57 protein-coding genes, 1 other RNA gene and 1 other annotated feature (2 of these 59 running past the window's edge) are annotated in these 55,758 nt (G+C 55.5%); of the genes, 35 read left to right on the top strand and 23 right to left on the bottom strand.

Going from position 1 to position 55,758, the window contains the following annotated elements; genetic code table 11:
- Both rssB and galU read left to right on the top strand, forming a co-directional pair.
- Window positions 1-12, top strand: partial view of a two-component system response regulator RssB gene (gene rssB / locus BHE81_RS08790; RefSeq protein ID WP_002910107.1) — the 3' end only. The gene continues 1,002 nt to the left of window position 1, outside the view; 12 of the gene's 1,014 nt are visible here — the last part of the coding sequence; the start codon falls outside the window, past its left edge; its stop codon occupies window positions 10-12.
- 197 nt (window positions 13-209) lie between these two features.
- Window positions 210-1,112, top strand: a complete 903-nt coding sequence (gene galU / locus BHE81_RS08785) for a UTP--glucose-1-phosphate uridylyltransferase GalU (protein WP_002910105.1) — start codon at window positions 210-212, stop codon at window positions 1,110-1,112.
- Between the two features lie 121 nt (window positions 1,113-1,233).
- On the opposite strand, the gene hns is transcribed toward galU, so the two are convergent.
- Complete coding sequence (gene hns, locus BHE81_RS08780; protein WP_002910103.1) at window positions 1,234-1,641, bottom strand: histone-like nucleoid-structuring protein H-NS; 408 nt, start codon at window positions 1,639-1,641, stop codon at window positions 1,234-1,236.
- 422 nt (window positions 1,642-2,063) lie between these two features.
- Complete coding sequence (locus BHE81_RS28160) at window positions 2,064-2,195, bottom strand: hypothetical protein (RefSeq protein ID WP_004145401.1); 132 nt, start codon at window positions 2,193-2,195, stop codon at window positions 2,064-2,066.
- A 7-nt stretch (window positions 2,196-2,202) separates the two neighbouring features.
- Between BHE81_RS28160 and tdk the strand changes: the two genes are divergently transcribed.
- Entirely contained in the window at window positions 2,203-2,820 is a 618-nt protein-coding gene (gene tdk, locus BHE81_RS08775; RefSeq protein ID WP_002910100.1) for a thymidine kinase, read from the top strand.
- Window positions 2,821-2,967: 147 nt separating this feature from the next.
- On the opposite strand, the gene adhE is transcribed toward tdk, so the two are convergent.
- Entirely contained in the window at window positions 2,968-5,643 is a 2,676-nt protein-coding gene (gene adhE / locus BHE81_RS08770) for a bifunctional acetaldehyde-CoA/alcohol dehydrogenase (RefSeq protein WP_009307606.1), read from the bottom strand.
- A gap of 77 nt (window positions 5,644-5,720) precedes the next feature.
- Here adhE and BHE81_RS08765 point away from each other — a divergent pair, with 77 nt between their 5' ends.
- From BHE81_RS08765 to BHE81_RS08730, 8 genes are all read left to right on the top strand, one after another.
- Window positions 5,721-5,906: a hypothetical protein gene (locus tag BHE81_RS08765; RefSeq protein WP_032103886.1), complete on the top strand. Its 186-nt coding sequence runs from the start codon at window positions 5,721-5,723 to the stop codon at window positions 5,904-5,906.
- Between the two features lie 213 nt (window positions 5,907-6,119).
- Complete coding sequence (locus BHE81_RS08760) at window positions 6,120-6,767, top strand: YchE family NAAT transporter (protein WP_002910095.1); 648 nt, start codon at window positions 6,120-6,122, stop codon at window positions 6,765-6,767.
- A 737-nt stretch (window positions 6,768-7,504) separates the two neighbouring features.
- Window positions 7,505-9,139: an oligopeptide ABC transporter substrate-binding protein OppA gene (gene oppA, locus BHE81_RS08755; RefSeq protein ID WP_004148754.1), complete on the top strand. Its 1,635-nt coding sequence runs from the start codon at window positions 7,505-7,507 to the stop codon at window positions 9,137-9,139.
- 85 nt (window positions 9,140-9,224) lie between these two features.
- Complete coding sequence (gene oppB, locus BHE81_RS08750) at window positions 9,225-10,145, top strand: oligopeptide ABC transporter permease OppB (RefSeq protein WP_002910089.1); 921 nt, start codon at window positions 9,225-9,227, stop codon at window positions 10,143-10,145.
- 14 nt (window positions 10,146-10,159) lie between these two features.
- A complete protein-coding gene (oppC, locus tag BHE81_RS08745) occupies window positions 10,160-11,068 on the top strand; it encodes an oligopeptide ABC transporter permease OppC (protein WP_004145396.1) in 909 nt (302 codons plus the stop codon).
- An 11-nt stretch (window positions 11,069-11,079) separates the two neighbouring features.
- The gene (locus BHE81_RS08740; RefSeq protein WP_004151853.1) at window positions 11,080-12,093 is read left to right on the top strand and encodes an ABC transporter ATP-binding protein; all 1,014 of its coding nucleotides are present in this window, start codon (window positions 11,080-11,082) and stop codon (window positions 12,091-12,093) included.
- Complete coding sequence (gene oppF, locus BHE81_RS08735) at window positions 12,090-13,094, top strand: murein tripeptide/oligopeptide ABC transporter ATP-binding protein OppF (RefSeq protein ID WP_002910083.1); 1,005 nt, start codon at window positions 12,090-12,092, stop codon at window positions 13,092-13,094. The genes BHE81_RS08740 and oppF overlap by 4 nt, the downstream gene beginning before the upstream one ends.
- Before the next feature lie 53 nt (window positions 13,095-13,147).
- Window positions 13,148-13,975 carry an ion transporter gene (locus BHE81_RS08730; protein WP_002910080.1) on the top strand — a complete coding sequence of 276 codons (828 nt, stop codon included), beginning with the start codon at window positions 13,148-13,150 and terminating at the stop codon, window positions 13,973-13,975.
- Window positions 13,976-14,038: 63 nt separating this feature from the next.
- On the opposite strand, the gene BHE81_RS08725 is transcribed toward BHE81_RS08730, so the two are convergent.
- Window positions 14,039-14,368 (bottom strand): HI1450 family dsDNA-mimic protein, encoded by a 330-nt coding sequence (locus tag BHE81_RS08725; RefSeq protein WP_002910079.1) that lies wholly within the window; start codon window positions 14,366-14,368, stop codon window positions 14,039-14,041.
- A gap of 34 nt (window positions 14,369-14,402) precedes the next feature.
- Window positions 14,403-15,863 (bottom strand): cardiolipin synthase, encoded by a 1,461-nt coding sequence (gene cls / locus BHE81_RS08720; RefSeq protein WP_002910077.1) that lies wholly within the window; start codon window positions 15,861-15,863, stop codon window positions 14,403-14,405.
- A 143-nt stretch (window positions 15,864-16,006) separates the two neighbouring features.
- On the opposite strand from cls, the gene BHE81_RS08715 reads away from it, so the two are divergent.
- Window positions 16,007-16,180, top strand: coding sequence for a YciY family protein (locus BHE81_RS08715; RefSeq protein ID WP_004194006.1), 174 nt, complete (start codon window positions 16,007-16,009; stop codon window positions 16,178-16,180).
- Window positions 16,181-16,665: 485 nt separating this feature from the next.
- Here BHE81_RS08715 and BHE81_RS08710 read toward each other — a convergent pair whose 3' ends face one another.
- The 3 genes from BHE81_RS08710 to BHE81_RS08700 all read right to left on the bottom strand — a co-directional run bounded on the left by BHE81_RS08710 (window position 16,666) and on the right by BHE81_RS08700 (window position 18,290).
- On the bottom strand, window positions 16,666-17,313 hold the full coding sequence (locus BHE81_RS08710; protein ID WP_004175590.1) for a YceI family protein: 648 nt from the start codon (window positions 17,311-17,313) through the stop codon (window positions 16,666-16,668).
- 427 nt (window positions 17,314-17,740) lie between these two features.
- Window positions 17,741-17,881 carry a hypothetical protein gene (locus tag BHE81_RS28155; protein WP_014343182.1) on the bottom strand — a complete coding sequence of 47 codons (141 nt, stop codon included), beginning with the start codon at window positions 17,879-17,881 and terminating at the stop codon, window positions 17,741-17,743.
- A 112-nt stretch (window positions 17,882-17,993) separates the two neighbouring features.
- A complete protein-coding gene (locus BHE81_RS08700) occupies window positions 17,994-18,290 on the bottom strand; it encodes a YciI family protein (RefSeq protein ID WP_002910042.1) in 297 nt (98 codons plus the stop codon).
- Between the two features lie 210 nt (window positions 18,291-18,500).
- Between BHE81_RS08700 and tonB the strand changes: the two genes are divergently transcribed.
- Window positions 18,501-19,247 carry a TonB system transport protein TonB gene (gene tonB / locus BHE81_RS08695; protein ID WP_004200270.1) on the top strand — a complete coding sequence of 249 codons (747 nt, stop codon included), beginning with the start codon at window positions 18,501-18,503 and terminating at the stop codon, window positions 19,245-19,247.
- Window positions 19,248-19,290: 43 nt separating this feature from the next.
- Here the strand turns inward: tonB and BHE81_RS08690 are convergent, their stop codons facing one another.
- The 3 genes from BHE81_RS08690 to pfkB form a co-directional block, all read right to left on the bottom strand.
- Entirely contained in the window at window positions 19,291-20,163 is an 873-nt protein-coding gene (locus tag BHE81_RS08690; protein ID WP_002910036.1) for a fructosamine kinase family protein, read from the bottom strand.
- Between the two features lie 105 nt (window positions 20,164-20,268).
- Entirely contained in the window at window positions 20,269-20,553 is a 285-nt protein-coding gene (ghoS, locus tag BHE81_RS08685; RefSeq protein WP_004200268.1) for a type V toxin-antitoxin system endoribonuclease antitoxin GhoS, read from the bottom strand.
- A 94-nt stretch (window positions 20,554-20,647) separates the two neighbouring features.
- Window positions 20,648-21,580, bottom strand: coding sequence for a 6-phosphofructokinase II (gene pfkB, locus BHE81_RS08680; RefSeq protein ID WP_004145382.1), 933 nt, complete (start codon window positions 21,578-21,580; stop codon window positions 20,648-20,650).
- A 356-nt stretch (window positions 21,581-21,936) separates the two neighbouring features.
- Here pfkB and BHE81_RS08675 point away from each other — a divergent pair, with 356 nt between their 5' ends.
- The 10 genes from BHE81_RS08675 to ihfA all read left to right on the top strand — a co-directional run bounded on the left by BHE81_RS08675 (window position 21,937) and on the right by ihfA (window position 30,801).
- Entirely contained in the window at window positions 21,937-22,695 is a 759-nt protein-coding gene (locus BHE81_RS08675; protein WP_002910030.1) for a DUF481 domain-containing protein, read from the top strand.
- 271 nt (window positions 22,696-22,966) lie between these two features.
- Window positions 22,967-23,200 carry a hypothetical protein gene (locus tag BHE81_RS08670; RefSeq protein WP_002910028.1) on the top strand — a complete coding sequence of 78 codons (234 nt, stop codon included), beginning with the start codon at window positions 22,967-22,969 and terminating at the stop codon, window positions 23,198-23,200.
- 432 nt (window positions 23,201-23,632) lie between these two features.
- Window positions 23,633-25,561, top strand: coding sequence for a threonine--tRNA ligase (gene thrS, locus BHE81_RS08665; protein WP_002910026.1), 1,929 nt, complete (start codon window positions 23,633-23,635; stop codon window positions 25,559-25,561).
- Between the two features lie 3 nt (window positions 25,562-25,564).
- Window positions 25,565-26,107 carry a translation initiation factor IF-3 gene (infC, locus tag BHE81_RS08660; protein ID WP_004189469.1) on the top strand — a complete coding sequence of 181 codons (543 nt, stop codon included), beginning with the start codon at window positions 25,565-25,567 and terminating at the stop codon, window positions 26,105-26,107.
- Between the two features lie 92 nt (window positions 26,108-26,199).
- Entirely contained in the window at window positions 26,200-26,397 is a 198-nt protein-coding gene (gene rpmI, locus BHE81_RS08655; RefSeq protein ID WP_001124225.1) for a 50S ribosomal protein L35, read from the top strand.
- 50 nt (window positions 26,398-26,447) lie between these two features.
- Window positions 26,448-26,804 carry a 50S ribosomal protein L20 gene (rplT, locus tag BHE81_RS08650; protein WP_000124850.1) on the top strand — a complete coding sequence of 119 codons (357 nt, stop codon included), beginning with the start codon at window positions 26,448-26,450 and terminating at the stop codon, window positions 26,802-26,804.
- Window positions 26,805-26,922: 118 nt separating this feature from the next.
- Window positions 26,923-27,047 (top strand) — a sequence feature (Phe leader region).
- Window positions 26,928-26,972 (top strand): pheST operon leader peptide PheM, encoded by a 45-nt coding sequence (gene pheM, locus BHE81_RS28150; protein WP_001386830.1) that lies wholly within the window; start codon window positions 26,928-26,930, stop codon window positions 26,970-26,972. (Overlaps the previous feature by 45 nt.)
- Before the next feature lie 63 nt (window positions 27,048-27,110).
- The gene (pheS, locus tag BHE81_RS08635) at window positions 27,111-28,094 is read left to right on the top strand and encodes a phenylalanine--tRNA ligase subunit alpha (RefSeq protein WP_002909105.1); all 984 of its coding nucleotides are present in this window, start codon (window positions 27,111-27,113) and stop codon (window positions 28,092-28,094) included.
- 15 nt (window positions 28,095-28,109) lie between these two features.
- Window positions 28,110-30,497, top strand: a complete 2,388-nt coding sequence (gene pheT / locus BHE81_RS08630) for a phenylalanine--tRNA ligase subunit beta (protein ID WP_002909101.1) — start codon at window positions 28,110-28,112, stop codon at window positions 30,495-30,497.
- Between the two features lie 4 nt (window positions 30,498-30,501).
- Entirely contained in the window at window positions 30,502-30,801 is a 300-nt protein-coding gene (gene ihfA, locus BHE81_RS08625; protein WP_002909098.1) for an integration host factor subunit alpha, read from the top strand.
- A gap of 52 nt (window positions 30,802-30,853) precedes the next feature.
- Here ihfA and BHE81_RS08620 read toward each other — a convergent pair whose 3' ends face one another.
- The 3 genes from BHE81_RS08620 to BHE81_RS08610 are packed head-to-tail and all read right to left on the bottom strand — an operon-like array spanning window position 30,854 to window position 33,421.
- A complete protein-coding gene (locus tag BHE81_RS08620) occupies window positions 30,854-31,207 on the bottom strand; it encodes a RidA family protein (protein ID WP_021440321.1) in 354 nt (117 codons plus the stop codon).
- Window positions 31,204-32,469, bottom strand: coding sequence for a D-amino acid dehydrogenase (locus BHE81_RS08615; RefSeq protein ID WP_322966520.1), 1,266 nt, complete (start codon window positions 32,467-32,469; stop codon window positions 31,204-31,206). The genes BHE81_RS08620 and BHE81_RS08615 overlap by 4 nt, the downstream gene beginning before the upstream one ends.
- Before the next feature lie 37 nt (window positions 32,470-32,506).
- Window positions 32,507-33,421 carry a LysR family transcriptional regulator gene (locus tag BHE81_RS08610; RefSeq protein ID WP_110246358.1) on the bottom strand — a complete coding sequence of 305 codons (915 nt, stop codon included), beginning with the start codon at window positions 33,419-33,421 and terminating at the stop codon, window positions 32,507-32,509.
- Window positions 33,422-33,701: 280 nt separating this feature from the next.
- Here BHE81_RS08610 and BHE81_RS08605 point away from each other — a divergent pair, with 280 nt between their 5' ends.
- Together BHE81_RS08605 and btuC are read left to right on the top strand one after the other, a co-directional pair.
- A complete protein-coding gene (locus BHE81_RS08605) occupies window positions 33,702-35,135 on the top strand; it encodes a gluconate:proton symporter (protein ID WP_004184568.1) in 1,434 nt (477 codons plus the stop codon).
- Window positions 35,136-35,258: 123 nt separating this feature from the next.
- Window positions 35,259-36,245 (top strand): vitamin B12 ABC transporter permease BtuC, encoded by a 987-nt coding sequence (gene btuC / locus BHE81_RS08600; RefSeq protein WP_004151850.1) that lies wholly within the window; start codon window positions 35,259-35,261, stop codon window positions 36,243-36,245.
- A 36-nt stretch (window positions 36,246-36,281) separates the two neighbouring features.
- Here btuC and BHE81_RS08595 read toward each other — a convergent pair whose 3' ends face one another.
- A complete protein-coding gene (locus BHE81_RS08595) occupies window positions 36,282-37,082 on the bottom strand; it encodes a MetQ/NlpA family ABC transporter substrate-binding protein (protein ID WP_002909085.1) in 801 nt (266 codons plus the stop codon).
- Between the two features lie 236 nt (window positions 37,083-37,318).
- On the opposite strand from BHE81_RS08595, the gene BHE81_RS08590 reads away from it, so the two are divergent.
- The 4 genes from BHE81_RS08590 to selO all read left to right on the top strand — a co-directional run bounded on the left by BHE81_RS08590 (window position 37,319) and on the right by selO (window position 40,721).
- Window positions 37,319-37,870, top strand: a complete 552-nt coding sequence (locus tag BHE81_RS08590; RefSeq protein ID WP_004898898.1) for a glutathione peroxidase — start codon at window positions 37,319-37,321, stop codon at window positions 37,868-37,870.
- The gene (gene btuD, locus BHE81_RS08585; protein ID WP_002909083.1) at window positions 37,870-38,619 is read left to right on the top strand and encodes a vitamin B12 ABC transporter ATP-binding protein BtuD; all 750 of its coding nucleotides are present in this window, start codon (window positions 37,870-37,872) and stop codon (window positions 38,617-38,619) included. Before BHE81_RS08590 ends, btuD begins: the two co-directional genes overlap by 1 nt.
- 81 nt (window positions 38,620-38,700) lie before the next feature.
- Window positions 38,701-39,165 carry an NlpC/P60 family protein gene (locus BHE81_RS08580; RefSeq protein ID WP_002909082.1) on the top strand — a complete coding sequence of 155 codons (465 nt, stop codon included), beginning with the start codon at window positions 38,701-38,703 and terminating at the stop codon, window positions 39,163-39,165.
- Window positions 39,166-39,278: 113 nt separating this feature from the next.
- On the top strand, window positions 39,279-40,721 hold the full coding sequence (selO, locus tag BHE81_RS08575; protein ID WP_023280248.1) for a protein adenylyltransferase SelO: 1,443 nt from the start codon (window positions 39,279-39,281) through the stop codon (window positions 40,719-40,721).
- Between the two features lie 29 nt (window positions 40,722-40,750).
- Here selO and hemP read toward each other — a convergent pair whose 3' ends face one another.
- From hemP to BHE81_RS28145, 4 genes are all read right to left on the bottom strand, one after another.
- The gene (hemP, locus tag BHE81_RS08570) at window positions 40,751-40,930 is read right to left on the bottom strand and encodes a hemin uptake protein HemP (RefSeq protein ID WP_014343179.1); all 180 of its coding nucleotides are present in this window, start codon (window positions 40,928-40,930) and stop codon (window positions 40,751-40,753) included.
- 155 nt (window positions 40,931-41,085) lie between these two features.
- Entirely contained in the window at window positions 41,086-42,132 is a 1,047-nt protein-coding gene (gene aroH, locus BHE81_RS08565) for a 3-deoxy-7-phosphoheptulonate synthase AroH (protein ID WP_004180369.1), read from the bottom strand.
- Window positions 42,133-42,286: 154 nt separating this feature from the next.
- A complete protein-coding gene (locus BHE81_RS08560) occupies window positions 42,287-43,120 on the bottom strand; it encodes a pyruvate, water dikinase regulatory protein (protein WP_002909061.1) in 834 nt (277 codons plus the stop codon).
- A 144-nt stretch (window positions 43,121-43,264) separates the two neighbouring features.
- Window positions 43,265-43,384 (bottom strand): hypothetical protein, encoded by a 120-nt coding sequence (locus BHE81_RS28145; protein WP_032409936.1) that lies wholly within the window; start codon window positions 43,382-43,384, stop codon window positions 43,265-43,267.
- A gap of 75 nt (window positions 43,385-43,459) precedes the next feature.
- Between BHE81_RS28145 and ppsA the strand changes: the two genes are divergently transcribed.
- On the top strand, window positions 43,460-45,838 hold the full coding sequence (gene ppsA, locus BHE81_RS08555; RefSeq protein WP_149888790.1) for a phosphoenolpyruvate synthase: 2,379 nt from the start codon (window positions 43,460-43,462) through the stop codon (window positions 45,836-45,838).
- Between the two features lie 86 nt (window positions 45,839-45,924).
- On the opposite strand, the gene rprA is transcribed toward ppsA, so the two are convergent.
- Both rprA and ydiK read right to left on the bottom strand, forming a co-directional pair.
- Window positions 45,925-46,032: antisense sRNA RprA (gene rprA / locus BHE81_RS08550), an RNA gene on the bottom strand.
- Between the two features lie 188 nt (window positions 46,033-46,220).
- Window positions 46,221-47,333 carry an AI-2E family transporter YdiK gene (gene ydiK / locus BHE81_RS08545; RefSeq protein ID WP_004148729.1) on the bottom strand — a complete coding sequence of 371 codons (1,113 nt, stop codon included), beginning with the start codon at window positions 47,331-47,333 and terminating at the stop codon, window positions 46,221-46,223.
- Window positions 47,334-47,551: 218 nt separating this feature from the next.
- On the opposite strand from ydiK, the gene BHE81_RS08540 reads away from it, so the two are divergent.
- From BHE81_RS08540 to BHE81_RS08530, 3 genes are all read left to right on the top strand, one after another.
- Window positions 47,552-50,608 carry an FAD-binding and (Fe-S)-binding domain-containing protein gene (locus BHE81_RS08540; protein WP_004175614.1) on the top strand — a complete coding sequence of 1,019 codons (3,057 nt, stop codon included), beginning with the start codon at window positions 47,552-47,554 and terminating at the stop codon, window positions 50,606-50,608.
- Window positions 50,605-51,015, top strand: a complete 411-nt coding sequence (gene menI, locus BHE81_RS08535) for a 1,4-dihydroxy-2-naphthoyl-CoA hydrolase (protein ID WP_002909015.1) — start codon at window positions 50,605-50,607, stop codon at window positions 51,013-51,015. The genes BHE81_RS08540 and menI overlap by 4 nt, the downstream gene beginning before the upstream one ends.
- 204 nt (window positions 51,016-51,219) lie before the next feature.
- A complete protein-coding gene (locus tag BHE81_RS08530) occupies window positions 51,220-51,468 on the top strand; it encodes a GlsB/YeaQ/YmgE family stress response membrane protein (RefSeq protein ID WP_002909014.1) in 249 nt (82 codons plus the stop codon).
- 97 nt (window positions 51,469-51,565) lie between these two features.
- Here the strand turns inward: BHE81_RS08530 and BHE81_RS08525 are convergent, their stop codons facing one another.
- On the bottom strand, window positions 51,566-51,886 hold the full coding sequence (locus tag BHE81_RS08525) for a hypothetical protein (protein WP_004212509.1): 321 nt from the start codon (window positions 51,884-51,886) through the stop codon (window positions 51,566-51,568).
- 569 nt (window positions 51,887-52,455) lie between these two features.
- Between BHE81_RS08525 and BHE81_RS08515 the strand changes: the two genes are divergently transcribed.
- The gene (locus BHE81_RS08515; protein ID WP_002909008.1) at window positions 52,456-53,436 is read left to right on the top strand and encodes a DUF1852 domain-containing protein; all 981 of its coding nucleotides are present in this window, start codon (window positions 52,456-52,458) and stop codon (window positions 53,434-53,436) included.
- Window positions 53,437-53,459: 23 nt separating this feature from the next.
- A complete protein-coding gene (locus BHE81_RS08510) occupies window positions 53,460-54,491 on the top strand; it encodes a methionine synthase (RefSeq protein WP_002909005.1) in 1,032 nt (343 codons plus the stop codon).
- Between the two features lie 82 nt (window positions 54,492-54,573).
- Here BHE81_RS08510 and BHE81_RS08505 read toward each other — a convergent pair whose 3' ends face one another.
- Window positions 54,574-55,758: the 3' portion of an MFS transporter gene (locus tag BHE81_RS08505; protein ID WP_024622677.1), read on the bottom strand. It continues 3 nt past the right edge of the window; 1,185 of the gene's 1,188 nt are visible here — the last part of the coding sequence; the start codon falls outside the window, past its right edge — the gene reads right to left on this strand; it ends in the stop codon at window positions 54,574-54,576.

The raw sequence follows: 55,758 nt of genomic DNA, 5'->3' as shown, positions 1-55,758 counted from the left end.
TCTGCGGAATGAGCAATTGCGTTTATATCTAAGCAGACGGGATTACCTCTTGCCCTTTAGCGGTGGTAACATCGAGCAGTTTTATGCGTAAAAGTCCTAATTCGAGGCTATCGGCAGCTTTTCAGACCAGTAAATACGCGGTTGACTGATATACTCGACACGTTATTTGTAACGAGAAGTTTAAAAAACAAACAGTCCAGGAGATTTCAATGGCTGCCCTTAATTCTAAAGTCAGAAAAGCGGTTATCCCGGTTGCGGGATTAGGCACCAGGATGCTGCCGGCCACCAAAGCGATTCCAAAAGAAATGCTGCCGCTGGTAGATAAGCCGTTAATTCAGTACGTTGTTAATGAATGTATCGCTGCAGGAATTACTGAAATTGTTCTGGTAACGCACTCGTCGAAAAACTCTATCGAAAACCATTTCGATACCAGTTTTGAGCTGGAAGCGATGCTGGAAAAACGTGTAAAACGCCAGCTGCTGGAAGAAGTGCAGTCTATTTGCCCGCCGCACGTGACTATTATGCAAGTTCGTCAGGGCCTGGCGAAAGGTCTGGGTCACGCGGTGCTGTGCGCCCATCCGGTAGTGGGAGATGAGCCGGTCGCGGTTATTCTGCCAGACGTTATTCTGGATGAATATGAATCCGATCTGAGCCGCGATAACCTCGCTGAGATGATCTCTCGCTTCGATGAGACTGGCGCCAGCCAGATTATGGTTGAACCTGTCGAAGACGTAACCGCTTATGGCGTGGTTGACTGCAAAGGCGAATCCCTGAAGCCGGGCGAAAGCGTACCGATGGTGGGCGTGGTTGAGAAGCCAAAAGCTGACGTTGCGCCGTCCAACCTGGCGGTGGTGGGGCGTTATGTCCTCAGCGCCGATATCTGGCCGCTGCTGGCGAAAACCCCTCCGGGCGCTGGTGATGAAATTCAGCTGACTGACGCCATTGATATGCTGATCGAGAAAGAAACGGTTGAAGCTTATCATATGAAAGGCAAGAGCCATGACTGCGGTAATAAGCTTGGCTACATGCAGGCGTTTGTCGAATATGGTATTCGTCACAAAACGCTGGGCGACGATTTTAAAGCCTGGCTGGAAACGGCGGTAGCGAAGTAATCCGCCGCGCGGTTGAAAGCACAAACCGGGAGCGCATCTGCGACTCCCGGTTTTTTTATATCGGCCCTGAGGGCAAAAAAAATCCCGCCGCAGCGGGATTTTTTATAGCGATCAACGGAGATTAGATCAGGAAATCGTCCAGTGATTTACCTTGCTCATCCATTGCTTTTTTGATCACAGCCGGGGTACGGCCCTGACCGGTCCAGGTTTTGGTTTCACCATTTTCGTCAACATAGCTATATTTAGCCGGACGTGCAGCACGCTTGGTTTTGGTACCGGCTTTAACGGCAGCCATGGTGCTCAGCAGTTCATTCGGATCAATACCGTCAGCAATCAGCATTTCACGGTATTGCTGCAGCTTACGCGTACGCTCTTCAATTTCTGCCGCGGCAGCGTTTTCTTCTTCACGGCGCTCGTTAACGACGACTTCTAATTTTTCCAGCATTTCTTCGAGCGTTTCCAGGGTGCATTCTCTTGCCTGCGCACGAAGAGTACGGATGTTGTTCAAAATTTTAAGTGCTTCGCTCATTGTAGTAATCTCAAACTTATATTGTGGGGTGGTTTGTTGAACTAATAATAGAGCGATAAAATGCGTTGTGCAATAGGGGGGAATGTAAGGAATTCAAAATTACTGGTTATTTGTCGCGAGAATTAATTAATTTAAGTTAAAATTCCCGTGCCGCTTCACATCTTTCATCGCTTATAGCGATGAGGCGAAGGCAAGCTAAAACATTGAGACGGTATGCTTTTTGAGAGGTTCAGTGAGAGAAATGATCCTTTACATGGGTAAATAACCCTCGTCAGTATTAGCGCATTTTTGGTTACAAGGCTTAATATAAAACAACCGGCAGCCCTGCTTATAGCCCATGGGCAACCGGTCTATAAGCACGAAAAGACAATGGTTACCGCGCCAGTAGCGTAACGGGGCGTACAAATAGTGGCCCTGAAAATTCAATTCATCTTCTTAATCCTTTCGGTTTGCAGGCCCTTCAGCTTCGCGACAATACCCCTGCTGAAAGCGCGGCTGTGCGCATAAAATATGGTACAATCGTCGCCGCGATAAAACACTTTGATTGGGGTCACGCAGCCGATGGCACAACTTTATTTCTACTACTCTGCAATGAATGCAGGTAAGTCGACCGCTCTGTTGCAATCTTCGTACAATTACCAGGAGCGGGGGATGCGTACCGTCGTTTATACCGCTGAGATTGATGACCGCTTTGGCGCCGGAAAAGTCAGTTCACGTATCGGGCTCTCCTCGCCGGCCCGATTGTATAATCCACAGACCTCGTTATTTGACGATATTGCGGCGGAGCACCAGCTAAAGCCGATTCACTGCGTGCTGGTGGATGAAAGCCAGTTTCTGACGCGTGAACAGGTTCATGAGCTGTCCGAAGTTGTCGATACGCTGGATATTCCGGTGCTTTGCTATGGGTTGCGGACGGACTTTCGCGGTGAGCTCTTTACCGGCAGCCAGTATTTACTGGCCTGGTCAGATAAGCTGGTTGAGCTGAAAACGATCTGCTTCTGCGGCCGCAAGGCCAGCATGGTATTGCGCCTCGATCAGGAGGGGCGTCCTTATAATGAGGGTGAGCAGGTCGTCATCGGCGGTAATGAGCGGTACGTATCGGTCTGCCGTAAGCATTATAAAGAGGCGCTGAGCGTCGGTTCGTTAACCAAGGTACAAAACCAGCACCGTCCCTGCTGATACCCTCAGAAGCTCGTACAGGCGCCTGTGGGCGCCTTTTTAATGTCTGCTATAGGTTGGCGTAGCTGGCGATAAAGAATGGCTGATAGCGGGGATAAAAAAAGCCCCGTCAGGTGACGGGGCTTGTCGCGATGCTATCGCTGTTGGTTAAGCGGATTTTTTCGCTTTTTTCTCAGCCTTTACCGGAGCAACTTCGGCTTTCGCACCGGCTTCGCCTTCGACGAATTCGCGGCCGTAGTAGGTATCCAGCAGGATCTGTTTCAGTTCGGAGATCAGCGGGTAGCGCGGGTTAGCGCCGGTGCACTGGTCATCGAATGCATCTTCAGACAATTTATCAACGTGGGCCAGGAAGTCAGCTTCCTGAACGCCAGCTTCGCGGATAGATTTCGGAATACCCAGCTCAGCTTTAATGCTTTCCAGCCATGCCAGCAGTTTCTCGATTTTCGCTGCGGTGCGGTCGCCTGGTGCGGAGAGGCCCAGGTGATCGGCGATTTCAGCGTAACGACGACGAGCCTGCGGACGGTCGTACTGGCTGAACGCGGTCTGCTTGGTCGGGTTGTCATTCGCGTTATAGCGGATAACGTTGCAGATCAGCAGGGCGTTGGCCAGACCGTGCGGAATATGGAACTGGGAGCCCAGTTTGTGCGCCATCGAGTGACACACGCCGAGGAAGGCGTTAGCGAACGCGATACCGGCGATAGTCGCGGCACTGTGTACGCGCTCACGGGCAACCGGGTTCTTGGAACCTTCGTGATAGGAAGCCGGCAGGTACTCTTTCAGCAGTTTCAGCGCCTGCAGCGCCTGGCCGTCAGAGAACTCAGAAGCCAGTACGGAAACGTAAGCTTCCAGGGCGTGAGTCACCGCATCCAGACCACCGAAAGCACACAGCGATTTCGGCATATCCATCACCAGGTTGGCATCGACAATGGCCATATCCGGGGTCAGCGCGTAGTCTGCCAGCGGGTATTTCTGACCGGTCGCGTCATCGGTCACCACGGCGAACGGCGTCACTTCAGAACCGGTACCGGAAGTGGTAGTGATCGCCACCATCTTGGCTTTGACGCCCATTTTCGGGAACTTGTAGATACGTTTACGGATATCCATAAAGCGCAGCGCCAGTTCTTCGAAGTGGGTTTCCGGATGTTCGTACATGACCCACATGATTTTCGCCGCATCCATCGGGGAACCGCCGCCCAGGGCGATGATCACGTCTGGTTTAAAGGAGTTCGCCAGGTCGGCACCTTTACGTACGATGGTCAGCGTCGGGTCAGCTTCAACTTCGAAGAAGACTTCCGTCTCAACACCCGCAGCTTTCAGTACGGAAGTGATCTGATCGGCATAGCCGTTGTTGAACAGGAAGCGGTCAGTCACGATCAGCGCGCGTTTGTGACCATCGGTAATCACTTCATCCAGTGCGATTGGCAGGGAGCCACGACGGAAGTAGATAGATTTCGGAAGTTTGTGCCACAACATGTTTTCAGCTCGCTTAGCAACGGTTTTCTTGTTGATCAGGTGTTTCGGACCAACGTTTTCAGAGATGGAGTTACCACCCCAGGAACCACAACCCAGAGTCAGGGAAGGCGCGAGTTTGAAGTTGTACAGGTCACCGATACCACCCTGAGAAGCCGGGGTGTTGATCAGGATACGCGCGGTTTTCATCATTTGGCCGAAGTAAGCCACGCGAGCCGGCTGGTTGTCCTGGTCGGTGTACAGGCAAGAGGTGTGGCCGATACCGCCCATGGCGACCAGTTTTTCTGCTTTGGCTACCGCGTCTTCGAAATCTTTTGCACGGTACATAGCCAGCGTCGGAGACAGTTTTTCGTGAGCAAACGGCTCGCTCTCGTCAACGTTGGTCACTTCACCAATCAGAATTTTGGTGGTGGCCGGCACGGTAAAGCCTGCCAGTTCAGCGATTTTGGCCGCTGGCTGACCAACGATAGCCGCGTTCAGCGCGCCATTTTTCAGGATAATGTCCTGAACGGCTTTCAGCTCTTTACCCTGCAGCAGATAGCCGCCGTGGCTGGCGAAACGTTCGCGAACCGCATCATAGACTGAATCAACCACCACAACGGACTGCTCAGAAGCACAGATCACGCCGTTATCGAAGGTTTTAGACATCAGTACGGACGCTACGGCACGTTTGATGTCGGCGGTTTCATCAATGACTACCGGGGTGTTACCGGCGCCGACGCCGATAGCAGGTTTACCGGAGCTGTATGCTGCTTTCACCATGCCTGGACCACCGGTCGCCAGGATCAGGTTGATGTTCGGGTGATGCATCAGCGCGTTAGACAGTTCTACAGACGGCTGATCGATCCAGCCAATCAGGTCCTTCGGCGCGCCGGCCGCGATGGCAGCCTGCAGCACGATATCAGCCGCTTTGTTGGTGGCTTCTTTTGCACGCGGGTGCGGAGAGAAAATGATGGCGTTACGCGTTTTCAGACTGATGAGCGATTTGAAAATGGCTGTTGAAGTCGGGTTAGTGGTCGGTACGATACCGCAGATGATGCCGATAGGCTCAGCGATAGTGATGGTGCCAAAGGTGTCGTCTTCTGACAGAACGCCACAGGTTTTTTCGTCTTTATAAGCGTTGTAAATGTATTCGGAAGCAAAGTGGTTTTTGATCACTTTGTCTTCAACGATGCCCATGCCGGATTCGGCTACGGCCATTTTGGCGAGAGGGATTCGAGCATCTGCAGCGGCCAGAGCGGCGGCGCGGAAGATTTTGTCGACTTGTTCTTGAGTGAAACTGGCATATTCACGCTGGGCTTTCTTGACACGCTCAACAAGCGCGTTCAGTTCAGCGATATTAGTAACAGCCATAATGCTCTCCTGATAATGTTAAACTTTTTTAGTAAATCAGTCGCTCGATTCGACATTATAGACAGGCCGTTAACAGCTTGCATGTAAATGTTTATGTAGAAAAATCAGGGCGCTGTTTCACCGATTTACTAAAAAAGCTTTATCTCTTTCGCTTTCAGGTACTGCTGCCTTCCACTCTGTTGGTGTCATCAAGATTACTCACTTCTGAGTACAAATTACGTGATTTAGATCAAGTATTGTCGCTGCTGATACCTTTCAGCTGACTGCTTTTTGACCGGTTCGATCAAGTGTGATGGGAGGGTTTTGAAATTAAAAAAACGATTAGCATTAAATATACAAATGGCTAACATTCGATACATATCACCGGGTTATGCATATTTATAATGAATATTGCAGGTAAAAAGCGTATGTTTCGCGCAGTTATTTTATGCTGTTAACAGTCAACCGCCAATTTTGATGATGCTGCGGAGCCCAATGTGACTCAATCACTGTTCGATTTTTCTGCATATTTCAAGTTTTTCATCGGCTTATTTGCCCTGGTTAACCCGGTTGGCATTATTCCGGTATTCATCAGTATGACTAGCTATCAGCCGGCTGCGGTGCGTAATAAGACCAACCTCACCGCCAACCTGTCGGTGGCGATCATCCTCCTGACGTCGCTGTTCCTCGGCGATGGCATTCTGCAGATTTTCGGTATCTCCATTGACTCCTTCCGTATCGCCGGCGGCATCCTGGTGGTGACCATCGCGATGTCGATGATCAGCGGTAAGCTCGGCGAAGATAAGCAGAACAAGCAGGAGAAGTCGGAGACGGCGGTCCGGGAGAGCATCGGCGTCGTTCCTCTCGCGCTTCCATTAATGGCCGGGCCAGGGGCAATCAGTTCAACTATCGTCTGGGGGACCCGGTACCACTCCTGGGTGCATCTGGTCGGGTTCTCACTGGCGATAGCGGTATTTGCCCTCTGCTGCTGGGGGATTTTCCGTATGGCGCCGTGGCTGGTCCGTTTGCTGGGGCAGACGGGAATCAACGTCATCACCCGTATTATGGGCCTGTTGCTGATGGCCCTCGGCATTGAGTTTATTGTGACCGGGATTAAAGCGCTTTTCCCAGGGCTGCTGAGTTAGTTCGTCGCCAGCAGGCGGGGAGTCTCGCTTCACGCCTGCGCGATTATTAGCAAAACCTATTAGCCAGCGCGGAGCTGGCGGTAGGGATAACATTTTGCGATATCGCTATTAATTTCATATTTTTCATTAAGATATGAAACATTTCTCTTAACATTCTCCTCACGCCTCCCACTCCTGTGATGTTATTTTCTTCACATCATTCTCTGGTACTTGCTGTCGGATCATCGAAATGATATTAGTAATTTTAACAAGGCGGCAGATGAATGTGCTAAAAAGTAATCTATTGTTAAATTTTTGTACAAAAAACCATCTTGTGGTCGCTGCTCAGTATGCCGGCTGATGAAATTATCGTAATGCTCTGATAAATAATAATATTTTTACATCGACGTTTTATGGCAAACGCTTGTCACGCTGGCAAAACCGGCAATAAAAGAGAATTCGGTAACATATTTGCAAATTGCATTGGCGGAGGTGTTTACCTTTTGGTACTTTCCGCCGTTATCGTCTGCTGAATTATGTACGCAAATGAGAATTATTTTTAATTAACTCATTTCGCCAGAACGACCCTCCAGCGAGGGCAACGAATCGACGTTAAGACTGCCGTTCGAGCGGTCGTAATAAATAAGTCGGTGATAGCAATCTGCCAATCGCAAACTCCTGCGTTGGACAGAACCCGAAAACGGGAAAAACAGGCTGGTTAAAAAACCAGTAATTATAATGACTGGAGTTACAACACAATGACCATCATCACTAAAAAGCGTTTAATCGCCGCGGGAGTGCTATCCGCACTGATCGCCGGCAATATGGCAATGGCAGCGGATGTCCCGGCTGGTGTGCAGCTGGCAGAGAAGCAAACCCTGGTACGTAATAGCGGCGCCGAGCCGCAATCGCTGGACCCAAATAAAATCGAAGGGGTGCCAGAGGCCAATATTAGCCGCGACCTGTTCGAAGGTTTGCTGAATACTTCGCCGAAAGATGGCCACCCGATCCCTGGCGTGGCGGAGAGCTGGGATAATAAAGATTTTAAAGTCTGGACCTTCCATCTGCGTAAAGATGCAAAATGGTCTAACGGCGAGCCGGTTACCGCCCAGGACTTCGTATACAGCTGGCAGCGTCTGGTGGATCCGAAAACCGCGTCTCCTTATGCCAGCTATCCGCAATATGGTCATATCGTTAACGTCGACGAAATCATTGACGGCAAGAAAGCGCCGAGCGAGCTGGGCGTAAAAGCCATTGACGACCACACGCTGGAAGTCACCCTCAGCGAACCGGTACCCTATTTTTATAAACTGCTGGTTAACCCGGCGATGTCTCCCGTCTACAAACCGGCCATCGAAAAATTTGGCGAAAAGTGGACGCAGCCTGGCAATATCGTTACCAACGGCGCGTATACTCTGAAAGACTGGGTGGTCAACGAGCGGATCGTAATGGAGCGTAACCCGCACTATTGGGATAATGCTAAAACAGTCATTAACACCGTTACCTGGCTGCCGACCTCTTCCGAAGTGACCTATGTTAACCGCTACCGCAGCGGTGAACTGGACATGACTTATAACCAGTTGCCAATCGAACTCTTCCAGAAGCTGAAAAAAGAGATCCCCAACGAGCTGCACGTTGACCCCTATCTGTGTACCTATTATTACGAAATCAACAACCAGAAGGCCCCGTTCACCGACGTGCGCGTGCGTACCGCGCTGAAGCTGGGTCTGGATCGCGATATTATTGCTAATAAGGTGAAAGGACAGGGCGATCTGCCGGCCTACGGCTACACGCCGCCTTACACCGATGGCGCGAAGCTGAGCGAGCCGGAATGGTTTACCTGGTCGCAGGAAAAACGCAACGAAGAAGCGAAGAAACTGCTGGCCGAAGCCGGCTATAGCGCCGATAAACCGTTGACCTTCAACCTGCTGTATAACACCTCTGATTTGCACAAGAAGCTGGCGATTGCCGCCGCCTCGCTGTGGCGTAAAAACCTGGGCATTGACGTGAAGCTGGTCAACCAGGAGTGGAAAACGTTCCTCGATACCCGTCATCAGGGCACCTATGACGTGGCGCGTGCGGGCTGGTGCGCCGACTATAACGAGCCAACCTCTTTCCTGAACACCATGCTCTCTGACAGTTCAATGAACACCGCGCACTATAAGAGCCCGGCGTTCGACAAGATTATGGCTGAATCCGTAAAAGCATCCGATGAAGCGCAGCGCACGGCGGCCTATGCGAAAGCAGAGCAGCAGCTGGACAAAGACAGCGCGATCGTACCGGTCTATTACTACGTTAACGCCCGCCTGGTGAAACCATGGGTCGGTGGCTATACCGGTAAAGACCCGATGGATAACGTCTATACCAAAGACCTCTACGTTATCAAACATTAATGGCAATACGTGGAGCGGGTCTCGGCTCGCTCCATCGTGTCTTATTTGAGAGCAGTGCAAAGGCACACGCCAGAAGGTACGGGCAATGTTAAAATTTATCTTACGTCGCTGTCTGGAAGCGATTCCGACGCTATTTATTCTTATCACCATCTCATTCTTCATGATGCGTCTGGCGCCGGGAAGTCCTTTTACCGGGGAACGCACGCTACCGCCGGAAGTCATGGCGAATATTGAAGCAAAATACCATTTAAACGACCCTATCATGACGCAGTACTTCAATTATCTGAAGCAGCTGGCGCATGGCGATTTTGGTCCCTCTTTTAAATACAAAGATTATTCCGTCAACGATCTGGTGGCCGCCAGCTTCCCGGTTTCAGCGAAACTGGGCTTCGCCGCCTTTTTACTGGCGGTGGTGATCGGCGTTGCCGCCGGGGTGATAGCCGCCCTGAAGCAAAATACCCGCTGGGACTACGCGGTGATGGGGGTAGCCATGACCGGCGTGGTTATTCCGAGCTTTGTGGTCGCGCCGCTGTTGGTGATGATCTTTGCCATTACCCTGCACTGGCTGCCGGGCGGCGGCTGGAACGGCGGGGCGCTGAAATTTATGATCCTGCCGATGGTGGCGCTTTCCCTGGCCTATATCGCCAGCATCGCGCGTATTACTCGCGGCTCAATGATTGAAGTGCTGCACTCTAACTTTATCCGCACCGCGCGGGCGAAGGGGCTGCCGATGCGTCGCATTATTCTGCGCCATGCGCTGAAGCCGGCGCTGCTGCCGGTGCTCTCCTATATGGGGCCAGCTTTCGTGGGCATCATCACCGGCTCAATGGTCATTGAAACCATTTACGGCCTGCCGGGGATCGGCCAGCTGTTCGTTAACGGGGCGCTTAACCGCGACTACTCGCTGGTGCTCAGCCTGACGATCCTCGTTGGCGCCCTGACTATCCTGTTCAACGCCATCGTTGACGTGCTGTACGCCGTTATCGATCCGAAGATTCGCTACTGAAGCCGGAGTTCGCCATGATGTTAAGTAAGAAAAATAGCGAGGCGCTGGAAAACTTCAGTGAGAAGCTGGAAGTGGAGGGGCGTAGCCTCTGGCAGGATGCGCGTCGTCGCTTTATGCATAACCGCGCCGCGGTGACCAGCCTGATTATGCTGGTGCTTATTGCGCTGTTCGTTACCTTCGCGCCGATGGTGTCGTCGTTCTCCTACTTCGATACCGACTGGGGCATGATGTCCAATGCCCCGGATATGGCCTCCGGCCACTACTTCGGAACCGACTCCTCCGGGCGCGATCTGCTGGTGCGCGTAGCGATCGGCGGGCGCATTTCGCTGATGGTCGGGGTGGCGGCGGCGCTGGTGGCGGTGATCCTCGGCACGCTGTACGGTTCGCTCTCCGGTTATCTCGGCGGCAAAGTGGATTCGGTGATGATGCGTCTGCTGGAGATCCTCAACTCCTTCCCGTTTATGTTCTTCGTCATCCTGCTGGTGACCTTTTTTGGTCAGAATATCCTGCTGATCTTTGTCGCCATCGGCATGGTGTCCTGGCTGGATATGGCGCGTATCGTGCGCGGGCAGACGCTAAGCCTGAAGCGCAAAGAGTTTATCGAAGCCGCGCAGGTCGGCGGGGTCTCGACGGCGAGCATCGTGCTGCGCCATATCGTCCCCAACGTGCTGGGGGTGGTGGTGGTGTATGCCTCGCTGCTGGTCCCCAGCATGATCCTCTTCGAATCCTTCCTCAGTTTCCTGGGACTGGGGACGCAGGAGCCGCTCAGCAGCTGGGGGGCATTGCTCAGCGATGGCGCCAACTCAATGGAAGTTTCGCCCTGGCTACTGTTGTTCCCGGCGGGTTTCCTGGTGGTGACCCTGTTCTGTTTCAACTTTATCGGCGATGGTCTGCGTGATGCCCTCGACCCGAAAGACCGCTAAGGAGCGCTGCCATGACCATGATTGAAACGGCAAAAGCGCCGCAAGCGCAGAGCCACAGCGGACTACTGCTGGACGTGAAAGATCTTCGCGTCACCTTTAAAACGCCGGATGGCGACGTCACCGCCGTCAATGATCTGAACTTCACCCTGCAGGCGGGCGAGACGCTCGGCATTGTGGGCGAATCCGGCTCCGGTAAATCGCAAACCGCCTTCGCCCTGATGGGACTGCTGGCGGCCAACGGTCGCATCGGGGGTTCCGCCACCTTTAACGGTCGGCAAATCCTCAATTTGCCCGAGCGTGAGCTGAACAAACTGCGCGCTGAACAAATCTCAATGATTTTCCAGGATCCGATGACCTCTCTTAACCCCTATATGCGGGTGGGCGAGCAGTTAATGGAAGTCCTGATGCTGCATAAAGGGCTGAGTAAAGCCGAAGCGTTTGAAGAGTCGGTGAAGATGCTCGACGCGGTAAAAATGCCGGAAGCGCGTAAGCGCATGAAAATGTTCCCGCACGAGTTCTCCGGGGGCATGCGTCAGCGCGTGATGATTGCCATGGCGCTGCTGTGCCGGCCCCGGCTGCTGATTGCGGATGAACCGACCACTGCCCTGGACGTTACCGTGCAGGCGCAGATCATGACGCTGTTGAATGAGCTTAAACGCGAATTCAACACGGCCATTATCATGATCACCCACGACCTTGGGGTGGTGGCAGGTATCTGCGATAAAGTGCTGGTGATGTACGCCGGGCGCACCATGGAGTACGGTCAGGCGCGCGATGTCTTCTATCAACCGTCGCACCCATACTCTATTGGGCTGTTGAATGCGGTTCCACGTCTGGATGCGGAAGGCGATGCGTTGTTGACCATTCCCGGCAACCCACCGAACCTGCTGCGATTGCCGAAAGGCTGTCCATTCCAGCCGCGTTGCCCGCATGCCATGGAGCAGTGCAGCAGCGCGCCGCCGCTGGAATCGTTCGCGCCAGGCCGCCTGCGCGCCTGCTTTAAACCGGTGGGGGATCTGCTATGAACGCCGTAACTGAACAACGAAAAGTCCTGCTCGAAATTGCCGACCTGAAGGTGCACTTCGATATCAAAGATGGCAAGCAGTGGTTCTGGCAGCCGTCGAAAACGCTGAAAGCGGTGGATGGCGTGACGCTGCGCCTTTACGAGGGTGAAACCCTCGGTGTGGTAGGGGAGTCGGGCTGCGGCAAATCGACCTTCGCCCGCGCCATTATTGGTCTGGTGAAAGCGACCGATGGCAAAGTGGCCTGGCTGGGTAAAGATCTGCTGGGCATGAAGCAGGAAGAGTGGCGCGACGTGCGCAGCGATATCCAGATGATCTTCCAGGATCCGCTGGCCTCGCTGAACCCGCGCATGACCATCGGAGAAATTATCGCCGAACCGCTGCGTACCTATCATCCGAAGATGCCCCGTCAGGAAGTGCGCGATCGCGTCAAAGCGATGATGATGAAAGTTGGGTTGCTGCCCAACCTGATCAACCGCTATCCGCACGAGTTCTCCGGCGGTCAGTGTCAGCGTATCGGCATCGCGCGGGCGCTGATCCTTGAGCCAAAGCTGATTATCTGCGATGAGCCGGTCTCCGCGCTTGACGTGTCGATTCAGGCGCAGGTCGTCAACCTGCTGCAGCAACTGCAGCGTGAGATGGGGCTATCGCTGATATTTATCGCTCACGATCTGGCGGTGGTTAAGCATATCTCCGATCGGGTTCTGGTAATGTATCTGGGCCATGCGGTGGAGCTGGGGACCTACGACGAGGTGTACCATAATCCGCTGCATCCCTATACCAAAGCGCTGATGTCGGCGGTGCCGATCCCCGATCCTGATCTCGAGAAAACGAAAACTATCCAACTGCTGGAAGGCGAATTACCCTCGCCGATTAATCCGCCCTCAGGCTGCGTATTCCGCACCCGCTGTCCGCTTGCCGGACCGGAGTGCGCCAAAACCCGCCCGGTGCTGGAAGGCAGTTTCCGCCATGCGGTTTCCTGCCTTAAGGTAGACCCGTTATAATCTCAGGGGCTGACGCAGGTCAGCCTTTTTTTTGCGAGGTTAACGAAGTGGGTATGCTTTCTGCCGCTCGTCTGCGGCTTTATCATTTACTTTTCGATCAGAACCGCCGTTCCGGCCGCCGCTTTGAAGGGCTGTGCGGACTTTTCGCCCTGCTCAGCGTACTGGTGATATTTATCGAGTCGGGACTGGGCACGCAATATCACCTGACATTAGATGAATGGCATATTTTCGTCTGGCTGGAGCTGCTGGTGACCGCGGTCTTTACCCTGGAATACCTGCTGCGTATCGCTACCTGGCCCAATCCGCTCCACTATATTTTCAGCTTTTGGGGGCTGATTGACCTGGCGACGATTTTACCGCTGTATGTGATGTGGCTATGGCCGGAAATTAGCCTCAATTATGTATTCGCCTGGCGGGCAATGCGGGCGATCCGCGCGCTGCGTATTCTCAAACTACTGCGCTTTATGCCTTCGCTCAACGTGTTCTGGCGAGCGATTGTCAGCGCGCGCCATCAGCTGATCCTGTTTTATTCGTTTATCGCCATTGTGATGGTGATTTTCGGCTCGTTAATGTATCTGATTGAGGGGCCGGAATACGGCTTTACCACGCTTAACGCCTCGGTCTATTGGGCCATCGTGACCATCACCACCGTCGGCTACGGAGACATCACGCCGCACACGCCGTTGGGTCGCATCCTGGCCTCCATTCTTATCCTGATCGGCTACTCCATTATTGCCATACCGACCGGACTTATCACCACGCATATGACCAGCGCCCTGAATCGTCGACGACAGCAGCGCCTGTGTCCGCAGTGTCAGCAGGGCGACCATGACGATAACGCCCGTTTCTGCCATGCCTGCGGTCATGCCTTGCCGAAGTAAGCTGGCGACGTAAAAAAAGCCTGCCGGGAGTACCGCGGCAGGCTTTTTACTGGATGTTAAAGGTTATTCACGCCACAGAATATGGCACAGCTTATGATCTTTCTCGCGGCACAGCAGAACGCGGGCGAAGATATCATTGATTTCCCCGCCGTCGGTATCCGCCAGACCAATCACCACTTCGGCGAAGAAATCCGGGTTGAGATCGTAATCCACATGCTCTTCCCAGTCTGCCGAAGGGTCGAACAGTTCGGCGCCGCCGCGCTCCTCAAACTGCAGGTTAAACAGAATGATGTCCGCCGGGTCGAGATTGTCGGCCGCCAGTTCGAGGAAGATATCGTAAGCCTGCTCGAGCGTTTCGTCTTCGGTCAGGCGGTTGTTTAAATCCATATCCATGATTGCTACTCATTCGGTATCTGATGGGCACGTTTTACAGCAACGGGCTGAAGAAGTAAAACAGTCGCTCGGCGATCCGCTGCCACAGCGGACGTTTTAACCAGAGACGGGCATCCAGCAGGCGCGAGCGCGAGATATAATCATCCTGAACCGCCGCCAGATCGCTGCCGAAACCGGCGTCATCGATGACCAGGGTAATCTCGAAGTTGAGCCACAGGCTGCGCATATCCAGGTTGACGGTCCCCACCAGACTTAGCTCGCCATCGACCAGCACGCTCTTGGTATGCAACAGTCCGCCCTCAAACTGATAGATTTTGACCCCGGCCGCCAGCAGCTCGGTGAAGAAGGCCCGGCTGGCCCAGCCTACCAGCAGCGAATCGTTCTTGCGCGGTAAAATAATGCTCACGTCAACGCCGCGCTGGGCGGCGGTACAGATCGCATGCAGCAGGTCGTCGCTGGGTACGAAGTAGGGGGTGGTCATGATCAGATGCTCTTTCGCCGCATAGGCGGCGGTGAGGAGAGCCTGATGAATAAGATCTTCCGGAAAGCCCGGTCCGGAGGCGATCGTGTGAATAGTATGTCCGCTGGCCTCTTCGAACGGCATGATATTGACGTCCGGGGGCGGCGGCAGAATGCGCTTGCCAGTCTCTATTTCCCAGTCGCAGGAGTAGACGATGCCCATCGAGGTCGCCACCGGGCCTTCCATTCGCGCCATCAGATCAATCCACTGTCCGACTCCTGAGTCCTGTTTAAAGTAGCGCGGATCGACCATATTCATGCTGCCGGTGTAGGCGATATAGTTATCGATCATCACCATTTTACGATGCTGACGCAGGTCCATCCGGCGCAGGAACACGCGCATCAGGTTAACCTTAAGAGCTTCGACGACTTCAATACCGGCGTTACGCATCATCGCCGCCCATGGGCTGCGGAAAAAGGCCACGCTGCCCGCGGAGTCGAGCATTAGCCGACAGTGAACTCCGCGGCGAGCGGCGGCCATCAGCGATTCAGCGACGCTGTCGGCCATGCCGCCGGGCTGCCAGATATAAAAGACCATCTCTATGTTGTGACGGGCCAGCTGAATATCGCGGATCAGGGCCTGCATCACGTCGTCAGATTCCGTCAGCAGCTGTAGCTGGTTGCCTTTTACGCCGCCAATGCCCTGACGCCGTTCGCACAGCTTGAACAGGGATTCGGCCACCGGGCTGTTATCTTCCGCGAAGATATGTTTGCAGGCTTTGAGGTCGTTTAACCACTTGGCCGTCGAGGGCCACATCGCCCTGGCGCGCTCGGCCCGACGCTTGCCGAGATGCAGCTCGCCAAAGGAGAGATAGGCGATGATCCCCACCAGCGGCAGGATATAAATGATCAGCAACCATGCCATGGCGGACGGGACAGCGCGGCGTTTCATTAGAATTCGTAATGTTACACCGGCGATCAACAGCCAGTACCCCAGAATGACCAGCCAGTTCACCACCGTGTAAAAGGTTGTCATAGATGTAAAATCCTTTTGAATGACGATATGTGATGAGTTTACGCATCAGTATTTTTCTGGCAAATAAAAACGCAGCGAAAGCGGTAGTCAGTTGCTGGCAGAGGTTTATAATGGGGGCTGTTTTCACTCGTAGAGTCGTTGCAATGAAGCGTAGTAGAACGGAAGTAGGGCGCTGGCGCATGCTGAGACAGGTGAATCGCCGTAAAGCGCGCTGGCTGGAAGCCCAATCGCGCCGCAATATGCGGATCCTCGCTATCAGGAAGGGACTGGTGAAACGGCAGCGTCATGCCCTGCTGTTTATCTTCCCTGACAGCTAAGCGAGCAGGCAAACGGCACCGTACGCGGTGCCGTTGTCGTTTTCTCTCTGCGCTAAATTCCCGTTGCACATCTCCATAGGGCAATGATGGTTTTTCATGCTGCTATGCGACGACAAAACAGAGCTCCCGCCTCAGTGAAAGAGAGATGCTACGCCTGGCTTGTAATGACGGACGACAAGATCCAGAGCCAAGTCGTTTGCGGCGCGACAGGAATTAACCGTCAGATAGCATTTATTGCCGCTCAGGAAGGGCATGGCGTTGTTAAATGCTTAATGATATGACCGGCCAGCTGCGGTAACCAGGCGGGAACTGAGGGAATGAGAAAACAGACTCAGACAGGCAAGGGGGTTATTAAGCGGTCCAGCGCGTTGAAGCTAAATGAACCGACCGATCCTGACCATGAATAATCTGAGCCTGTTATATTATCCAGAGAGTCCATGCAATAAGCATCCTGAATAAAACGCAATCGTTGCGCCAGCTTTTACTTATTTTGCATAGGCTTCCGTGGATAACGTGATGGTGACGTTATCACTTACCGCCGGCACATATTTATCAAGCTTAAAGTCTGAACGTTTTATCACCCCGGTGGCATCAAATCCAATGGCCTCTTTTTTCACCATTGGGTGCATATCCTGCTTATTCAGGACGGCATGCAGGACCACCGGTTTGGTGATGCCTTTAATGGTCAAATTACCTTCCACATCATATTTATTGTCGCCTTTGCTTTCCACTTTGGTACTCTGGAAAGTGGCGTCGGGAAACGTTTTAACATCAAAATACTCTTTGCCTAAAAACTCATCCGTTAACGCCTTGACGTGAGCGTCAATGGTTTTCACTGGCAGCGTGACGTTCACCGAGGATTTCTCCGGATTCTCTTTATCAAAGGCCAGTTTCCCTGAAACATCAGAGAGATAGGCGGTAGGGTTTGAGAAGCCGAAATGGTTCCAGGAGATCACAACCGAGGTATGCTGTGGATCAAGACTGTATTCCTTAGCCGCGGCTTGCGACACAGGAATATATAAGGCAAGTACAGAAAGCAATGCGGTTTTTTTCAGGGTATTCACACAATAATCCTCAAAATCGGCAGGTACATAAATGTTAGCCCAAAAAAATACAGGGCTTATTGAAAACATTTGTTATTCCCTTTCAAATTTTTTAATCAAGCAGTGATGCCCCTACTATCACTCTGCGTGAAGTTTACGCAACGAAATTAATAGGCTTTAAAAATGATGCTCAGCAACTTAACGCTGGCAGCGTAGTTAATATCCCTTTATGCCTGCCAGGTAAACCTTTGTCTACAGGGGGTTATTTCCACGTGCTTTCAAGCGGCTACGGTCCTGAATATAGCAAGATGGGCTACGTTCGGTTCCGCGGCATCCGCAGTGGATGCCCAATAATATTTTTTTTCAGGCTTTCATATCTGTCGTTAAGCAACTATCTTTCAGTAATTATTTTCTTTCTATTGCATTGTAGATTTATAGGGCTATATCAGGATGTGCTGACATTAAATGCAAGCGCTAAATAACAACGCGATCCTCCTTAACAGCCTTACACAAGGTATTAGTAATTCACTATCACGCGTGGCGTCGATGTTTTGTCAGCATTTTCCATTGCCGAAAAAAGCGAGGCGATGGTCGATGATGGGGTAGCAGGAGAAAGTGCGTGCTCATCTTCCAGGCTTCTCAGGCGGATAACAGTCAACGCTTTCGCGAGGTTAAAAAGGGCGACATTTCAATGTTGTGTACCAAAATGCGCCCTTCATTCTGATGACCTGGGTGTTTTTGTGGTTAGCCAGAAAAAGGAAAGGGTATTTTCAAAAAACCTTTTTGTATGGCTTAACAGAGACCTGGCGGTAAACCCCGGCGGCGATATACGGATCGTCATTGGCCCAGGCCTGGGCCGCTTCCAGCGATTCAAACTCGGCAATCACCGTTGAGCCGCTGAATCCTGCTGCGCCCGGTTCGTTACTGTCAACGGCCGGCATTGGCCCGGCGGTAAGCAGTCGGCCTTCATCGTGTAAGAGTTGTAAACGCGCGAGATGCGCGGGGCGAACCGACAGCCGCTTTTCCAGAGAATCGGCGATATCTTCAGCGTAGATAACGTAAAGCACGGCAAAGCTCCTTATCAATAATCAGGCGAATTACGTTAAGTTAAACAGCGATGGACTGCAATGCAAAGATGCGCTCTGGAGTGGAAAGCACTGCCGACGCAGCTTTTTTCTGCAAATGGCGGCAAAAATTGACTCAGGTTAAGACGCCTTATTGAATATGATTGCTATTTGCATTTAAAATCGGAGCATCATTTTTCAACAGAAACGACTATGAGCGCAATGACCCTTGATTTACCTCGCCGCTTTCCGTGGCCAACGCTGCTGTCCGTGGCTATCCACGGTGCCGTTGTGGCGGGGCTGCTTTATACCTCGGTACATCAGGTTATTGAACAGCCTTCTCCGACGCAGCCGATAGAGATCACAATGGTGGCGCCGGCCGATCTTGAGCCGCCTCCGGCGGCGCAGCCTGTCGTGGAGCCCGTTGTTGAACCCGAACCTGAGCCGGAGCCAGAGGTAGCGCCTGAACCGCCGAAAGAGGCGCCGGTGGTGATCCATAAACCGGAACCTAAGCCGAAGCCCAAACCTAAACCCAAGCCTAAGCCGGAGAAAAAGGTTGAACAGCCGAAGCGGGAAGTGAAGCCGGCAGCAGAGCCGCGTCCGGCCTCGCCGTTTGAAAACAACAATACGGCGCCGGCGCGTACAGCGCCAAGTACCTCGACCGCAGCGGCTAAACCCACCGTTACTGCTCCGAGCGGCCCGCGGGCGATCAGCCGCGTTCAGCCGTCCTATCCGCCGCGCGCTCAGGCGCTGCGCATTGAAGGGACGGTACGGGTGAAGTTTGACGTTTCGCCTGATGGCCGCATTGATAATCTGCAGATCCTCTCTGCTCAGCCGGCGAATATGTTCGAACGCGAGGTGAAAAGCGCGATGCGCAGATGGCGTTATGAGCAGGGAAGACCGGGTACCGGCGTAACGATGACCATCAAATTCCGCCTGAACGGCGTCGAGATTAACTGATAAAACGCTGCGGCGGACCGGCAAGGTCCGCCGTGAAGCTTGTTTAACGCATTTTCTCCATCAATACATCATCCAGCGCCTGCTGGGCCGTTACCAGGTGCTGGCCGCCAAACAAAATCGCTCTGTTCAGCAGAGTATAAAGCTGATAAATCGGCTGACGATCGAGAAAACCCGACGGCAGAGGCGAAACGGACTGATAGCCGTCATAGATTTGCGGGGGCTGTTCCGGATGCATCGGCAGCATGGCTAAATCGCACTCGCGGTCGCCCCAGTAGCAGGCGGGATCGAATATATAGGGGCCATCCGGCCCTAAGGCGCAGTTGCCGGACCACAGATCCCCGTGCAGCAGCGAAGGCTGCGGCTGATGGTTGGCCAGTCGCTGCTGTACCATATCGACTAAGGTATCGATATCGCCAAAGTGCAATCCCTTCTCCGCCGCGAGCTCCAGCTGCCAGCCGATACGCTGCTCGGCAAAAAAAACCGACCAGCGACGCTGCCAGGCGTTGGGCTGCGGCGTGGTGGAAAGATCGTTATCAAAATCCAGACCGAACTGCGGCTGATCGCTCCACTGATGGAGGTGGGCTAGCTGCTGGCCAAGCAGAAACGCATTGTGCGCATCCAGCGGACGGGGAGGGAGGTACTCCATGACCACGAAGCTATAGTCGCGATCGCTGCCGACGGCAAAGACCTGCGGTACGCGAACGGTTTTGCTTCGCGACAGCAGCTCCAGCTGATCGGACTCGGCGGTGAAGATAGGCAGAAGTTCCCGTTCGTCGCATTTCACGAAGTAATCTTTCCCGCCGAAGCGTAAATGCCAGGCGGAATGGATCTCTCCACCGGGCAGCTCGGTTTTCAGTTCGATTTCAGCGTCTTCGGTATGCCAATCGCGTAAAAGAGTACTGATTGCTTGCCACATGCTGTCTCTCCCCATGTTTTCCACCATATCATAAGGTTAGCGCATTACTACCGGGTAAACCTGGAACTGACGCACAACTGACGCTTTCCGTTGCGCTAAACGCACTTATTGAGCTTTTAACCACTCGGCGAATGTGGCCACAGCGATTTCCGCCGGGCGGCCAAGGGCCGCTTCCGCCAGGCCGGCGCTGAGGGCCTTAACTTCCTCGGCCGTCTGGCCGCTCAGCAGGCCGAAGGTGTTGGTACCCAGCTCATGGGGCGAGCCCTCTTCATCATTGAGCGTCAGTACAAACCCGGCACGGGTAAAATGGTTGCTGACCTCATTGATCTCCGTCAGCGCCTGTTCATGGAAGGTCACGCTGACGACCCAGGCGGTAATTTCATTACTCATCTCTACACCCCGTTGTTATGCATGGCCTTTCCAGCATAGACCATCCTGCTTATATTGTGATTCCCCTCCGCCGGCGCGGAGGGGGCAGGGAAGATCAACGCCCGCAGAGATAATCATAGATTTTTTGCGTATTGGCCCGCGAGCAGAGGCGGGTGCCCTGGTTGATGGTCGCGGCGCTACCGGCGGCGACGCCAAAGCGTACCATGTCTTCAAGGCTGGCGTTTTCCGCCAGACGCAAGGTCATGGCGCCCACCATGCTGTCGCCAGCGCCGACGGTGCTCTGGCTTTTCATCGGTGGCGGCACTACCTGAACGCTGCCGCTGGCGTCCACGCCTAATGCCCCCTGCGGACCCAGGGAGACCACCACCCGGCGCACTTTACCGGACTGGATCAACGACTGAGCGGCAAGGCGCACGTCATCGGGTTGGCTGAGATCGCGCTGCACGAGGGCGCTAAGCTCTTTCTGGTTCGGTTTCACCAGCTCAATATTGCCGACGTCCAGCGCGGCGGCCAGCGCATCGCCAGAACTGTCAATGATGCAGCGCAGTCCCTGCTGTTGCGCATTTTTCACCAGCTGCATCAGGTTATCGACGCTAATACCTGGCGGCAGGCTGCCGCTGACCACCAGCAGAGAGCCGGGTTCGATAGTCAGAACCTTCTCTTCCAGACGGCGGAATTCATCGTCCGTCAGTGCCGCGCCGGGCATAACGAAGCGATACTGTTCGCCGCTGGCGGCCACGTGGACGTGCAGGTTTTGCCGCGTCCAGTCGCGGGTTTCGACGGTCTCGACCGGCACCTGCTCATCGGCCAGCAGGGCGGCAAGATGCTCGCCGGTAGCGCCACCGACCGGGAAAATGGCGGTGGCTTTGCCGCCGAGAAAGGTCACGGCGCGGGCCACGTTGATCCCGCCGCCGCCAGGTTCAAATACCGGCGCGCTGCAGCGAAGTTTGCCTTCCGGGTAGATCTGTGGGGTTTGCGTGGCGCTATCCAGCGAGGGGGCCAGCGTGAGCGTGTAAATTTTGGTCATTCCTTCTCCTCCTTAATACGGCGACTGTCGTTAATTTAAGCATGGCACGATGACTCGGGGAGGGAAAGTCCAGTTCCTGACAGTTTTGCAAAGATGCCTCTATTTTCATTATGAAATAAAGATTGTTTCCGGAGCTGTCTTATTCAAAAAACGAAAGAGTAAGTGATTGCTATGTTATTCGTGCTTTTTTATAATTTGCTACCTTTCTTAGGACCTGCACTCCGCGATCCTCGCGAAAGTTTCCGGGACCCTCAGGTCTCTTTTATGTTGTACGGACGCTAAATTCAATGAGCCGGCGAGATTATGCCTGTTCATCATTTGTACTGTCCTAAAAAAATGTATTTTAGAGAGTTATAATGAAGCTTTTAAAGACAGTACCCGCAGCGGTTATGCTGGCGGGGGGGCTTTTTGCGTCTGTTGGCGCAATGGCCGATGATTCTGTATTTACCGTCATGGATGACCCTTCCGCTGCCAAAAAACCGTTCGAAGGGGTGGTTAACGCAGGCTACCTGGCGCAGTCCGGCAACACCAAGAGCTCTTCGATGACGGCGGATTCCACCCTGACCTGGTATGGTAATACCACCGCCTGGTCGCTGTGGGGCAACGCCAGCAACACGTCGTCCAATGATGAGCGATCCTCAGAAAAATATGCTGTCGGCGGACGTAGCCGCTACAACCTGACCGATATGAACTATGTCTTTGGTCAGGGTAGCTGGCTAACAGACCGCTACAACGGCTATCAACAGCGCGATGTTGTGACGGCGGGCTATGGTCGTCAGATCCTCAACGGGCCGGTGCACAGTCTGCGGTTTGAATTTGGTCCTGGCGTTCGCTATGACGAATATACCGACGGGGATACTGATACCCAGCCGCTGGGTTATGCTTCGGGTACCTGGGCCTGGCAGATGACCGATAACGCCAAATTTTCGCAAGGGGTATCGGTGTTCGGCGCCGAGGACACCACGGTCAACTCAGAGAGCGCGTTAAACGTGGCGATTAACGCCCATTTCGCCCTGAAGGTCGCCTACAACGTGACCTGGAACTCTGAGCCGCCTGCGTCTGCGCCGGAGCATACCGATCGCCGGACCTCGCTCTCCCTCGGGTATAAGATGTAATATTTCAGGCCGGGTTTTCCCCGGCCTGTTCGTTTTGGTTTTAGCAATTAGTGATATTATTTTTTCTGGCCGTTCGTTTTACTTTTTGTAAAAAGGAAATAGCCCTCCATTTTTTCTCCATTATTCACGAGCGCCTGACAAATATTCATTCTATTTGACACAAATAGCTAAATATTCGACGGACAAATATGTGATCTGGATCTATACTAACAACCACTGACCGGAGGGCGACATTGCCCGGTCTGTTTTCCGTAATAAGAGAATTAACATCATGAAAAACAATCGTTATACCATCGCAGCCCTGGCGCTGTGCGTGCTTTCTTTTGGCGCATCAGCCGCCACGCCCGTTCCGCCATCGGGTCATCAGGATCATACCCAGGTAGGTATCGCCAAAGCCTCTGACGTTGAGGCTGGTTCGAATATTGCGCCCGGCGCCCCTACCACCGGAAAATCCATGAACGACGCCTTTAATGTGCATACGCTGGTGGCCGGCGAGTGGTCTTAATATTGCAGGCTATCGTTTCGCGAGCGGTCTAATAAGCCGGGTTAAGTGGTACCGGTTTAATGGCCCGCGGTATACATTCAGCAGGCAATATCTCCACGTCTCTTTTATCATGTCCGAATAATATCGTCCGGCGCCATTGGCCAATATTACCGCGCCACATCGCTTATATTCTGCTTTTTTATCCGTGGCCCTCTTGTTTTCTCCGCATTCCGCCATCATTTATGCTGTCGCGGCTTTAATCACGTACCAATGATGTGTAAACTACTCCCCGGTGTTATCAGCAGGCGGTTGCAGGGGGGAGCGATCGTTCCGGTCGTGCTCCTATTTTCGCAGAGTGAAGCGGGAACTGCGCCTTAACCTGATGATAATTATGATTATATAGTTTTGTATGTGCTCTTTCGTGCGGGGCACCACTGCAAATAAGGACATAAAATGCCTGTAATTACGCTTCCTGATGGCAGCCAACGCCATTTTGACCACGCAGTGAGTCCGATGGATGTCGCGCTGGATATCGGTCCAGGCCTGGCGAAAGCCACCATTGCCGGGCGGGTAAACGGTGAACTGGTAGACGCCTGTGACCCGATCGAATCCGATTCCACTCTCTCTATCATCACCGCGAAAGATGAAGAAGGGCTGGAGATCATTCGTCACTCCTGCGCGCACCTGTTAGGCCATGCCATCAAACAGCTGTGGCCCAACACCAAAATGGCTATCGGTCCGGTTGTCGATAATGGTTTCTACTATGACGTAGACCTCGACCACACCCTGACCCAGGAAGATATCGACGCGCTCGAAAAACGTATGCATGAGCTCGCCGAGAAAAACTACGACGTTATCAAGAAGAAAGTGAGCTGGCATGAAGCGCGTGAAACCTTCGTGAAACGCGGCGAAAGCTATAAAGTTTCTATTCTTGATGAAAACATTGCCCATGATGACAAGCCTGGCCTGTATCATCATGAAGAATATATCGATATGTGCCGCGGTCCGCACGTACCGAACATGCGCTTCTGCCATCACTTTAAGCTGATGAAAACCGCCGGAGCCTACTGGCGCGGCGACAGCAACAATAAAATGTTGCAGCGTATCTACGGCACCGCGTGGGCAGATAAAAAAGCGCTGAATGCCTACCTGCAGCGTCTGGAAGAAGCCGCCAAGCGTGACCACCGTAAAATCGGTAAGCAGCTCGACCTGTATCACATGCAGGAAGAGGCGCCGGGGATGGTGTTCTGGCACAATGACGGCTGGACCATCTTCCGTGAACTGGAAACGTTTGTTCGTTCTAAACTGAAAGAGTACCAGTATCAGGAAGTAAAAGGTCCGTTCATGATGGACCGTGTGCTGTGGGAAAAAACCGGCCACTGGGACAACTACAAAGATGCGATGTTCACCACCTCTTCTGAGAACCGTGAATACTGTATCAAGCCGATGAACTGCCCGGGTCACGTGCAGATCTTCAACCAGGGGCTGAAATCCTACCGCGACCTGCCGCTGCGTATGGCGGAATTCGGTAGCTGCCACCGTAACGAACCGTCTGGCGCGCTGCATGGTCTGATGCGCGTGCGCGGCTTTACCCAGGATGATGCGCATATCTTCTGTACTGAAGATCAGGTTCGCGATGAAGTGAACGCCTGTATTCGTATGGTCTACGATATGTATAGCACCTTTGGCTTCGAGAAGATCGTCGTCAAACTGTCGACTCGCCCGGAAAAACGTATCGGTAGCGACGAGACCTGGGATCGCGCGGAAGCGGATCTGGCGGTGGCGCTGGAAGAAAATAACATCCCATTTGAATATCAACTCGGTGAAGGGGCGTTCTACGGCCCGAAAATTGAATTTACCCTGTATGACTGCCTCGATCGTGCATGGCAGTGCGGTACCGTACAGCTGGACTTCTCTCTGCCGCAGCGTTTAAGCGCCTCCTATGTGGGCGAAAACAACGAGCGTCAGGTGCCGGTCATGATTCACCGTGCGATTCTCGGTTCTCTGGAGCGCTTCATTGGCATCCTGACCGAAGAGTTCGCAGGCTTCTTCCCAACCTGGATTGCACCAGTGCAGGTAGTGGTCATGAATATTACCGATTCTCAGGCTGAATACGTTAACGAATTGACGCGTAAACTACAAAATGCGGGCATTCGTGTAAAAGCAGACTTGAGAAATGAGAAGATTGGCTTTAAAATTCGCGAGCACACTTTACGTCGTGTCCCGTATATGTTGGTCTGTGGCGACAAAGAAGTCGAAGCCGGCAAAGTGGCCGTGCGCACCCGTCGCGGGAAAGACCTCGGCAGCATGGACGTAAATGAAGTGATCGAGAAGCTGCAACAAGAGATTCGCAGCCGCAGTCTTCAACAACTGGAGGAATAAGGTATTAAAGGCGGAAAACGAGTTCAAACGGCACGTCCGAATCGTATTAATGGCGAGATTCGCGCCCAGGAAGTTCGCTTAACAGGTCTGGAAGGTGAGCAGCTGGGAATTGTGAGTCTGAGAGAAGCTATCGAAAAGGCTGAAGAGGCTGGAGTAGATTTAGTTGAAATCAGCCCTAACGCCGAGCCGCCAGTTTGTCGTATCATGGACTACGGCAAGTTCCTTTATGAAAAGAGTAAGTCTTCTAAGGAACAGAAGAAGAAGCAGAAAGTTATCCAGGTTAAGGAAATTAAATTCCGCCCTGGTACTGATGAAGGTGACTATCAGGTAAAACTCCGCAGCCTGATTCGCTTTCTCGAAGATGGCGATAAGGCCAAGATCACGCTGCGTTTCCGCGGTCGTGAGATGGCCCACCAGCAGATCGGTATGGAAGTGCTTAACCGCGTGAAAGACGATCTGGTTGAACTGGCAGTAGTCGAATCCTTCCCAACGAAGATCGAAGGCCGCCAGATGATCATGGTGCTCGCTCCTAAGAAGAAACAGTAAGGCCATCAAGAAACATTTCCGGTGGGCTTCGGCTCACTGGTTTTGTTCGCCTTTGTTTCGTTTATTAACAATGCGAAGTGGAAGTTATTAAAATGCCAAAAATTAAGACCGTACGCGGTGCTGCTAAGCGCTTCAAAAAAACCGGTAAAGGTGGTTTTAAGCACAAGCACGCTAACCTGCGTCACATTCTGACTAAAAAAGCTACCAAGCGTAAACGTCACCTGCGTCCGAAAGCCATGGTTTCCAAAGGCGATCTGGGCCTGGTTATCGCGTGCCTGCCGTACGCATAAGTCGTTAACGTTTAACTTTTTTAACTTAGAATAGATACAGGAGAGCACACATGGCTCGCGTAAAACGTGGTGTAATTGCACGTGCACGTCACAAGAAAATTTTGAAACAAGCTAAAGGCTACTACGGTGCGCGTTCTCGCGTATACCGCGTTGCCTTCCAGGCTGTTATCAAAGCTGGTCAGTACGCTTACCGTGACCGTCGTCAACGTAAACGTCAGTTCCGTCAACTGTGGATTGCACGTATCAACGCAGCAGCACGTCAGAACGGTATTTCTTACAGCAAATTCATCAATGGCCTGAAAAAAGCCTCTGTTGAAATCGACCGTAAGATCCTGGCTGACATCGCTGTATTCGACAAAGTAGCGTTCACCGCTCTGGTCGAAAAAGCGAAAGCAGCTCTGGCATAAGCCAGTTGAAAGAGGGAGCTTGTCTCCCTCTTTTCGTTTCAACACCATCAATACATTGACTTTTATCGGCGCAGGCTTTTCAATACAGCTCTGACGTTTCTTACCAGACAAGGTAATGCAAGCATGAATGCTGCTATTTTCCGCTTCTTTTTTTACTTTAGCACCTGAACTCAGGGGGCTTGCGCGTGAAAGAAGAAACGGAAAACAGCGCCAGAAAGCCTCCCCTGTGGAGGCTTTTTTCGTATATGGATTCGGAATATTAATTTCACTATAACCGGTGTCTGCACCGACATAATGAGGAAAACCATGTCACATCTCGCAGAGCTGGTTGCCAGTGCCAAGGCAGCCATTAACGAGGCATCAGATGTTGCTGCGCTGGACAACGTCCGCGTGGAATACCTGGGTAAAAAAGGGCATCTGACCCTGCAAATGACCACCCTGCGTGAGCTGCCGCCGGAAGAGCGTCCGGCAGCCGGTGCGGTCATCAACGAGGCGAAAGAGCAGGTGCAGCAGGCGCTGAACGCGCGTAAAGCTGAACTGGAAGGCGCAGCGCTGAATGCGCGTCTGGCCGCAGAGACCATTGACGTCTCGCTGCCGGGTCGCCGCATTGAAAACGGCGGCCTGCATCCGGTTACTCGCACCATCGACCGTATTGAAAGTTTCTTCGGTGAGCTCGGCTTTACCGTGGCGACGGGCCCGGAAATCGAAGACGATTACCACAACTTCGATGCGCTGAATATTCCGGGTCACCATCCGGCGCGCGCTGACCACGACACTTTCTGGTTCGATGCCACTCGCCTGCTGCGTACGCAGACCTCCGGCGTGCAGATCCGCACCATGGAAAACCAGCAGCCGCCTATCCGTATTATCGCGCCGGGCCGCGTCTATCGTAACGACTACGATCAGACCCACACCCCGATGTTCCATCAGATGGAAGGTCTGATCGTTGATAAAAATATCAGCTTCACCAACCTGAAAGGGACGCTGCACGACTTCCTGAACAACTTCTTTGAAGAAGATCTGCAGGTCCGCTTCCGTCCGTCCTACTTCCCGTTCACCGAACCGTCTGCGGAAGTTGACGTAATGGGTAAAAACGGCAAATGGCTGGAAGTGCTGGGCTGCGGGATGGTGCACCCGAACGTGCTGCGTAACGTGGGTATCGATCCGGAAGTCTACTCCGGCTTCGCCTTCGGCATGGGCATGGAGCGTCTGACCATGCTGCGCTATGGCGTCACCGATCTGCGCGCGTTCTTCGAAAACGATCTGCGTTTCCTCAAACAGTTTAAATAAGGGCAGGACAGAACAATGAAATTCAGTGAACTGTGGTTACGCGAATGGGTTAACCCGGCGATCGACAGCGAAGCGCTTTCCGATCAGATCACCATGGCGGGCCTCGAAGTAGATGGCGTTGAGCCGGTCGCCGGCAGCTTCAACGGCGTCGTAGTCGGGGAAGTGGTGGAGTGCGGTCAGCACCCGAACGCCGACAAACTGCGCGTCACCAAAGTCAACGTCGGCGGCGAACGCCTGCTGGACATCGTCTGCGGCGCGCCAAACTGCCGTCAGGGGCTAAAGGTCGCGGTAGCCACCATCGGCGCCGTGCTGCCGGGCGATTTCAAAATCAAGGCCGCGAAGCTGCGCGGCGAGCCGTCTGAGGGGATGCTGTGCTCCTTCTCCGAGCTGGGTATTTCCGACGACCATAGCGGTATCATCGAGCTGCCGGCAGATGCGCCCATCGGCACCGATATTCGCGAATACCTCAAGCTTGACGATAACACCATCGAAATCAGCGTCACGCCAAACCGCGCCGATTGCCTGGGCATCATCGGTGTGGCGCGCGATGTCGCTGTCCTGAACAAAGCGCCGCTGAACGCGCCGGAAATCACGCCGGTTGCCGCGACGATTGACGACGTGCTGCCGATTCAGGTTGACGCGCCGCAGGCTTGCCCGCGCTATCTGGGGCGCGTGGTGAAAGGTATCAACGTCAAAGCGCCGACGCCGCTGTGGATGAAAGAGAAGCTGCGCCGCTGCGGGATCCGCTCCATCGACGCGGTGGTTGACGTGACCAACTATGTGCTGCTTGAGCTGGGCCAGCCGATGCACGCCTTTGACCGCGACCGTATTGAAGGCGGGATCGTGGTGCGCATGGCGAAAGAAGGGGAAACCCTGGTCCTGCTCGATGGCTCTGAAGCAAAGCTCGACAGCGACACGCTGGTCATTGCAGACCATAACAAAGCGCTGGCGATGGGGGGGATCTTCGGCGGGGAACACTCCGGCGTTAACGACGAAACCCAGAACGTGCTGCTGGAATGCGCGTTCTTCAGCCCGCTGTCCATTACCGGCCGCGCGCGCCGTCATGGCCTGCACACCGATGCCTCTCACCGCTATGAGCGCGGCGTCGATCCGGCCCTGCAGTATAAAGCGCTGGAGCGTGCAACCCGTCTGCTGATCGACCTCTGCGGCGGTGAAGCCGGCCCGGTCATTGACGTTACCAGCAAAGAGAATCTACCAACACGCGCCACCATTACGCTGCGTCGCAGCAAGCTGGATCGCCTGATTGGCCACCATATCGCTGACGCGCAGGTCACCGACATTCTGCAGCGCCTCGGCTGCGAAGTGACGGTTGGCGAGGGCGAATGGCAGGCGGTTGCGCCGAGCTGGCGTTTCGACATGGAGATCGAAGAAGATCTGGTTGAAGAAGTGGCTCGCGTTTACGGCTACAACAACATTCCTGACGAGCCGGTGCAGGCGGGTCTGATCATGGGAACCCACCGCGAAGCGGACCTGTCGCTGAAGCGCGTGAAAACGCTGCTGAACGACAAAGGCTATCAGGAAGTGATCACCTACAGCTTCGTCGACCCGAAAGTCCAGCAGCTGATCCACGCCGGGGAAGAGGCGCTTATCCTGCCAAGCCCGATCTCCAGCGAAATGTCGGCGATGCGCCTGTCGCTGTGGACCGGCCTGCTGGGCACCGTGGTCTACAACCAGAACCGTCAGCAGAGCCGGGTGCGCATCTTTGAGAGCGGCCTGCGCTTTGTGCCGGACACCAATGCGCCGCTGGGCATTCGTCAGGATGTGATGCTGGCCGGGGCGATCTGCGGCAACCGCTACGAAGAGCACTGGACACTGGCGAAAGAGACGGTCGATTTCTATGATCTGAAAGGCGATCTGGAAGCCGTTCTGGATTTAACCGGAAAATTAGCGGATATCGAATTCCGTGCTGAAGCGACCACCGCGCTGCATCCGGGACAATCCGCAGCGATTTATCTTAAAGGTGAACGCATTGGTTTCATTGGGGTTGTTCATCCTGAGCTGGAACGTAAACTGGATCTGAACGGTCGCACTCTGGTGTTCGAACTGGAGTGGAACAAGCTTGCAGACCGCGTGGTGCCTCAGGCGCGCGATATTTCCCGCTTCCCGGCGAACCGTCGCGACATCGCGGTGCTGGTCGCGGAAAACGTGGCTGCCGCCGATGTTTTAGCCGAATGTAAGAAAGTTGGCGTAAATCAGGTAGTTGGCGTAAACTTATTTGACGTGTACCGTGGTAAGGGTGTGGCGGAAGGGTATAAGAGCCTTGCGATTAGCCTGATCCTGCAGGATACCAGCCGTACACTCGAAGAAGAGGAGATTGCCGCTACCGTTGCCAGATGTGTAGAGGCATTAAAAGAGCGATTCCAGGCATCATTGAGGGATTGAACCTATGGCGCTTACAAAAGCTGAAATGTCAGAATATCTGTTTGATAAGCTTGGGCTTAGCAAGCGGGATGCCAAAGAACTGGTCGAGTTGTTTTTCGAAGAGATCCGTCGTGCTCTGGAAAACGGAGAACAGGTCAAACTCTCCGGGTTCGGCAACTTCGATTTGCGGGATAAAAACCAACGCCCGGGACGTAACCCGAAGACGGGGGAGGATATTCCCATTACAGCCCGGCGCGTGGTGACCTTCAGACCCGGTCAGAAGCTGAAAAGCCGTGTCGAAAACGCGTCGCCGAAAGACAAATAATCTGCACTAATTAAAAAGGCCGCATTGCGGCCTTTTTCTTTTCTGTCAATCTTTACGCTTTGACGGCGGTGAGCATGATCTCCACCAGGATTTCTGGTCGCGCCATCTCCGCCTGCACGGCCGCTCGCGCCGGGCTATAGCCTTCCGGCATCCATTGCACCCACACCTCATTGAATGCGGCAAAGTCACGCTCGATATTTTTCAACCAGATCTGCGCGGAGAGAATGTGCTGCTTATCGCTCCCGGCTGCGGCCAGCAGCGCGTCGATCTTCTCCAGTACTTCACGGGTTTGTAAAACGATATCGTCTTCATTGCTTTTTGGCGTCTGCCCGGAGAGGAACAGCAGATCGCCATACGCAACGCTGGCGGAAAGACGAGGTTGTGGATTATTGCGAATAATTGTCATGCGGTTTGTTTCCATGTGAGACCTTCTAAAGAAATGTCTGGCATCTGATTGTCGATTAACGCGCCCAGCACCACCGCGCTGCCGGCGGCGAGAGTAAAGCCGAGGCTACCCTGGCCGAGGTTCATCCACAGGTTGGGGTAGCCGGCGCGCCCCAGCATCGGCGGGCCTGCTGGCGTTGACGGGCGCATGCCGGTCCAGACTTCGGCCTCGTCCAGCCCCTCCAGTTCAGGAAAGCTGCGGGCGACGATGTTCTTCAGCGCCTGAATGCGGCATTCGCGCAGTTCGTCGCCGTCGTAGCCGATGTCCACCATCGCCGCGATGCGCAGCTGTTGGCCAAGGCGGGCATAAACGATTTTGTGCCCGTAGTCGGTGACGCTGATGTCAGGGGCAATACCTGCTTTTTCAGGATAGGGCAGGGTCAGGCTGTACCCCTTCAGGGAGCACAGCGGCACGCGAACCCCCAGATGCCCAAGCAGAGAACCACTGCCGTTACCGGCGGCGACGACATACTCATCGCCGGTGAGGGTCCCCTGACTGGTCTCAAGGCTGCTGATGCGTCCCCCGCGCTTATTGAGTCGCCGCACCTCACACTGGGTCAGCAGGCTAAAGTCGCTGCTGGCATTGAGCTTGTCGAGCAGGGCAAGGCAGAACTGATGACAATCTGCCGTTTCATCGCCTGGCGAATAGATTCCGCCCTGCAGAGAAGGACTAATATGTTTGAGCGCCGGCTCCAGCTGCAGGCAGGCTTCAGCATTCAGCGCCTGCTGATACTGAGGATCAATCCCTTTTGCTGCTTTATTAAAATCATATTCGCGACGATGGATAATTAATTTTCCGCTGCGCCGCCAGTGGAAATCGGCAAGATTATCCTCATCCCGCCACGCCTGCATGACCTGACGGCTGAGCAGCGACAGGCGTAAGATATGGTCGCCATTCATTTTATTGGTCTGGTTATTACAGGCGCGCAGAAACTGCAGCAGCCAGCGCCACTGCTGGAGAGACATCCTGAGACGCATATTCAGCGGCGAATCGGCTTTGCCCATCCATTTCATTCCCTGCAGGGGAACGCCGCTGTCGGCAAGGGGGGCGACGTAGCGGTAACTTAATTGTCCGCCGTTGGCAAAACTGGTGGCGCTGCCCGGTTCGGCATTGCGCTCCAGTAATTGCACCTGATGGCCGCGCTTGATCAGTTCCCAGGCCGTGGCCAGACCGACCACGCCGCCGCCGATAATGACAATGCGTTTGTTCATAACCCGATATATCCACCGCTGATAAATTTATCGGGTTATGTCAAAGCATTTACCCCAGCGGCGCAATTGACTTTTTATGGTCAGGGTATAACCGCAGGTTAATCTCCTTGAGCTGCTGGCGCAGACGCTGGCAGAGAAAATCGACGAACTTTTGCGCCATCGGGCTCAGGGAAACGTCGGCCCGGCGTAACAGACAGAGGCTAATCGCCATCGGCGGCGTAATGGGATGGATCATCTCCGGGGCCAGGTTGTGCTGGGCGGAAAAGATATCAGTGATGCTGCAGCCCATGCCGCGCTTCACGAACTCGGTGGCCATATAGTAGGTCTGGACGTTTAGCCGGGTGGTGGAAAAGTCGCGACGGGTGGCGATGGCGGCAGAGAGCGAGTGCGGTCCCGGCGAGATCCAGCGCTGCTGGTCGATCTGATCGATCTCCACCGACCCCTGACGATAATGACGGTCGATGTACACCAGCGGTACTTCGGCAATCAGGGTGGTCAGGATCTCCTCCTGCTGCACCGGCTGTAGCGTCAGCGCCAAATCTATCTCGCGCAAATCCAGTTTTTTGACCAGCGTCTCGGTGTGCTCGGTAGTGAGCGTCATCACCAGGTTGCTGTTTTGCTGATAAAAGTCGGTCACCAGCTCCGGCACCAGGCTTAACCCCAGGCTTGGCAGACAGCCTAAAGTGATCTTGGCGCGCGGATCGCGAGCCAGGTTGTCGGCCAGCAGGCGCAGGTTGTCCAGGTCCTGATAAATGCTCTGCGCTTTTTCGAAAAGTGTGATCGCCTCGCTGGTCGGCAGCAGCTTGCCGCGCACCCGCTGAAACAGGGTAAAACCCAGCTTCATTTCGGCGCTTTTTAACGCTTTGCTGGCCGCGGGCTGGGAGATATTGAGCGCTTCCGCCGCTCGCGATAAAGAGCCGCAGGTCATGACGGCATAGAAGATTTCCAGATGACGCAGTTTCATGAACAGTTAACTCAGGGTTATAGCCTACCGATAAAAAGTCATTTTCTACTAACACTAAGTTAACATAGATTTAATCACCAATCAGCGCATTGGTTACATCTTGTGCTGTAGACCCCGCCCAATGGCGGCATATTACGCTCTCAGAATCGTTTCCTTTGTACCCAAACAAACCCTCAGGCCGCGGCCAATCAATAATGAAAAAGAGGGAGGATATTTTCTGAGCAGGCCCCCATACACCACCTGACCATCATGGTCGGATTGATTGGCATTAAGGAGTGTTATGAGTGACTCAACGCTCACAGGCAATGCGCCTGTCAGACAAAATATCACGCGGAAAAACGTTATTATTGGTCTGTTATTGCTGCTGTTCGTGTTGATCGCGCTGTGGTGCCACGGTCGACCAGGCAGCGAGCTTGGTCTGCTGGGATTTACGCCGCTGGTGGCGCTAGCGATATTATCGCTGATCGGCGTTGATATTGTGCTGGCGGTCATCTCCTCGATTATTATCGCCATGATAATGACCTCGACCGGCCTGCCGGAAATGGGCACGATGCTGGCGAAATCCACCGGGTCATTTATTGCCACCGTTGGGCTTATCATTATGCTCGGCGCCGGCGTGGGGGAAGTGGCCACCCGCACCGGCGCAGCGGTTGAGCTGGTAAAATTTGTCGTCCATCGCATCGGGTTGTCGAGTCAGACGCGGGTGAAATTCGGCATTGTGGCGTCATCGATTTTAATTTGCGGTTCGCTGGGCACTATGGCCGGTGGCAATGCCATTATCGTGGCAGTAATCATTCCGGTGGCGGCAGCGGTACGCTTGACGCCGCCAACGGTCGCCGCGCTGATGATGACCGCCGGTTCCGTTGGGCTGTTTACCGGGCCTTTCACCCCCAGTACCGTGACGATCCTCAGCCTCGGTGGGTTGAGCTATCCGGACTATTTGCTGTACGTTGGTCTGCCGATGAGCGCGGTCACGCTGCTGGCCGGCTGGGTAATGGCGGGACGGATCCAGAAGATGACCGAAGGCAAACTGCGCTATGACGTCGATCTCGCGGAAAAGCCGCAAGAGGATCTCAGCGCCGCGCAGCAGCGTCGGCGTAAATTAAGCGCGCTGGCCTTCGCGGCGACCATCATCGTGATGGCGATCGTTGGCGTGGTGATTAAAGCCGGCTTCAGCTTCGCGATAATCGTGATGCTGCTGGTGGCCCTGATGACCGGCCTGGTAGGCGGCCTGCGACCGACGCAGATCCTTCAGGCACTGTATCACGGCTGCGGCCGTCTGGTGTGGATGTTTATTCTCTACTGGCTGTACAACCCGATCCTTGAGCTGATGGATGGCCTGCACGCCTATCAGGGGCTGCTGGAGTATACCCAACCGCTGCTGGAGGGGATCTCCCCGGCCTGGCTGTGCTTTAGCATCTTCGCGTTCAATATTATCGGCCATGTGCCCGGTGCGGCGGTGGCCCAGATGACCTTTACTCATAAAATCTTTGGCCCGATGCTGATGGCCGCCGGCGTGCCGCCCCAGGGGACCACCGCCGTGCTGCTGGCCTCATCCCAGGTGGACTGGTTCGGGCCGTTTCCCTCATCAGATATGTTCGGCCAGATGGGGCTGGCGCAGTCTACTCATCTGAAATATATGCTCTATAACGGCTGGGCAATCGTGGTGGCGAACATCATTCTCTTTGCGCTGCTGTTTCAGATTCTGGTGTGACGAACGACCGCAGACGCGGAGGAGATTTTCCTTCGCGTCGACGTTTGGTCGTGAGGTTTTCCTTTTCTCACCGCGACAGCCACCGTAAAATCAGCCTCTTGTTCCCCCTGCGTAATGGAATCTATGCTGACTCTCGCCCATCTTCAACAGCGCCGCAGCCGGCGTTGGCTCTTCGGATTAACGCTGTTGCTGCTGGTCACCCTGCTGATCAGCCTGTGCGCGGGCGAGCAATGGATCCCGCCCGGCGAGTGGCTCAGCGCCAAAGGTCAGCTGTTTATCTGGCAGATCCGCCTGCCGCGAACCCTGGCGGTGCTGCTGGTGGGGGCGGCGCTGGCGCTCTCCGGGGCGATTATGCAGGCGTTGTTTGAAAATCCGCTGGCGGAGCCGGGGCTGCTGGGGGTCTCCAACGGCGCAGGCGTCGGGCTGATTGCCGCCGTCCTGCTGGGCAAAGGAGTCTTGCCCGGCTGGGCGCTCGGTCTGTGTGCCATCTTTGGCGCGCTGCTGATCACTTTTATTCTGCTGCGTTTTGCCCGCCGCCATCTGTCTACCAGCCGTCTGCTGCTGGCGGGGGTGGCGCTGGGGATCATCTGCAGCGCCCTGATGACCTGGGCAGTCTACTTCTCCACCTCTTTTGACCTGCGTCAGCTAATGTACTGGATGATGGGCGGGTTTGGCGGCGTCGACTGGCAACAGCTGTGGCTGATGATAGCCCTCCTGCCGGTGCTCTGCTGGGTCTGTCTGCAGTCGCAACCCCTGAATTTACTGGCGCTGGGCGAAGTCTCCGCTCGTCAGCTTGGGCTGCCGCTGTGGCTGTGGCGCAAATTACTGGTGGTGGCGACCGGCTGGATGGTCGGCGTTAGCGTGGCGCTGGCGGGGGCGATTGGCTTTATCGGTCTGGTGATCCCGCATATTCTGCGGCTATGCGGCTTGAGCGATCACCGGGTGTTGCTCCCGGCCTGTATGCTGGCCGGGGCAAGCGCCTTGCTGGGGGCGGATATCATTGCCCGGCTGGCGCTTTCCGCCGCAGAGCTGCCGATTGGCGTGGTGACGGCGACCCTGGGCGCGCCGGTCTTTATCTGGTTGCTGCTGCGTTCGCGGGGGCGGGGATAGCGCGGCGCCGTCGGCAGGGACGGCGCCGGTTCAGGCTTACCAGCCTTTGATCGCGTCGCCTTTGTAGACTTCCTTCGCTTTTTCCGCGACTTCGCTGGTCTGGAAGGCGGCTTTTAATTCCTGAATTTTCTTGCTGTCCTTATTATCCTCGCGGGCGACTATCGCATTCACGTATGGGGAATCCGGCCCCTCCATAAACAGACCGTCGCGGGCGGCCGACAGGCCCGCCTGGGCGGAGAAGTTGGTGTTAATGATTGACAGGCTGACGTTCGGATCGTCAAGGGTACGGGTCAGCTGCGGGGTATCCACTTCAACAATTTTCAGCTGTTTCGGATTGTCGATGATATCCAGCGTGGTGGGTAAATAGCCGACGCCCGGTTTCAGCTTGAGTAACCCCTGCGCCTGAAGCAGCAGCAGGCTGCGGCCCAGGGTGGTGGTTTCATTAGAGATGGTCACCGTCGCCCCTTCGGGCAGTTCGCTGATATTTTTGATCCGGTGAGAATAGGCGGCGATAGGGAAGACAAAGGTTTTACCGACCACCGCAAATTTATAGCCGCGTTCTTTCGACTGCGCCTCAAGGTACGGCAGGGTCTGGAAGGCGTTGGCATCGACATCTTTGTTGTTCAGCGCTTCGTTGGGCAGCACATAATCATTGAAGGAGACCACTTCGACGTCGAGGTGGTATTTATCCTTCGCCACCTGCTCCACCACTTTCCAGATGGCTTCGTCCGGCCCGGTATTGATAGCGACTTTTACTTTATTATCTTCATCCGGGGAGCAGGCGCTCAGCAGGGCGACAGAGGTGGCGATTAACGCCAGGCTAAACAACTTCTTCATCACTAAAACTCTCTTAAATTAACAAGTAACGAAACCATATTACATTCATGGAACACTGTACACGGAAATGGTCGACGGCCCAATTGAGAGGATTTCATGTTGCCGGCGGCCAGCGAAGCGCTGTTACATTATGCGACAACTCGGGGGGAATGGCAGTAGAATGGCGGGCGCTGAATCCGCTACAGTAGAAAGGGATCACCTTCACCGGAAACCGGTTTATCCATTGAGGACAGGCTATGCAACATGACATTCTGAATACCGAAGTGACGACCATTGATGGCGAGAAAACCACCCTGGCATCCTTTGCCGGCAAGGTGCTGCTGATCGTCAATGTAGCCTCGAAATGCGGCCTGACGCCGCAGTATGAGCAACTCGAGGATCTGCAAAAGCAGTTTGCCGCCGAGGGCTTCAGCGTGCTGGGGTTCCCCTGCAACCAGTTCCTCGGCCAGGAGCCGGGCAGTGAAGAGGAGATTAAGACCTTCTGCAGCACTACCTACGGCGTCACCTTCCCGCTGTTTAGCAAAATTGACGTCAACGGCGAACATCGCGCGCCGCTCTATCAAAAACTGATTGCCGCCGCGCCGAAAGCGGTGGCCCCGGAAGGCAGCGGTTTTTATGAGCGGATGGCCAGCAAAGGCCGGGCGCCGCTGTATGTGGACGACATTCTGTGGAACTTCGAAAAATTCCTCGTCGATCGCCAGGGCAACGTCATTCAGCGCTTCTCGCCGGATATGACGCCGGACGATCCGCAGCTGGTGGCGGCGATTAAAGGAGCGCTGGCGCAATAATGTCGTTTCTGATGCAGCTACAGGATGTAGAAGCGGCGGGGCGCCTGGCCCCGTTTTCTGCGGCCTTTCGCGCCGGGGAGATTGTCCATCTGGTGGGGCCGAACGGCGCAGGGAAGAGCACGCTGCTGACCCGCATGGCGGGGCTGTCCGACGGCCCCGGCACGGTTCATTTTAACGGCCGTCTGCTTGACGAGTGGCCGGCGAGGGAGCTGGCGCGCCGTCGCGGATATCTGAGTCAACACCAGACCCCGCCGTTCGCCATGCCGGTATGGCACTACCTGGCGCTGCATATGCAGCAGCAGGGTGATAGCGCCCGTCTGAGCGATATCGCGGCCAGGCTTGGTCTGGACAATAAGCTGGGCCGTCCGGTCAATCAGCTGTCGGGCGGCGAGTGGCAGCGCGTGCGGCTGGCGGCAGTGATCCTGCAGATCGATCCCTTGAGTAATTCCGCGGGTCAGCTGCTGCTGCTGGATGAGCCGATGAACAGTCTGGATGTGGCCCAGCAGGCGGCGCTGGATCGGCTGTTACACGAGCTGAGCGCGGCGGGGATTGCGGTGGTGATGAGCAGCCACGATCTCAACCATACCCTGCGCCACGCCGGTCAGAGCTGGCTGCTCTGCCAGGGGGAAGCCATCGCCTGCGGGGAGACCGCCGAGGTGCTGAATGAGGAAAATTTAACCGCCGCCTATGCGATCCCGTTCCAGCGCGTTGAGGTGGCCGGTCATATTATGCTCATCGCGTCACAGTAGCACGCAGTTATCTTGTCACTATATTGATAAACAAGCTAAATTATTGCGATAAAGAGACTAGGGACAGAGGGATCATCTGAAATGCGCTTCTGGTTCATGTTGGCGGCGGCGTTAATTTTAGCCGGCTGCAGCAGCCATCGGGCACCGCCGCCGAATCCTCGGCTGGCTGACTCCATCACGGTGGTGGCGAATCTGAACGAGCAGCTGCGCAGCTGGCGCGGCGCACCGTATCGCTACGGCGGCATGACGCCGCGCGGCGTTGACTGCTCCGGCTTCGTGGTGCGCACGTTTCGCGATAAATTTGCCCTCCAGCTGCCGCGTGAAACCCGCGAGCAGGCGGAAATCGGCACCCGCATCGATAAGCGCGATCTGCTGCCCGGCGATCTGGTGTTCTTCAAAACCGGCTCAGGGGAGAGCGGCCTGCACGTTGGCATCTACGATACCGACAACCAGTTTATTCACGCCTCCACCAGCCAGGGCGTCACCCGTTCCTCGCTGGATAACGTCTACTGGAACAAAAAGTTCTGGCAGGCGCGGCGAATCTGACGTCATTCAGAAGCAAGAGGGAAGCGAACGCTTCCCTTTTTTATGCCGATAACCTTGCACTCCGCCCGTGTTAATCCGCTGTTCCAGGCACTACACTGGAGAGAGGAGGAACCATGACCCTTTCTTTTACCACCCACTGGCGGGATGAACTGCCGGACTTTTACACTTCCCTGTCACCAACGCCGTTGGATAACGCCCGACTCATCTGGCGCAACGCCCCGCTGGCGCAACAGCTGGGGGTGCCCGACGCCCTGTTTGCGCCTGAAAGCGGGGCCGGTGTCTGGGGCGGCGAAGCGCTGCTTCCGGGCATGTCGCCGCTGGCGCAGGTATACAGCGGCCATCAGTTTGGCGCTTGGGCCGGCCAGCTGGGCGACGGACGCGGGATCCTGCTCGGCGAGCAGCAGCTGGCGGATGGCCGCTGTTACGACTGGCATCTGAAAGGCGCCGGCCTGACTCCTTATTCGCGGATGGGGGACGGCCGCGCCGTGCTGCGCTCGACGATCCGGGAAAGTCTGGCGTCGGAGGCGATGCATGCTCTGGGGATCCCGACGACGCGCGCCCTGGCGATGGTGACCAGCGATACCCCGGTCTACCGCGAGCGCGTGGAGCCCGGCGCGATGCTGATGCGGGTGGCCGAGAGCCATGTCCGCTTCGGCCATTTCGAACATTTTTACTATCGCCGTGAGCCGCAGAAGGTCCAGCAACTGGCCGACTATGTTATTCGCCACCACTGGCCGCAGCTGCAGGATGAGGCGGATAAGTACCTGTTATGGTTCCGTGACATTGTCATGCGTACCGCGCAGACTATCGCCAGCTGGCAAACCGTGGGCTTTGCCCATGGGGTGATGAATACCGACAACATGTCGATTCTCGGTCTGACCATCGACTACGGCCCGTATGGCTTCCTTGACGATTTTCAACCGGACTTCATCTGCAACCACTCCGATTATCAGGGGCGCTACAGTTTTGAAAACCAGCCGGCGGTGGGGCTGTGGAATCTGCAGCGTCTCGCCCAATCGCTGTCGCCGTTTATCAGCGCTGAAGCGTTAAACGCGGCGCTGGATGAGTATCAGCACGCCTTGCTGACCGCTTATGGCCAGCGGATGCGCGATAAACTCGGCCTGTTCAGCCAGCAGAAAGGGGATAACGACCTGCTGGACGGGCTGTTTGCCCTGATGATCCGCGAGAAGAGCGACTATACCCGGACGTTCCGCCTGCTGAGCCACAGCGAACAGCTCAGCGCCGCATCGCCGCTGCGCGATGAGTTTATCGACCGCGCGGCCTTTGACAGCTGGTTTGCCGGGTATCGTGCGCGGCTGCGTGATGAACAGGTGGACGACGCGCAGCGCCAGCAGAGGATGCAGGGCGTGAATCCGGCGCTGGTGTTACGTAACTGGCTGGCGCAGCGGGCGATCGAGCAGGCTGAGGCGGGCGATATGGGCGAGCTGGAGCGCTTGCATGCCGCGCTGGCAGACCCCTTTACCGATCGCGAGGACGACTACGTCCGCCGCCCGCCGGACTGGGGGAAACGTCTGGAAGTCAGCTGCTCGAGCTAACTTGCCTCGCCCCGCGTTCAGCGGGGCGCTTACTTGGTCAGAATTAACTTCCCGGCGTGGGTCTGGCGCAGCAGATAGCGCTGGCCGCCATGCTCAATCACTACTCGTCCTTCGCTGCCTAACAGAACCCGACTGCTGATCTCTCTGTCCGTCGCCACGGGATAAGGGGCATTGTCTTTTGGTTTTTCAGCTGTGGCAGTGTTATCCATACGCGTCATAGCTCTCAAAATAAAAATCAAGGCAACAATGATAATCATTATCAATAATGTTGTTTTTGACGGCAAGCGTTATTTATCGTGTTACCGGATTTGGTAGGGGAGTCAGCGAAGAGAATTGCCCGCCGCAGGCGCGGCGGGCGGAGCGGTTACAGGCGGGTGGCGGTGGCCGCAGCCAGCTCGCTCAATAATCTTTCGCTGTCTTCCCAGCTCAGGCAGGGGTCGGTGATCGACTGGCCCCAGGTCAGCGGCTGGCCGGGGACCACTTTCTGAGTGCCTTCCTGCAGGAAGCTCTCTGCCATAATCCCGGCGATGGCGGTAGAGCCCGCGCGAATTTGCTGACAGATATCGGCGCACACTTCCAGCTGACGGCGGTGCTGCTTCTGGCAGTTGCCATGGCTGAAATCAACGACCAGCTGTTCCGGCAGATCGAATTCACGTAGCGCCTCGCCGGCGGCGGCGATATCCTCGGCGTGATAGTTTGGCCGTTTGCCGCCGCGCATAATAATATGCCCATACGGATTGCCGCTGGTCTGGTAAATCGTCATCTGCCCCTGCTTGTCCGGGGAGAGGAACATATGGCTGGCGCGGGAGGCGCGGATGGCGTCCACCGCGATGCGCGTATTGCCGTCGGTGCCGTTTTTAAATCCAACCGGGCAGGAGAGCGCTGAGGCCATTTCACGGTGGATCTGGCTTTCAGTGGTGCGCGCCCCGATGGCCCCCCAGCTGATGAGATCGGCGATAAACTGACCGGTCACCATATCGAGAAACTCGGTGGCCGTCGGTACCCCCAGCTCATTAACCTGCAGCAGCAGGCGCCGCGCCAGCTCAATTCCGTGGTTGACCCGGTAGCTGCCGTTGAGGTCCGGATCGGAGATTAAGCCTTTCCAGCCCACCACGGTACGCGGTTTTTCAAAGTAGGTGCGCATCACGATCTCCAGCTGCGGCTGGTAGCGCTCGCGCATGCCCTGCAGGCGGCGGGCATACTCCAGCGCCGCGTCGGTGTCGTGAATGGAGCAGGGGCCGATAATCACCAGCAGTCGGCGGTCTTCGCCGTTGAGGATTTTTTCAATTCGGCGGCGGGAGGCCGAGACGTGGGCAGCCACGTCGGCCGTCACGGGATGGCGCTGGGCCAGCTCCGCGGGCGTTACCAGGCTCTCAATGCGCGCGGTACGCAATTCGTCTGTTTTATTCATTGGGGTCTCAAAAATCTGTTTCTTCCGCGGCGAAAATGCCGGGAAGTGATGCGCATCACGATAAACCAATCCCTGCTTATTGCAAGAGCAGGGCATGATCCTGTATAGGCCACGGGTGATAGCATAAACAAATTTTTAATAATGTACTAGTGTATTAGTACATCCTGCGATTCAGCCCCATGATGTCCATGATTTTTGTCGCAATTTCCTCAACAGAATAGTTGGTGCTGTTCAGGCAGGGGATTTTATTCTTGCGATACAGGGCCTCCACTTCGGTCACTTCCATCCGACACTGGCGCAGCGAGGCGTAGCGGCTGTTCTCCCGGCGCTCCTCGCGGATCGCCGCCAGACGCTCCGGATTGATGGTCAGGCCGAACATCTTATGCTGCAGGGGTTTCAGCGAGGCCGGCAGCACCAGATTGTCCATATCGTCGGCGATAAACGGATAGTTGGCGGCGCGAATACCGTACTGCATGGCGAGATACAGACTGGTGGGTGTTTTGCCGCAGCGCGAGACGCCGAGGAGGATCACCTGCGCCTGGTCAAGGTTGCGCAGCGAGATGCCATCGTCATGGGCGAGGGTATAATCGATGGCGGCGATACGCGCATCGTATTTAATCAGGTTGCCGGGGTTGAGGCCGTGGGTACGGTGGGCCACCGGCGTCGGGTCGAGGTTGAGCTCCTGCTGCAGCGGGGCCACCAGCGCCTGCACGATATCCTGACAAAAGCCTTCGCTTTGCAGAATAATGTCGCGTATTTCCGGGATGACGATGGAGTAGAACACCAGCGGGCGAATACCCGTTTGCTGATAGATGGCGTCGATCTGCTCCTTCACCGCCCGCGCGCGGCTGATGTTTTCCACAAACGGCAGGGTTACGCTGCTGATGGCGACCGGGAATTGCGACATCACGGCATGCCCCAGCACCTCCGCCGTAATGGCGGTACCGTCAGAAATATAAAATACGTGGCGATCTACAGCACTTTCCATTTTGACCATCCGGTATAATGAGTTTAATTGCCTGAAAGCGGATATTAAATTTAAGCATATCCCTGTTTGATTTGTCTCTTGTTAAAATTGAAACGCTATTTTTGTTTTTTATGAAAAGGGTGGTTCATTTTCTTTTTGTCGCCGTTATTTCCAGCGTTTTCCATCAGAATTCCTAAAAATCATCAAGTTAGAAATATCGGGGGAACAGTCCGAAAAATGAAAAAATAATTTGCTTGAACGATTCACCGTTTTTTTCAGCTTCATAAATATGTCAGGATAATCCTGCAGTCGATCGTGAAATTTTTTTCACTGGTATTAAATCACAAAAGGATTGTCTCGATGTCCAACAATGGCTCGTCACCGCTGGTGCTTTGGTATAACCAACTCGGCATGAATGATGTAGACAGAGTTGGGGGCAAAAATGCCTCCCTTGGTGAAATGATTACGAATCTGTCCGGTATGGGTGTTTCCGTACCTAACGGGTTTGCCACCACCGCTGATGCTTTCAATCAGTTCCTGGACCAAAGCGGTGTTAACCAGCGCATCTATGCGCTGCTGGATGAAACCGACATTGACGACGTTTCCGCATTAGCGAAAGCGGGCGCGCAGATCCGACAGTGGATCATCGATACCCCCTTCCAGAGCGAACTGGAAAACGCGATTCGCGATGCTTATGACCTGCTGTCCGCCGATGACGCCGAGGCCTCATTCGCCGTGCGCTCTTCCGCCACCGCGGAAGATATGCCGGACGCCTCCTTCGCCGGGCAGCAAGAGACATTCCTCAACGTGCAGGGCTTTGACGCCGTGCTCGTTGCCGTGAAGCACGTGTTTGCTTCGCTGTTTAACGATCGCGCAATCTCCTATCGCGTGCATCAGGGTTACGATCACCGCGGCGTGGCGCTCTCCGCCGGGGTGCAGAGGATGGTCCGCTCCGATCTGGCCTCCTCCGGCGTCATGTTCTCCATCGATACCGAATCCGGCTTTGACCAGGTGGTGTTTATCACCTCGGCGTGGGGTTTGGGCGAGATGGTGGTGCAGGGCGCGGTGAACCCGGACGAATTCTACGTCCACAAACCGACGCTGGCCGCTGGCCGTCCGGCGATCGTGCGCCGCACCATGGGGTCGAAAAAGATCCGTATGGTTTACGCGCCGACCCAGGAGCACGGTAAACAGGTGCGTATCGAAGATGTGCCGCAGGCGCAGCGCGATATTTTCTCGTTAAGCAACGAGGAGGTGCAGGAGCTGGCGAAGCAGGCGGTGCAGATCGAGAAGCACTACGGCCGTCCGATGGATATCGAGTGGGCGAAAGATGGCCACACCGGTAAGCTGTTTATCGTCCAGGCGCGTCCTGAAACCGTGCGGTCCCGCGGCCAGGTGATGGAGCGTTATACCCTCCACGCTCAGGGGCAGATCATCGCCGAAGGGCGCGCCATCGGCCACCGCATTGGCGCCGGTCCGGTCAAGGTGATCCACGATATCAGCGAGATGAATCGCATTGAGCCAGGCGACGTACTGGTTACCGACATGACCGACCCGGACTGGGAACCGATCATGAAAAAAGCCTCGGCGATTGTCACCAACCGCGGCGGGCGTACCTGTCACGCGGCGATTATCGCCCGTGAGCTGGGGATCCCGGCGGTGGTCGGCTGCGGTGATGCTACCGATCGCATTCAGGAAAATCAGAATGTCACCGTCTCCTGCGCCGAAGGCGACACCGGCTATGTCTACGCCGAGCTGCTCGACTTCAGCGTCAAGAGCTCCAGCGTCGGCGACATGCCGGATCTGCCGCTGAAGGTGATGATGAACGTCGGCAACCCGGATCGCGCGTTCGACTTCGCCTGCCTGCCGAACGAAGGCGTCGGTCTGGCGCGGCTGGAATTTATCATCAACCGCATGATTGGCGTTCATCCGCGCGCGCTGCTGGAGTTTGACGACCAGGAGCCGGGCCTGCAGAACGAAATCCGCGAGCTGATGAAAGGCTACGATTCGCCGAGAGAGTTCTACGTTGGCCGCCTGACCGAAGGGATCGCCACCCTCGGCGCCGCTTTCTATCCGAAACGGGTGATCGTGCGTCTGTCGGACTTCAAATCGAACGAATACGCCAACCTGGTGGGCGGCGAGCGCTATGAGCCGGAAGAAGAGAACCCGATGCTCGGCTTCCGCGGCGCCGGACGCTACGTTTCCGAAAGCTTCCGCGACAGTTTCGCCCTTGAATGCGAAGCGATGAAGCGCGTGCGTAACGATATGGGACTGACCAACGTTGAAGTGATGGTCCCGTTCGTCCGTACCGTCGCCCAGGCGAAAGCGGTGGTCGAAGAGCTGGAGCGTCAGGGGCTGAAGCGCGGCGAGAACGGGCTGAAGATCATTATGATGTGCGAGATCCCATCGAACGCCTTGCTGGCGGAGCAGTTCCTCGAGTACTTCGACGGCTTCTCCATCGGTTCGAACGACATGACCCAGCTGGCGCTCGGTCTGGATCGCGATTCCGGTGTGGTTTCTGAGCTGTTTGATGAACGCAACGACGCGGTGAAAGCCCTGCTGTCGATGGCCATCCGCGCGGCGAAGAAACAGGGTAAATACGTCGGCATCTGCGGCCAGGGGCCGTCTGACCATGAGGATTTCGCCGCCTGGCTGATGGAAGAGGGGATTGATAGCTTGTCCCTGAACCCGGATACCGTGGTACAAACCTGGTTAGGTCTGGCGGAACTGAAAAAATAAGTTCGCCCTGACAGGACCGATCCCCGGCAGCGATGCCGGGGATTTTTTTTACCGGTGTCAGGCTATCTGGTGTCGTGATGCGCAGGGCAAAAAAAAGCCCATCGTGGGAGATGGGCAAAGACTACACACAGCAATTCGTTGTTTCACTCAGGGGATTTCCATGCTTATAAATCAAGGTGTTGATTTATAACCGTGAGCTAATAGTAGGCAGCGGGGCCTTTGCCGTCGATCAGATTCCTCTCAATAGTTAAATTGTTGTGAAGGACCGGGGGAGGAAAGCGAGGTGAAGGGCGCGCGGGGCCAGCGCATTGCCGGCGATCAATAAATTTTTCTTAACAATATGCGGACAAAGAAACAGGCGGGTCTCCCCGCCTGCCAGGCATTACTTGCGACCGGCCTCCAGCTCACTAAGCTCTTCAAGGACGACGTCAGGGTCTTTCGGCGGCGGCGGCACCTCATGCACCCAGGCGTCATACAGTCGCCAGGAGACGGCGAGCAGCACCGGACCGATAAACAGGCCGATCATGCCGAAGGCGATCAGGCCGCCAATGACGCCGGTGAGGATAAGGATCATTGGCAGGTCGGCGCCCATGCGGATGAGCACCGGACGAATAACGTTGTCCATGGTGCCGACTACGCAGCTCCACACCAGCAGCACGGTGCCCCAGGTGGTATCCCCGCTCCAGTAAAGCCAGATAATCGACGGCACCAAAACCAGTAAAGGGCCGAGCTGGACCAGACAGGTAAAGATCATCACCACGGTCAGCAGAGCGGCGTAGGGCACGCCGGAGACGGCAAGGCCAATCCCGCCCAGTACCGCCTGAGTGAGGGCCGTGACCACCACGCCCAGCGCCACGGCGCGCACGGCCTGGCCGGCCAGCAGCACCGCGGCGTCGCCGCGTTTGGCCGCGAGGCGCGTGGCGAAGTAGCGGAAACCGTAGGCCACCTGCTCGCCGCGCCAGTAGAGCAGCGCGCTGAACAGCAGCATCAAACCGCAGTAGACCAGCAGCTTGCCGATGTGCGCCGCCTGACCGACAAACCAGCTGGTGGTGGTGCCAATATAGGGACGAACCTTGGCCATAATCGCCGAGCCGCCCATATCCAGCAGACCGTGCCAGGCGGAGTACAGTTTATCGCCGACCAGCGGTACGCTGTTGAGCCAGGCGAAATCCGGCAGCGTCACATTTCCGCTGCTGATGAGTTTGATCAGCGGAACGCTGTTATCCACCAGGCTGTTGACCAGCAGAGCGATAGGAATAACGAATAGCAGAAACAGCAACAGGGTCATCGCCAGCACCGCCAGCAGTCGTTTGCCGAACAGCACACGCTGCAGACGCAGCAGCACCGGCCAGGTGGCGATCACCACCGTTCCGGCCCAGGCGAAGGACAGAATAAACGGCTGCACAACCCACAGGCAGGATATGATAATCAGGGCCAGGAACAGCACCGACAGCAGTATTTGCGGAATGTCCCGAGGCTGATGGGGATTAATCATAGAGAAATTTTACCTTTCCAGTCGCGCCAAACAGCTGGCGCCGCGTAAATCCATATACTGATAATAATATCAATAATTTTGCCGGGCTGATTTTGCACAGAAAACACGTGGGCGCATATGAAAAAAATGTGATAAAAAGTTGAATGCGCTACGCAAACGTTTAGTTAGCACCAACACAATATTTTCAAACACAACATAGTCAGGCAGGGTCAAGCGTGATGATCCCACAAATTTCTCAGGCGCCAGGGGTAGTTCAACTGGTGCTGAATTTTTTGCAGGTACTGGAGCAACAGGGTTTTACCGGCGATACCGCCACCAGCTATGCCGACAGGCTAACGATGGCCACCGACAACAGCGTCTATCAGCTGCTGCCGGATGCGGTCATTTTTCCACGATCCACGGCGGACGTGGCGCTGCTGGCGCGCGTTGCCGCCGAACCGCGTTTTAAATCGCTGATTTTCACCCCGCGTGGCGGCGGCACCGGCACTAACGGCCAGGCGCTGAACGGCGGGATTATCGTTGATATGTCCCGCTATATGAATCGCATCATCGAGATTAACCCCGAAGAGGGCTGGGTGCGCGTTGAAGCCGGGGTTATCAAAGATCAGCTGAACCAGTTTCTTAAACCCTATGGTTACTTTTTTGCGCCTGAGCTATCCACCAGCAACCGCGCCACGCTGGGGGGGATGATTAACACCGACGCGTCCGGCCAGGGATCGCTGGTGTACGGCAAAACGTCGGATCACGTGCTCGGCCTGCGGGCGGTGCTGATGGGCGGGGATATCCTCGATACCCAGGCGGTGCCGGTGGCGCTGGCGGAGACGCTGGGCAATACCCCCTCGACGGTTGGCCGGATCTACAACACGGTCTACCAGCGCTGCAAGGCGCAGCGTGACCTGATCATTGATAAGTTTCCCAAACTCAACCGCTTCCTCACCGGATACGATCTGCGTCACGTCTTTAACGATGAGATGAGCGAGTTCGATCTGACCCGTATTTTAACCGGTTCGGAAGGGACGCTGGCGTTTATTACCGAAGCGCGGCTGGATATCACCCGCCTGCCGAAGGTGCGCCGTCTGGTCAACGTCAAATATGACTCCTTCGACTCTGCGCTGCGCAATGCGCCCTTTATGGTCGAAGCGAAAGCCCTGTCGGTGGAGACCGTCGATTCTAAAGTTCTCAATCTGGCGCGCGAGGATATCGTCTGGCACTCGGTAAGCGAACTGATCACCGACGTACCGGATAAAGAGATGCTCGGGCTCAATATCGTCGAATTCGCCGGCGATGACGCGGCGCTGATTGACCAGCAGGTTACTACCCTGTGCCAGCGGCTGGACGAGCTGATGGCCGCCAGCGAGGCGGGCGTCATTGGCTGGCAGGTCTGTCACGATCTTGAAGGCGTGGAGCGCATCTATGCCATGCGCAAGAAGGCCGTCGGCCTGTTGGGCAATGCCAAAGGCGCCGCCAAGCCTATTCCTTTCGCCGAGGACACCTGCGTACCGCCCGAACATCTGGCGGATTACATCGTCGAGTTCCGCGCGCTGCTCGACAGCCATGGCCTAAGCTACGGCATGTTTGGCCACGTTGATGCCGGGGTGCTGCACGTGCGCCCGGCGCTGGACATGTGCGATCCGCAGCAGGAGGTGCTGATGAAGCAGATCTCCGACGAGGTGGTAGCGCTGACGGCGAAGTATGGCGGCCTGCTGTGGGGCGAACATGGCAAAGGGTTCCGCGCGGAGTACAGCCCGGCCTTCTTTGGCGAGACGCTGTATGCCGAGCTGCGCAAGATCAAAGCGGTCTTCGATCCCGATAACCGCCTGAATCCGGGGAAAATCTGTCCTCCGGAAGGTATCGACGCGCCGATGATGAAAGTCGATGCGGCGAAGCGCGGCACCTGGGATCGGCAGATCCCCATCGCGGTGCGCAGCAGCTGGCGTGGGGCGATGGAGTGTAATGGCAACGGGCTGTGCTTCAACTTTGACGTCAAGAGCCCGATGTGTCCGTCGATGAAAGTCAGCAACCAGCGCATCCACTCGCCGAAAGGGCGGGCGACGCTGGTGCGGGAATGGCTGCGCCTGCTGGCCGACCGCGGCGTCGATCCCAACCAGCTGGAGAAGGCGCTGCCGGAGCAGGGCGTCAGCCTGCGCTCGCTGGTGGCGCGCACGCGCAACAGCTGGCATGCGCGCAAAGGCGAATATGACTTCTCGCATGAGGTCAAAGAGGCGATGTCCGGCTGTCTGGCCTGTAAAGCCTGTTCGACCCAGTGCCCGATCAAAATCGATGTTCCCGAGTTCCGCTCGCGCTTCCTGCAGCTGTACCACAGCCGCTATCTGCGGCCGGTGCGCGATCATCTGGTGGCCTCGGTCGAATCTTATGCGCCGCTGATGGCGCAGGCGCCGAAGACCTTTAACTTTTTTATTAACCAGCCTTGGCTGAAAAAGCTGTCGGAGAAGCATATCGGGATGGTCGATCTGCCGCTGCTCTCGGCGCCGTCGCTGAAGCAGCAGATGGCCGGCCACCGCTCCGCCAATATGACCCTTGAGCAGCTCGAAGCGCTGAGCGCCGAGCAGAAAGCGAAGATGGTGCTGGTGGTGCAGGATCCCTTCACCAGCTACTACGACGCCCAGGTGGTGGCCGACTTTATCCGTCTGGTCGAGGCCTTAGGCTATCAGCCGGTGCTCCTGCCGTTCTCGCCGAACGGCAAGGCGCAGCATATCAAAGGCTTCCTCACCCGCTTCGCGCGCACCGCGCAGAAGACGGCGGACTTCCTCAACCGCGTGGCGCAGCTGGGCATGCCGCTGGTGGGCGTCGATCCGGCGCTGGTGCTCTGCTACCGCGATGAGTACAAGCAGACGCTCGGCGACAAGCGCGGCGATTTCCAGGTGCTGTTAGTCCATGAGTGGTTGCCGAAGGCCCTAACCAGCGACGCCCGTCCCGATCTGGGCGGTGAGCCCTGGTACCTGTTCGGTCACTGTACCGAAGTGACCGCGCTACCGGCGGCGACAAAGCAGTGGGCAGATATTTTTGCCCACTTCGGCGCGAAGCTGGAAAACGTCAGCGTTGGGTGTTGCGGGATGGCTGGCACCTATGGTCATGAAGTGAAAAACCACGCCAACTCGTTGGCCATTTACGCGCTCTCCTGGCAGCAGGCGATGCAGCGGCTGCCGCGAAACCGCTGTCTGGTGACGGGCTACTCCTGCCGCAGTCAGGTGAAGCGTATTGAAGGCAGCGGCGTTCGCCACCCGCTGCAGGCGTTACTGGAGATAATCGGATGATTTGGAAACGTCAGGCCACGCTGGAGCAGCTCAACCGGCTCGGTGAGGGGAACATGGTAGGGCTGCTCGATATTCGCTTTGAGACCGTTACCGACGATACGCTGGAGGCCACTATGCCGGTCGATAGCCGCACACAGCAGCCGTTTGGCCTGCTGCACGGCGGAGCGTCGGTGGTGCTGGCGGAGACCCTGGGGTCGGTGGCAGGCTATCTGTGCAGCGAAGGCGAACAAAAGGTGGTGGGGCTGGAGGTTAACGCCAACCACATCCGTTCGGCGCGCGGGGGCCGGGTGCGCGGCGTCTGCAAAGCGCTGCACGTCGGGACGCGCCATCAGGTCTGGCAAATTGAAATCTTCGACGAACAGTCGCGGTTATGTTGTTCATCACGACTAACCACCGCGGTAATATAAGCCGCATGGCGGGAGGCGAATAGCCTCCCTTTTTTTAAGGTAATAAGCGAGAGCCGGCCTGCCAGAGCCAGAGAGGTTGTCACAAGATCAGCCGGGCGTCGGCAGGGAATTATCTAATATTTATATTATTACCGATCCACTCTCGTTATTTATGCTACTCTTTTCAATACTAAATGCTTAAAGGTAACAAGAGGACGGTTAACCATGGGTATTCTTTCCTGGATCATTTTTGGACTTATTGCCGGTATTTTAGCCAAGTGGATTATGCCGGGAAAAGATGGCGGCGGATTTATCGTGACCGTTATTTTGGGGATCATCGGCGCCGTGGTCGGCGGCTGGATCAGTACCCTGTTTGGTTTTGGTAAGGTCGATGGGTTTAATTTCGGCAGCTTCGTGGTAGCGGTTATCGGTGCGCTGGTGGTACTGTTTATTTACCGGAAAGTGCGTAGCTAATTTTCAGCTGCTCAGCTGTAAATAAGTACATAAAAGCTGCCGCGATATGCGGCAGCTTTTTTATTGCTGACAGATGACAGCGTAGATCTCCTTTGGGCTATTGTCTGTCGGTTCCCTCGCCAACCGGCACCACCTCAACGTGCACTTCGTAGTGTTTCGCCTGGCCGGCGGGGATCAGCGCGGTCAGTTTGTTAATGGTTTCCGCTGGCGTATCGGTTGCTACCGTGGCTGAAAACAGCACCGGTCTGTGCGGCGGAAGCTGCGGCGGGAACGGCGGCAGGGGGCCACGATCCCTCTCCATCGGCGGGCGGACTCCGTTATCGATGACAGGCGCCGGGACGTCGGTTTTATCAGCCGCAAAGGCGCTGGCGGCGGTAACGGTGGCGATAGCGAACAGGGCAAGCAGAGCTTTTTTCATCCGGGATTCCTCAATAAGCAAGTCCCAAAAGAGTAGAGGGTGCCGGCAGGCGGAACAATCCCAGGCGGCGCGAATCCTCTGAATCTTCTTTTTTCCTCGCGAATGTGGAGGTCAGATGAGAGCGAGTGTCATTGCGTTCGGGAGCCTCTTAATTCAGCAGTACGCTCATAATCAGCAGTACGGCCATGCACATCGACATAATACTGATATCAACAATCATTCTGTACGACAAAAGCTCCAGCTAAACGGGTACGGCGGGCAGGTAAAAGCCCATCTTATAGTGGTTAAAGAGTGTACCCTGCCTACTTCCATTGAACAAACGTTTATTGACTAATATTGTCGGCCTGCGTCGGCCATCGGCCACCGCCTGGAGCAACATGAGGATGGCTCATGTTGCATTGAATTTAAGTCGCTTTCCCTCCAGCGCTGACTCAGGCAAAAATAGGTTCATTAACGAATCAACAACATTTACCGGTTGAAGCGCGCCCGGCCTGACTCCGCGTCGCCAGGCTGGTGGAGAGTATTCCGCCGGGTTCGCTTTATGCCCGCCATCAGGATGGACAATCGCCATGAATAATAAATTTACCTATACGATTAAGCGCACCCGGTTTGATGAAAACTATAACCCTGCGGAAAATACGCGTATTACCACCAACTTCGCTAATTTAGCCAGAGGGGTGAACCGTGAGGAAAATCTGCGCAATACGTTAATCATGATGAATAACCGTTTTAATAGCCTGGCCCACTGGGATAATCCCCATAACGATCGCTATGCGGTGGAACTGGATATTATTTCTGTCGAGATGAATATTGCTCAGGATAGCGCCAGCTTCCCGGTGATTGAGATCCTGCAAACGCATATTGTCGATAAAAAGAGCGGGGAGCGTCATGCCGGTATCGTCGGCAATAACTTCTCCTCCTATGTGCGGGATTACGATTTTAGCGTACTGCTTCTGGAACATAATAAGGACCAGAGTCGCTTCAGCGTACCGGAAAACTTTGGCGAGTTGCACGGCAATATCTTTAAGGATTTTGTGCAATCCAGCGCCTGGCGCGCCAACTTCAGCAAGGCGCCGGTGATTTGCCTGAGCGTCTCCAGTAAAGATGTTTACCATCGCACCGGTAACGAACATCCGGTCCTCGGCATTGAATATGCTCAGGAAGGCGTCTCGCTGACCGAGCGCTATTTCAGCAAAATGGGTCTGCAGGTACGCTATTTTATGCCAAAAAACAGCGTCGCGCCGTTGGCCTTTTATTTTACCGGCGATCTGCTCAGCGATTACACCAGCCTGGAACTGATCGCCACCATCAGCACGATGGAGACGTTTCAGAAAATATATCGCCCGGAGATCTACAATGCCAACTCCCCGGCGGGGCAATACTATCAGCCCAATCTCAGCCACCTGGATCATTCATTAACAAAAATCGTCTATGACCGGGAAGAGCGCAGCCTGTTGGCGATTGAGCAGGGGAAATTTACACAACAACATTTTATCAACCCGCACAAGACGTTGCTTGAGCAATGGTCTGCTAATTTCGCGCTTTGCTAAACCCATATAAAAGGCTAATGACTATGAAAACATGGCTTCCGACATCGACCGCCGGCAGTTTACCGAAACCTTCCTGGCTGGCGCAGCCAGAGACCCTGTGGTCGCCCTGGAAACTGTCCAGCGAAGAATTACTGGCCGGCAAGCGCGACGCCTTGCGGTTATCCCTCGACGACCAGCTGCGGGCCGGGATCGATATTGTCAGCGACGGCGAGCAAACGCGGCAGCACTTTGTCACCACCTTCATCGAGCACCTCAGCGGGGTGGATTTTGCCAAACGCGAGATCGTGAAAATTCGTAACCGCTATGAGGCCAGTGTTCCGACGGTGGTGGGCGCCGTGGAGCGCCAGAAACCGGTCTTCGTGGAGGACGCTCGCTATCTGCGGCAGCTCACCAGTCAGCCGATCAAATGGGCGCTTCCGGGCCCGATGACCATGATCGACACGCTGTATGACAACCACTATAAAAGCCGGGAAAAGCTGGCCTGGGAATTTGCTAAAATCCTCAATCAGGAAGCGAAAGAGTTAGAGGCTGCGGGGGTTGATATTATTCAGTTCGATGAGCCGGCCTTTAACGTCTTCTTCGATGAGGTCAACGACTGGGGGATCGCCGCCTTAGAACGAGCCACCGAAGGGCTGAAGTGTGAGACAGCGGTGCATATCTGCTACGGCTATGGCATCAAGGCCAATACCGACTGGAAAAAGACGCTGGGCTCCGAGTGGCGACAGTATGAAGAGGCTTTCCCGCAGCTGCAGAAATCGTCCCTTGATATTATCTCTCTCGAGTGCCACAACTCGCGCGTGCCGATGGATCTGCTGGAGTTGATCCGCGGTAAAAAGGTGATGGTCGGGGCGATCGATGTCGCCAGCCATGCTATCGAAACCCCGGAAGAGGTGGCTGGAACCCTGCGCAAGGCGCTGGCGTTCGTCGATGCCGACAAACTCTACCCGTCCACCAACTGCGGTATGGCGCCGCTGCCGCGCCATGTCGCGACCGGCAAACTGCACGCCCTGAGCGCCGGCGCCGAGATTATTCGTCGCGAGCTGGCGGCAAAGTAAGGCGGGGCGCGCCCGTTATCTTCCCCAGGCGGTGTACTTTATCGTCGGTTCACTTCCAGAGCGGGCTGTCGCCCGCTCTGCGTCATGTTGCCGCCAGCGGGCGACAGATTGCCCGCAGGGCGACGGCGCTGCACAGCGGAAACAGCGCCAGCAAAAGCCAGGGATAAACCGCCTGCGGCGACGGAATGAGCGCCAGGTCAAGCAAATGACCGAGCAGTAAATTCCCGGCTAACACCGCGCACCCTCCTGCGGTGGCGAGCGCTCCGTAGTGGGCGCCCAGCGTCGACTCCTCGGCGAACAGCGGGATCAGATCCTTGGCTGCGGGCACTAACAGCATCTGGCCGAGGGTGAGCAGCGTGACAAAACCAGCCGCCGGCATTAACCGCAGCCAACCTTCGGCGGGTGGGGCGGCGGCGAATAACGCCACGCTGGCAAAGGAAGCCGACAGCAGCAGAAAGCCCACCGGCAGGATGCGCACGGCGCCCATTCGCCGGGCGAAGCGGGCGAGAGGGAGCTGGAGGGTGATAATCAACAGCGAGGCCAGCATAAAGAGCGGCGCCAGATCCTGCTCGCGGCCGCCGGAACGTTGGATCTCCACCGGCAGGGCGAGGTACAGTTGGTTGTAGCTCAACAGCCATGAGCTGTAGGCGAGAATAAACGCGACAAAGCGCGGCTGGCGCAAAGGCGTCCACCATGGGACTCGTCTGCGCGTTGTTGTCGTGTGCCCGTCAGCGGGCAGACAGAAAAAGAGCACCGCCAGCGCCAGAAGAAATATTCCCGCGCCGGCGAGGGCGATATGCCGAAAGCCGATCCCGCTCAGCACGCCTCCGGCCACCGGGCCGATCACCGCTCCCAGTTCACCGCATACCGCAAACAGCGCAAACCACTCGGCGCGGCTGCGTTTCCCGTTGGCCTGGCTGAGGGTACCGGCCCGCGCCAGCAGGGCCTCTATCGACGGGGAGAACAGGGCGCCGCCGACGCCGGTCAGGCAGGCGCCGAGGATAATGGGCCACAGCGACGCCCCGCACGCCAGCAGGAGAAAACCGGCGACGCGAACGACGCAGCCGGCGAGAATGATCGCCTTAGCGCCATAGCGGTCGGCCAGCGTCCCGCCGAGGATAAACATGCCCTGCTGAGAGAAGGTACGCAGCCCGAGGATCAGGCCGATAAGTCCGCCTGAGAGCAGCATGTCGTCGCGCAGGAAGAGAGCGAGGAAAGGAACGACCGCGTAAAAGCCAATATTAAAAACGAACTGGCTTCCCAGTAA

The organism is Klebsiella sp. AqSCr, from assembly GCF_008452795.1.
Taxonomy (GTDB): Bacteria; Pseudomonadota; Gammaproteobacteria; order Enterobacterales; family Enterobacteriaceae; genus Klebsiella; species Klebsiella pneumoniae.
Note: the sequence above shows the minus strand (reverse complement) of the source record. Positions and strands in the feature narration are given on the sequence as shown.

What these genes read in the sequence shown, in the direction of transcription:
- oppB (WP_002910089.1), top strand. Translation starts at nt 9,225, where the DNA reads ATGTTAAAATTTATCTTACGTCGCTGTCTGGAAGCGATTCCGACGCTA.
- ppsA (WP_149888790.1), top strand. Translation starts at nt 43,460, where the DNA reads ATGTCCAACAATGGCTCGTCACCGCTGGTGCTTTGGTATAACCAACTC.
- BHE81_RS08620 (WP_021440321.1), bottom strand. Translation starts at nt 31,207, where the DNA reads ATGACAATTATTCGCAATAATCCACAACCTCGTCTTTCCGCCAGCGTT.
- BHE81_RS08590 (WP_004898898.1), top strand. Translation starts at nt 37,319, where the DNA reads ATGCAACATGACATTCTGAATACCGAAGTGACGACCATTGATGGCGAG.
- thrS (WP_002910026.1), top strand. Translation starts at nt 23,633, where the DNA reads ATGCCTGTAATTACGCTTCCTGATGGCAGCCAACGCCATTTTGACCAC.
- BHE81_RS08580 (WP_002909082.1), top strand. Translation starts at nt 38,701, where the DNA reads ATGCGCTTCTGGTTCATGTTGGCGGCGGCGTTAATTTTAGCCGGCTGC.
- pfkB (WP_004145382.1), bottom strand. Translation starts at nt 21,580, where the DNA reads ATGACCAAAATTTACACGCTCACGCTGGCCCCCTCGCTGGATAGCGCC.
- BHE81_RS08540 (WP_004175614.1), top strand. Translation starts at nt 47,552, where the DNA reads ATGATCCCACAAATTTCTCAGGCGCCAGGGGTAGTTCAACTGGTGCTG.
- BHE81_RS08670 (WP_002910028.1), top strand. Translation starts at nt 22,967, where the DNA reads ATGAAAAACAATCGTTATACCATCGCAGCCCTGGCGCTGTGCGTGCTT.
- btuD (WP_002909083.1), top strand. Translation starts at nt 37,870, where the DNA reads ATGTCGTTTCTGATGCAGCTACAGGATGTAGAAGCGGCGGGGCGCCTG.
- selO (WP_023280248.1), top strand. Translation starts at nt 39,279, where the DNA reads ATGACCCTTTCTTTTACCACCCACTGGCGGGATGAACTGCCGGACTTT.
- BHE81_RS08530 (WP_002909014.1), top strand. Translation starts at nt 51,220, where the DNA reads ATGGGTATTCTTTCCTGGATCATTTTTGGACTTATTGCCGGTATTTTA.
- BHE81_RS08730 (WP_002910080.1), top strand. Translation starts at nt 13,148, where the DNA reads ATGCTTTCTGCCGCTCGTCTGCGGCTTTATCATTTACTTTTCGATCAG.
- tonB (WP_004200270.1), top strand. Translation starts at nt 18,501, where the DNA reads ATGAGCGCAATGACCCTTGATTTACCTCGCCGCTTTCCGTGGCCAACG.
- oppA (WP_004148754.1), top strand. Translation starts at nt 7,505, where the DNA reads ATGACCATCATCACTAAAAAGCGTTTAATCGCCGCGGGAGTGCTATCC.
- btuC (WP_004151850.1), top strand. Translation starts at nt 35,259, where the DNA reads ATGCTGACTCTCGCCCATCTTCAACAGCGCCGCAGCCGGCGTTGGCTC.
- pheS (WP_002909105.1), top strand. Translation starts at nt 27,111, where the DNA reads ATGTCACATCTCGCAGAGCTGGTTGCCAGTGCCAAGGCAGCCATTAAC.
- BHE81_RS08595 (WP_002909085.1), bottom strand. Translation starts at nt 37,082, where the DNA reads ATGAAGAAGTTGTTTAGCCTGGCGTTAATCGCCACCTCTGTCGCCCTG.
- BHE81_RS08740 (WP_004151853.1), top strand. Translation starts at nt 11,080, where the DNA reads ATGACCATGATTGAAACGGCAAAAGCGCCGCAAGCGCAGAGCCACAGC.
- BHE81_RS08525 (WP_004212509.1), bottom strand. Translation starts at nt 51,886, where the DNA reads ATGAAAAAAGCTCTGCTTGCCCTGTTCGCTATCGCCACCGTTACCGCC.
- BHE81_RS08560 (WP_002909061.1), bottom strand. Translation starts at nt 43,120, where the DNA reads ATGGAAAGTGCTGTAGATCGCCACGTATTTTATATTTCTGACGGTACC.
- cls (WP_002910077.1), bottom strand. Translation starts at nt 15,863, where the DNA reads ATGACAACCTTTTACACGGTGGTGAACTGGCTGGTCATTCTGGGGTAC.
- rplT (WP_000124850.1), top strand. Translation starts at nt 26,448, where the DNA reads ATGGCTCGCGTAAAACGTGGTGTAATTGCACGTGCACGTCACAAGAAA.
- pheT (WP_002909101.1), top strand. Translation starts at nt 28,110, where the DNA reads ATGAAATTCAGTGAACTGTGGTTACGCGAATGGGTTAACCCGGCGATC.
- BHE81_RS08725 (WP_002910079.1), bottom strand. Translation starts at nt 14,368, where the DNA reads ATGGATATGGATTTAAACAACCGCCTGACCGAAGACGAAACGCTCGAG.
- adhE (WP_009307606.1), bottom strand. Translation starts at nt 5,643, where the DNA reads ATGGCTGTTACTAATATCGCTGAACTGAACGCGCTTGTTGAGCGTGTC.
- BHE81_RS08715 (WP_004194006.1), top strand. Translation starts at nt 16,007, where the DNA reads ATGAAGCGTAGTAGAACGGAAGTAGGGCGCTGGCGCATGCTGAGACAG.
- hemP (WP_014343179.1), bottom strand. Translation starts at nt 40,930, where the DNA reads ATGGATAACACTGCCACAGCTGAAAAACCAAAAGACAATGCCCCTTAT.
- galU (WP_002910105.1), top strand. Translation starts at nt 210, where the DNA reads ATGGCTGCCCTTAATTCTAAAGTCAGAAAAGCGGTTATCCCGGTTGCG.
- aroH (WP_004180369.1), bottom strand. Translation starts at nt 42,132, where the DNA reads ATGAATAAAACAGACGAATTGCGTACCGCGCGCATTGAGAGCCTGGTA.
- BHE81_RS08510 (WP_002909005.1), top strand. Translation starts at nt 53,460, where the DNA reads ATGAAAACATGGCTTCCGACATCGACCGCCGGCAGTTTACCGAAACCT.
- oppF (WP_002910083.1), top strand. Translation starts at nt 12,090, where the DNA reads ATGAACGCCGTAACTGAACAACGAAAAGTCCTGCTCGAAATTGCCGAC.
- ydiK (WP_004148729.1), bottom strand. Translation starts at nt 47,333, where the DNA reads ATGATTAATCCCCATCAGCCTCGGGACATTCCGCAAATACTGCTGTCG.
- BHE81_RS08690 (WP_002910036.1), bottom strand. Translation starts at nt 20,163, where the DNA reads ATGTGGCAAGCAATCAGTACTCTTTTACGCGATTGGCATACCGAAGAC.
- BHE81_RS08610 (WP_110246358.1), bottom strand. Translation starts at nt 33,421, where the DNA reads ATGAAACTGCGTCATCTGGAAATCTTCTATGCCGTCATGACCTGCGGC.
- rpmI (WP_001124225.1), top strand. Translation starts at nt 26,200, where the DNA reads ATGCCAAAAATTAAGACCGTACGCGGTGCTGCTAAGCGCTTCAAAAAA.
- ihfA (WP_002909098.1), top strand. Translation starts at nt 30,502, where the DNA reads ATGGCGCTTACAAAAGCTGAAATGTCAGAATATCTGTTTGATAAGCTT.
- menI (WP_002909015.1), top strand. Translation starts at nt 50,605, where the DNA reads ATGATTTGGAAACGTCAGGCCACGCTGGAGCAGCTCAACCGGCTCGGT.
- tdk (WP_002910100.1), top strand. Translation starts at nt 2,203, where the DNA reads ATGGCACAACTTTATTTCTACTACTCTGCAATGAATGCAGGTAAGTCG.
- BHE81_RS08675 (WP_002910030.1), top strand. Translation starts at nt 21,937, where the DNA reads ATGAAGCTTTTAAAGACAGTACCCGCAGCGGTTATGCTGGCGGGGGGG.
- ghoS (WP_004200268.1), bottom strand. Translation starts at nt 20,553, where the DNA reads ATGAGTAATGAAATTACCGCCTGGGTCGTCAGCGTGACCTTCCATGAA.
- oppC (WP_004145396.1), top strand. Translation starts at nt 10,160, where the DNA reads ATGATGTTAAGTAAGAAAAATAGCGAGGCGCTGGAAAACTTCAGTGAG.
- hns (WP_002910103.1), bottom strand. Translation starts at nt 1,641, where the DNA reads ATGAGCGAAGCACTTAAAATTTTGAACAACATCCGTACTCTTCGTGCG.
- BHE81_RS08710 (WP_004175590.1), bottom strand. Translation starts at nt 17,313, where the DNA reads ATGTTTTCAATAAGCCCTGTATTTTTTTGGGCTAACATTTATGTACCT.
- BHE81_RS08605 (WP_004184568.1), top strand. Translation starts at nt 33,702, where the DNA reads ATGAGTGACTCAACGCTCACAGGCAATGCGCCTGTCAGACAAAATATC.
- BHE81_RS28145 (WP_032409936.1), bottom strand. Translation starts at nt 43,384, where the DNA reads ATGAAGCTGAAAAAAACGGTGAATCGTTCAAGCAAATTATTTTTTCAT.
- BHE81_RS08515 (WP_002909008.1), top strand. Translation starts at nt 52,456, where the DNA reads ATGAATAATAAATTTACCTATACGATTAAGCGCACCCGGTTTGATGAA.